This window comes from Paenarthrobacter ilicis (assembly GCF_016907545.1).
In the GTDB taxonomy this organism is placed as follows: Bacteria; Actinomycetota; Actinomycetes; order Actinomycetales; family Micrococcaceae; genus Arthrobacter; species Arthrobacter ilicis.
Genome location: NZ_JAFBCD010000001.1, coordinates 3,835,872 through 3,892,182, shown reverse-complemented (window position 1 = coordinate 3,892,182; position 56,311 = coordinate 3,835,872). Strand labels below are relative to the sequence as shown.

The following is a 56,311-nucleotide window of genomic DNA, read 5'->3' as shown; positions in this document are numbered from 1 at the left end:
ATAAGCGGTCACACAGTAGGACTTGGCCCACCCGACGGCGGCTGCATAGGCGGCTTTGTCCACCCACTCAAGGACCGTGCCGGCGTCGACGGATCCGCTGTGCCCCACATCGGTGGGAGCCGCCAGGAAGCGAAGGGTTACGGACTTCTCGGCAGCGTCGCTCATGCTGGAAGTTTACTGTCGGAGAGTTTCTGTTACGCGACTGAGTCGTCCGTCCCTCTCTCACATCCCACCCGCTTAAACCGATCGCTCTCTCACTTTCCTGAGGAGAGTGAGAGAGCGATCGGAAATTAGGGGTGTTATGTGAGAGAGGGGCGGGTGGGGGTTAGGCCAGGACGCGGAGTTTGGAGCCCGGGCGGCCGAAGAGTGCGGCGTCTGCGGAGAGTTTTCCCGCCCCTGCCAGTGCCAAAGCGAGGGCTGCGCCGGCGAAGAGCAGCACCAGCTCGTAGCCGCCATTGCCGACGAAGATGCCTGCAGGGGCGTGGACCAGGAACAGTGCGCCCAGCATGTCCACGGCAAGAAGGGCGGCGAAGACGCGGGTCAGGAGGCCGAGGATGAGGGCGATGCCGCCCACCAGTTCCAGGGTGGCCACGATGGGTGCCACCACGGAAGCTCCGGGTACCCCCATCTGCGCAAAGGATGCCTGGGTGCCGGCAATGGTGAATTCGTTGAACTTCTGCCAACCGTGCGCGGCGAAGAGGAATCCTGCAACAACACGCAGGATGGTCAGGGCTGTGGTGGTCAAGCTGGATGTGTTCATACTTCAACCCTCAAGGAATTAAGTTGAAGAGTCAACTAATGATGGCTTCTTATGACCAGAACCACGGTGGGGAGCCTGAAGCCACGGCTGCAGAAGCCGCGTGGTGATGGGGAGGAAGATGTACGTCATCAGCGGCGTCAGGATCACGATGTTCAGGAGGACCTGGAAGACCAGGGGCCACTCTTGGGTCAGCGGATGCAGCAGGAAGTTGGCCAGCAGGCTCAGTGGGAAAAACGGCAGGAAGATGCTGATGGCCTGCTTCCAGCGCGGCGGAACCACGGTTTCCGGGACCACCACTGACACATCGCCCGGTTGCGTGAACCAGCCCTCGATGCCCGTGTGGCGCTCCACGCGGGTGGTCTCCATCATGTCCCTGGCGCTGTCGATCCACCAACGCCGCTCCTCGGATTCCTCCCAGCCCTGCAGCGAGCCGGCGTCCGCAAAGCGATACAGCATGTGCCACTCGTTGGAGTCGGGCCCGTTCCGGACCCAGCCTGAACCGAGATAGCCGGGCCATTCGCGGGCGAGTTCCTGGCCGGCGTGCGCCCACGCGTTCGCTTGCCGCGTGTAGCCGGGAAGGATGGTGCGGGCCACGGAAACAGTGACGGGATGCTGGTTGGACACGGCCATAAATGTACCCGCCCGCCGGGCCACTAGTCTGGTTTAGTGCCTCAGACCACAACCACCACCGCCCGTTCCAATGGCCGCGAGATTCTGCGCCTGGCCGTCCCCGCCTTTGGTGCTCTCATAGCCGAACCCCTGTTCCTGCTGGCGGATTCCGCAATCGTGGGGCATTTGGGAGTGGACCAGCTTGCCGGAGTCGGGCTCGCATCCACCATCCTGCACACGGTGGTGGGCCTCATGGTGTTCCTGGCCTACTCCACCACCCCTGCGGTGGCCCGCGCGATCGGCGACGGAAAGCTCGGGAAGGCACTCGCGGCAGGGCGCGACGGCGTGTGGCTGGCACTGTTGCTGGGCGTGGTGTTGGCGGTGGTGGGCTTCCTCGCGGCTGAGCCGTTGGTGGGGTTCATGGGCGCCACCGGCGAGGTGCGCGGGTTCGCCGTCGACTATTTGCGGTGGTCCATGCCCGGCCTCGCGGCCATGCTCCTGATCTTTGCCGGTACCGGCGTGCTCCGCGGGCTGCAGGACACCCGGACTCCGCTGCTGGTGGCCACCGCAGGTTTTGCGGTGAATGTGGCACTGAATTTCTTCCTGGTGTACGGGCTGGGCCTGTCTGTTGCCGGCTCTGCGATGGGAACCAGCATTGCGCAGTGGGCCATGGCGGCGGTGTACCTGGTAATGGTGGGGCGAAATTCCCGGCGGCATGGGGTGTCCCTGAAGCCGGACTGGCGCGGCATCAGGGCCATGACCAAGGTGGGTTCGTGGCTCATGTTGCGTACGCTCAGCCTTCGCTTGGCGATCCTGGCCACGGTGCTGGTGGTGACGGCCCAAGGTGCCGTGAACCTGGCAGCCCACCAATTGGCCATGACCATCTTCTCCTTCCTGGCATTCGCCCTTGATGCCCTGGCCATCGCCGCCCAAGCGCTGATCGGCAAGGAGCTGGGGGCCCGCAATGCCGGGAGGGTGCGGGAACTGACGCGGACCATGGTCCGTTGGGGCCTGGGTTTCGGCATCATCACCGGGGCGCTCCTGGCCATTGCGGCCCCGTGGGCGGGGTACCTCTTCACCCCTGATGAGGGCGTCCGGTCAGCGCTGACCGTTGCCCTGTGGGTCCTGGCCGTGGGCCAACCGCTGGCGGGCTACGTCTTTGTCCTGGACGGGGTCCTGATCGGCGCCGGCGACGCGCGCTATTTGGCGATTGCCGGCGTCGTAAATCTTGCCGTCTACTTGCCGCTGCTGGTGGCAGTCCACCAGCTGAAGCCCGACGGCGCGGCGGGGCTGCTGTGGTTGTGGGCCGCCTTCGCGCTGGGCTACATGCTGGCCCGCGGAGTCACTTTGGGGTTGCGGACCCGCACGGATCGATGGATGGTGCTGGGTTCGCACTAAACTGGACGGGTGACTCTCCCAACGACTCCTGCCCAGACCTCGCCTGCTCCCTTGGTGGGTCTTTGGAAACCGGTGCTGTTCCGGGCCACCGCTGCGTTGGTCTTCGGTGCTGTCACCATTTTCTGGACCACGCCGTCAGTGCACGTCATGGCCTGGGCCGTGGGGATCTACCTCTTGGCCACGGCAGCTGCCGTGTGGAAAATGCGCTCACTTCCCGTGGCTGTGCCTGCGGTGGTGGCCCTGGGTGGTCTGGGGGCGCTGGTGACCCAATCCGACGAAGGCGTGGCCCTTTCGGCCATGGTGGCGTTGCTGGTGCTGGGACTCCTGGAGTTCCTGCAAGGCCTGCGCAAACGGGACGCGGTGTCCCGTGACTGGCTCATCTCCGGGCTCATTTCCGTTGGCACCGCGGCGTTGTTGCCGTTCTTCACCTCGCTGGGAGCTCACGCGCTGTTGGGCGTGGCCGGCGGGGGTGCCATCATTTCCGGCGTGCTGTGGATGCTCTCCGGACTGACTCTCCGGCACGACGCCCGCTCCGGAGCCAACGGGAGTGTCCAGGGCGCTGCTCCCGGTGCCTCGCCGGAGGCCGTAAACTAGTAGCTGGACGTTCTACTTGTTGTAGAACTTTTGCGGACCGGCGGACACCCGTGCGCCATTATTGGAGGAATGACTGTGGCAGACCAGACACCAGGAGAGCCGCGCAAGATGCGGACCTCGGTCAAGGGACCCCTCATGTTCTCCGCGTTCTTTGCAGTGCTGGCCTTTGTTGCCGTGCTGATCTTCGCTTCCGGTGGCAGCGCCCGGACGCCGCGCTTCGACCTCGCCTTTACGGGAGCGGGCATCGCATTCATCGTGAGCCTTGTCGTTGCCGCCATGCTGTCCATGAGCTACAAGGAAAACGCCGATCACCTGGGCAAGGGCTCGGGCGTGAACCTCAGCTCCAAGCGCCCCGCCCACGGTACGGGGAATCCGTTGAATTCCGATGATCGGCCCGAGACGCCCGACGCCGGACGCTGACTTCCAGCGCTTCCCCACCTCGGTGGGGGAGCGCTTTTTCGTGCCCGGAGACTACTCCGGAGAATGTCCGCCTGGGTGGGTGGCCTTGCGCTTGCGTGGCCTGGTGACCACCACCATCACTGCTGCCGTGCCCGCGAAGGCAAGTGCCCACCAAGGGAAGCCCGGATCGGCGGCCTGGCTGGGGAGCGTCTGGGCGGAATCGGCCGGAGGAGCATCCACGCGCTCGCCCCTCACCAGTAATCTATGGCTGTTGACGCCACGGGGGGTGCAGGTGACCAAGGTGATCAGGTCCTTGCCGGGTAGTTTCCGGAGGTCATTGGTGTTTTCGGGGAGAACTGTGAGGATCTGGTCCACTTTGTAATAGAGGGTCTCGCCCAGGACCGTCACGGAAAAGACATCACCCTTGGCCACCTTGTCCAGGTTGTCGAAGAGGGTGGCGTTGACGAAGCCGGAGTGGGCAGTGAGGACACTGTGCGTGTCCGTCCCTCCCACCGGAAGCCCAGAGCCGAAGAGGTGCCCCGCACCCTTGGACAGGGTGTCCTCATCCGTGTCATGGAAAATGGGCAGGTCCGTATGGATTGAAGGAATGCTGATGCGGCCCATCATGCCGCCGGGTCCCACGTCCAGCAGCTTCTTGTAGGCCTCGGACCCTGCGCCCACCACGGTCTTCTCACCTTTGTTGTTCAGGGAGTAAGGGTCACGGAGGGGGCCGGCGGGAAGTTCGCGGTTGAATTGCCTGGCCTGGTCCAGCAGTTCCTGCTGGGCTGATGGCGAGAGGCTCTCCACGGTATTGGCGTACCCACTGATCTGGGTTGCGTGGACGCGATCGGAAAACCAGGCAGCGGCTGTGGGGTACAGCAGTACTCCTACCCCCACGACGGCGACAACAACAATGAGGACGCGCTGGAGGCTCCAGGCATCGCGGATTCGTCGCCAGCGCTTGGGGGGTTGCGGTTGCATGGTGGAAGTCTGGGGCTGTGGCATGGGGATCCTGGGGTGTGCTCTGGGGAAGCAAAGTGGGGAAGAGCGCATGTTCGGCGATCTTCCCCACTTGGTTCATGCTGCGGACCGGTCGTGTCCCTGGCGTCTAGCTGTTGGTGCTGCTGCGGCGGGAGCGGACCAGCAGGAGACCTGCACCCACTACCAGGAGGGCTCCGGCGGCGTACAGGACACCGGTTCCCGTGCCACCGGTGAGGGGCAGCTGGAAGCCGCTGTTGGACGGGATGTTCTTGACCTGCAGGTCAATGCCAACGGTGGTGGAGGCCTGGTTGATCAGGAAGGAGATCGGCTCGGCCAGGAGTTCGTATCCGGACGGTGCCGTGGTTTCCACCAAGTAGTAGGTCCGGTAATCCGCGGAACCTGGAGCTACGGCAGCGCCATTGGCCCAGTCAGAGTAGCGCAGACCGGAAATGGTGAGGGTGCCATCAGCAGCAACAGCAAAGGTGGTCTGGCCGTTGAGGGCGATCGCGTTGGTGCCTGCCTTCGCGTCAGCCTCTGTGGCAAACACGGAGAAGGAAGCTCCGGCAAGTGCTGCGCCGTTCTCGTTGACTTTCTGCAACGTCATTTCGCCCCACTTGGTGACAACCGGAGGAGTGACGATGGGGCCGCCGGGCTGGCCGGGGAGAGCAGTGAAGCTGCCGAGGTTCGGGTAGACCAATGCCTCGTTCTCGATCTCACCGATGGTGTTGACCGTGGTGTTGACGACTACCTGGACCCTGGTGTCGTTGTGGGCGGCCAGGACAGCAAGGCCGGCGGGGGTGAAGACCACTGAAACCGTGTTGCTGGCGGCATCGAACACCACGTTGTAGTGGGTGCCGGCAGTGATGGTGGTGCCGTCAACCAGTGTTGCAGTGGCGCCCACGTAGGTCAGCTTGGCATCGAGTGCGTCAACGATTTTGTAGCCGTCAATCACAGCTTCGTTGGGGATGTCGCCGGTGATGGTGAAGTCGATCTGATCGCCGAGCTTGACGTCCGGAGCATCCGTAACGGTCTTTTCAGCACCCGTGATGGAGTTCTTCGGGTAAACGTGGACGTTGTAAAGCCAGTTGTCCTTGTTGTCCGGATCCGTCAGGGGCACCGAAACCAGGAACGGTGCCGACGGGGTAACGCCCGCGGGGTAGTTGGTCTCGGTTACCAGGTACAGGCCCACCGGCAGGTTGCCGAAGGCAGCTGTTCCTGCGGCATCGGTGGTCTGTGACTGGCTGGTGCCCAGGGTGAATCCGGCGCCGGTGATGGAGCCCGATGGGTTGGCGGGGGAGAAGACGCTGCTCAGGTTATGGGCCGCATCCCATCCTGCGTTGGTGGACAGGTCAATGGTATTGACCTGCTGGATGCTGAACTGGATGCCCTGCAACGGGGTGAGGCCGGTGGTGTCCACGGACGTGCCGTTGTTCGGCAGGCCGGTGGGAGTGGAAGGGCGCTCAAACTTATGAACGGTAATGGAACCTTTTTGCGTTCCGTCAACCAGCGGTGCAGCAGTGGCGGGCGCGACGGAGAAGGACATTGCCAACACCGCCCCGGCAATGGTGGCGGCGGCGGTCTTCCAAAGACGCCGGGAGTTGGGATTACTCACTTTTTCCTCTTTCTTGTGGTGGTGCGATGCTCGGAGCGAACATTCTGGGAGATGCAGCCGTACCGTTGTTCGGCAGGCTGAGGATTAGGTCAGATGGATGAATGAGACGTGGCGCGGCGGGTGGTTCGGTGGGCCATTGCCAGGGCTGCCAAGAGAAGCGAGGCCCCGCCAGCGGTGAAGGGCCACCAGCCCATGCCGCCCGATTCCGGCAGTTTCAGCGCGGGAACGTCGCGGACAGTCACCAAGTAGATTCCGTTTGCATCGGCGTCTGCGGCAGTAACTACGCCGCCGCCGGTGCCGGGGCCGAGTGTTATTGCACCGTTTGCGGCCACCGTGAACTGAACGGGTTCGGCCAGCAGGTTGAACCCTTGCGGGGCCTGGGTTTCCTCGAGCCAGTACACGCCTGGCTCGATGCCTTCAATCTGGAACTGCCCGGTTTGGGACGGGATGGCAGCCACCGTGTAGCCGGTGTTGACCGCGCCAGGCTTTCCGGCAGCGTCGTTGTGGATGCTCCAGGAAGAGCCCGCCATGGGGACCCAACTGCCGTTGGAGGATTCTCCGACTTTCTCAAGAAGGAACTTTGCCGGCGTCCGATGGGTGGTGCTGCATTCCGGAGCCACGGGACCTGTGTTCGTGGCGCAGCGGACGGGAACCACACTGCCGGAACCGGTGACGACGTTCACCAGCTGGGAACTCCAGGCGTCCTGCTTGACGGTGACCTTGTAGCTCAGCGTGGCTGTCTGGCCAGCCGGAAGCGTAAATGCCTGGGTTGTCAGGGTGGTGGACCCGACGGCGGGGTTGCTGACGGCCACCGGTGCTGCGTTGCCAATGGTCAGCAGGGCGGAACCGGGCACAAACGTGGCCTGATCCAGGACATCTGACAAATTGTCGGTCAGGACAACGTTGTTAATTTGGCCGCGGTTGCTGGTGGCAGTGACGGTGTAGGTGATGGTGTCGCCGGGCTTCACGGACGGGCTGTCGGCGGAAGAGCCGTTCACGGTAGCGGTCTTGCTGATGGTCCACTGGGGGTCAACGGGGGTGCTCACCGTTGCCGAACAGCCCACACCGGGCAGCGGTGGACATGCGGGATCGACCGTTGGTACCTGGGTGCTGGAACCCGGTACGGGGTTGGGTCCACCGCCGGGCATGTTGGGAACGGCCGTCAGGGCCGCCGGCGCGATGGTGGCAGTGTTGACGATATTTCCGGTGGCGCCCGCTGCCACCGTGCCCGTGACCGTGTAGGTCAGCGTTCCACCGGTGTTGATCCGGACGGTCCCGGAGATGCTGCCGGAGCCCGTGGGGGCATTGCAGGCCGTTGGGCCCATGGGCGACAGGTTTGCGGTTCCGGCCAGAGTCACAGCGCAGGTCCAGGTCGCACCCTGGATGGAAGGCGGCAGGGGATCAGTGAACACGGCATTGATGGCGTCGCTGGGTCCGTTGTTATATACCACCACCGTGTAGGTGATGGGCTGGCCGGGAACGTACGCGGTGATGTTGGCTTTCTTGGTGATGGACAGGTCCACCACCGGGCGGACGGTCAACGGCGCGGTTCCTGGCGAGTAGAGACCCGTGATGGTGGGGAAGTTGTTGGTGCAGTTGGCGATTGCCGTGCCGTCATTGGCCACGCAGCCGGAGTTGTTGTAGGCGCCAGGGGTGTTGCTGGTGACGGTCACGGTGATGGTGCACGATGAACTGCCCTGTGCCAGGTTGCCGGTGACGTCCACTGTGCGGCCCGAAACCGATCCTGCGGTGCGGACGCAAGTGCCGCCCAGAGGGCCCGCCGCGGTCAAGCCGTTGGGCAGCGTGTCCACGAAATGCCATCCATTTTTGGCCATGAGGTCGCTGGTGTTGGTGACGGTGTAGGTCAGGACCGTGTTTTGGCCCTGGTAGATGCTGGTGGGCGAGAAGGACTTGTCCAGTTGCGGTGTAACGTCCACCAGCTGCGGGAGGTCGAAGCCAACATCATTGCCGGTTCCGGTAGCCGTCAGGTTCCGTACCCGGATGCCCAGTGTTGGCGTGGTGCCGGTCAGGGGCACCTGGATGGCCCCGGACTGGAGCTTGGCCACACTGTAGTTGGTATTGCCGTAGTTGATGACTTGCCTGCTGGGATCGGCGCAGGGGTCCAGGTTCGAGCCCACCACAGTGGCTACGCCATTGACAAGGATGGAGAATTCCTGGCTGGCGTGGTTGGAGAAGCAGTTGGTTTCCGCGAAGATTCCCGAGATCGCGTAGTAGTGGCCTGCGATGGTAGGGATAGTGTTCTTGGTGGTTTGAAGCTGCAGGCCGGCGGGCTGAATACCTGTGGTGGTGTTGGTGTATTCGCTGAGGATCTGGTTCTCCGCAGCCTGCGCATCAGTCATGCCCTGGTATTTGCCCATGACGAAGGCCATGTCGCGAAGGAAGTTGATACCGCCGTTCCGGTTGCACTGATCGTTGTTGACGATGGTGCCTCCATTGGCAGGCAGCGGAGTGCTCTGCCGCAGGATCCAGCCATTGCACGCCTGGAAGCCGGGGAGCCAGGCCGCATCCGCAGTGTACTGCTCGTTCTGTGCTGCCGTTCCGCCTGCATAGGAACCCAGGGGGATGGGTGCACTGGCTGCACTCTGATTGGAGAAGTCTTCGCTGTAGATCAAGGTGCCGGGCTGGGTGACTCCAGGGGAGCCAGGTGCAGCTGCTGCCGGAGCGGGTGTGCCGATAAGTGCGAAGGTTGAGAGGCTTGCGACAGCCAGGAACACGGAGACGAGCAAAGCCAACACCGAATGGAGTGGCCGCTCACCCGGTCCGTTGTGGGTGAGGGCATGCTGCTGCCCGGACTGCTTCCGCATTGTGAACTCTTCCTAACGCCCTTTTGGGTCCCGGCTATGGAGAGCCGGGACTTCTTGCTTCGGGTTGTTAGTGCGGAGCCAAATTGGATTATGTCGAAGAACTTTATGTGATGCTGATCACATTTGAAGACAAAGCGACTAGGCGCTCGCCTTCCGGGCCCGGTAGGCCGCAACGTGGGCGCGGTTGGCACAGTTGCCGGTGTCGCAGTAGAGCTTGGAGCGGTTGCGGCTCAGGTCAAGCACCACGGCGTCGCAGTCTTCTGCCGCGCAGACACGCATGCGCTCCATCTCCTTGCTGCGGATCACATCAATGATGGCCATGGCTGCTTCCGTTCCCATGCGGTCAGCCAGTGGGGCTTCCGGGGTGGTGGCATGGAGGTGCCAATCCCAGTGGTCATGCCGTACCAGTTGTGGCAAAGCGTTGGCGTCGGCCAGCAGCTTGTTGACGGACATGGCCGCGGTGTCTTCGTCGGAGCTCCAGAGTGCCGCAAGTTCAGTGCGAAGCTGCTTGATGCTGCGTAGTTCCGCTGCATTCCGGGACCGCGCCCCGGTGAACTCTTCCCTATCCAGGAAGGCGTCCAGGTCGGCCACGGTGTTCAGCAACTCCCCGCCGTTGGCGGCGCTGTTGATCAAGTTGACGACACTGCGCAGGGCCACCTCAGTGTCAGGCGCAAAAAGCACTTTGACTCCTTACATCGTCCGGGAGTAATGTCATGACCATAAGCCCACTTTACTCCTGACAGGAGGCTGCTGTGTCAGCTCCAACGACGAAGGCTGATGCAAAGGGATTCCTGGCATCGGGACTCGGCATCGCTTTGTTTTCCTCCGCAGTTTTCGGCACGTCCGGCTCTTTTGCCAAGTCGATGCTGGAGACGGGTTGGTCGCCCGGAGCCGCAGTTGCTGTGCGCTTGACCGGCGCTGCCCTGATTTTGTTGCTACCCGCCGTCGTGGTTCTCCGCGGACGCTGGCACCAGCTGAAGGACAACTGGCTGACCATCCTGCTCTTTGGCCTCATTGGCGTGGCGGGCTGCCAGCTCTTCTATTTCAACGCGGTGGCACGTTTGTCCGTCGGCGTAGCTCTGCTTTTGGAGTACCTGGCGCCGGTGATGATTGTGCTGTGGCTGTGGATTGCCAGCCGCCGCAGGCCCCGGGCCCTCACGTCGGCGGGGGCGTTGCTCTCTTTGGGTGGGCTGGTGCTGGTCCTGGACCTGACGGGCGCGGTGAAAGTCGATTTTGTCGGCGTCCTGTGGGGGATGGCGGCGGCCGTCTGCCTTGTCATCTATTTCTTTATCACCGCCAAGGAAAATGACAGTCTCCCTCCGCTGGTTCTCGCCTCCGGCGGACTGGTTGTGGGAGCAGCAGTGATGTGGTTGGCAGGCCTGGCGGGCGTGTTGCCCATGACGTTCAGCACGGCCGACACAACGTTGGGCCCCTGGACCACGCCGTGGTGGGTTTCCGCTGTGGGGTTGGTGATCCTGGCGACCGTTCTGGCTTATGTTTCCGGCATCATGGCGGCCCGAAGCCTGGGATCCAAGGTGGCTTCTTTCGTCTCCCTGACCGAGGTGCTGTTTGCGGTGCTGTGGGCTTGGCTGCTGTTGGGCGAGTTGCCGGGAACGATTCAGCTGCTGGGCGGATTGCTGATTGTTGGCGGCGTGGTCCTGGTCCGGGTGGACGAGCTCCGCGGAGACAAGGCCTCGGCGGCCCCGAATCCCGCAACACCCGCCCTGGACCATCCCAATGACGTTGAACCGGTTCCCGTCGTCAACGTCACCGAGAAATAGGCCCTTAACAAGAGAATGCCCGGACGCTGTGCGTCCGGGCATTCTTCCCAACTGTCTTAGTTGGAGGCCTGCTGCTGCTGCTCGGCGTTCTTCTGAGCGCGGTCGCCGGCTTCGCGAAGGGCGTCTGCCACCTTCTTCAGGTTCGAAGCGTGCTGGCTGTCCCACTCGCCGCGGAACTTGTCAGCGTCCGGGCCCTTCCAGTCGGTGCCGTCAAGAGCACCCTTGAGCTGCGAACGCTGCTGCTCAATGTTCTCTGCGCCTGCCTTCAGCTTGTTACCGAGCTGACGAAGCTGATCAACATCTGCACCCCAAATAGCCATGAGATTCTCCTTCATTGTTCGGACCCGAGCTCTTCGGCATCCCCAGGCCTCCGGCTCATCCGGAAGATCCAATAGCTAAAACCTATCGTGCGTTCCGCAAACCCGTCGATGGGCACCCCTCCCCATGGAGTGGTGCCCATGGTTAGCATGGGTTTATGTGCCGGAACATCAGGACTCTCCACAACTTTGAACCGCATGCCACGGATGCCGAAGTGGAGGCCGCTGCCCTGCAATATGTGCGGAAAATCAGCGGATCCACCAAGCCGTCCAAGGCCAACGAAGAGGCTTTCAACGAGGCCGTTCATGAGATCGCGCATATTACGCAGCATCTCCTGGACTCCTTGGTGAGCCAGGCTCCTGCAAAGAACCGGGAGGAAGAAGCGGCCAAGGCGAAAGCCCGTTCAGCGGTCCGCTTCGGAGCCGCGTAACTCCGGCAGCTATTTCCCGAAGGACCTGAGCCGGAGCGAGTTGGCCACCACCAGGACCGAGCTCGCAGCCATGGCAGCCCCTGCGATCATGGGATTCAGGAAGCCAAGCGCAGCGACGGGGATCCCGATTGCGTTGTAGAAGAACGCCCAGAACAGGTTTGTTTTGATGGTGGACAGGGTCTTCCGGGACAGTTCAATCGCCTGCGCCAGTTGACCCAGGTCGCTGCCCATGACGGTGAGGTCCGAGGCCTCGATCGCAACATCGGTGCCCGATCCCATGGCGATGCCAAGATCCGATTGCGCCAGGGCGGCAGCATCATTGACGCCATCGCCGGCCATTGCCACCGTGGCGCCCGCCGCCTGCAGTTTCCTGACCGCCTCCACCTTGCCCTCCGGCAGGACGCCGGCGAACACGTCATCGGCGGAAATCCCGACGGCGGAAGCCACTTGGGCGGCCACGGCAGCGTTGTCTCCGGTCAACAGGATGGGACGTATGCCCAGGTCCTTCAGCTTCCGGATTGCTGCTGCCGAACCGGGTTTGATGGTGTCGCTCAGGCTGATGATGCCAGCGGGCCGCCCATCGACGGCAACCCAGATCGCCGTAGCGCCGCCATTTTCCTCGGCGGTAAGTGCTTCATGGTGATCTGCGTCGATCGTGACGCTGTTCTCTTCGAGCCATCCGGAGCGCCCGACGACGACACTCCTTGTTGCTCCGTCCAGCGCAACGGTTCCCCGGACGCCGCCGCCCGGAGCGGAACTGAAGCCCTCAACGTGAGGCAGGCTGCCGGCGTCGTGCAATGCTTCTTGCGCGGCAGCAGCGATCGCGTGGGCGATCGGGTGCTCCGAAGCGTTTTCAACGGCTCCTGCCAGCGCCAGGACCGTCGCCGGCGAATGGCCGTTCACGCCGATGGTGTGGTCCACGGCAAGCTTGCCGCTGGTCACTGTTCCGGTCTTGTCCAGCAATATGGTGTCCACGTGCCGGGTGTCCTCAAGGACCTGTGGGCCCTTGATGAGAATGCCCAACTGGGCGCCGCGTCCCGTTCCCGTGAGCAGGCCGACGGGGGTGGCCAAGCCCAAGGCGCAAGGGCACGCAATGACCAGGACAGCGACGGCGGCCGTGAAAGCTGCGTTGAGGTCGCCGGAGAAGAACAGCCACAGGGCAAAAGTGACCAGGGCGATGACCAGCACGATGGGCACGAAGACAGAGCTGATCCTGTCCGCCAGCCGGGCAATGGGCGCTTTCCCTGTTTGCGCCTGGCTGACGAGGCGACCCATCTGGGCGAGCGTGGTGTCTGAACCGACGCGTGTGGCGCGGACCAGCAGGCGTCCGGACGTGTTGATGGTAGCGCCCGTCACTGCGCTTCCGGGGCCAACCTCCACAGGCACGGATTCACCCGTCACCAGTGAAGCGTCAACGGCGGAGGTGCCGTCCGTGACCACGCCGTCGGTGGCGATCTTTTCGCCGGGGCGGACCACTATGACGTCGTCCACCAGAAGTTGATCGGCCGGAACCTTTCGCTCCACGCCGCCCACCAGGATGGTGGCGTCCTTGGCGCCCAGATCCAGGAGGGCCTTGAGCGCATTGCCGGCCTTGGCCTTCGCGTTCGCCTCAAGGTAGCGCCCCAGGAGCAGGAACGTGGTGACCACGGCGGCGACCTCGAAGTACAGCCCGCCGCCTGCCATGCTTTCCATGCCGGGGTGCTCGGTCATCCGGGGATCCGCGAACAACTGCCAGGCGGAGTACAGGTACGCAGCGATCACGCCGATGGACACCAGCGTGTCCATGGTGGAGGCCATGTGGCGGGCATTGATGGCGGCAGCCCGGTGGAAAGGCCAGGCCGCCCAGCTGACCACTGGCAGTGCCAGCGCACCTGCAACCCAGCCCCAGTGGGCGAACTGGAGGGCGGGGATCATTGAGATTGCGAACACGGGGATGGTCAGTACCGCTGCGACCATCAGGCGCGGGCGGAGCGTCGAAGCTGCTGGCCCGTGCGCCATGTGGTCTCCGTGGGCCACGTGGTCTTCGTGTTCCGCGTGATCCATGCGCGCCGTATGTTCCGTGTGCGGTGCCGGGGCGTGGCGGATCGTGGCCTTATAGCCAGTTGCGTTGACGGTGTCCACGATTTGTTGGTCCGTCACTGACGCGGGCACCGTGACGTGCGCCGATTCGAGCGGAAGGTTGACGCTGGCCTCCACGCCCTCAAGTTTGCCCAGTTTCCGTTCCACCCGATTGACGCATGAGGCGCAGGTCATGCCCTCAATGTCGAGTTCGATAACCCGGGGTACGGGTTGGTTGAAAGTCTCCTGGTTGCTCAAGGGAACTCCTAGGCTTCGTTGGCTACCACCAGGTAGCCGGCTTCTGCCACGGCCTCGCCGATTTCCGACGGCGACAGCTGCTTGGTTGATGTGATGGTCACGGTGGACAACCCGCCGGGATTGAGGTCTACGGCTACGCCTTCGACGCCGCTGAGCGATTCAAGTTCTTCGCTCACGCTGGAGACGCAGTGCCCACAGGTCATGCCGGAAACGCTGACGTTGGTTTGGATGGACTGGCTCATGGGGTGCTCCTTGGTATTGGTGTGGGGTAGTTTGCGGAATTACCGCAGCAGGCGCCCGATGGCATCGGTTGCCTCCTTGACTTTGGCGTCGATCCGCTCTGCGCGGGCTTCGGGGTCGGGCTCGGAAGCCGCCCCGACCACACAGTGGCCGATGTGCTCTTCTACGAGCCCAAGGCTGACCGCGTGGAGGGCCTTGGTGGCTGCGGCGATCTGGGTAAGGATGTCGATGCAGTACTTGTCGTCCTCCACCATGCGCGCGATTCCGCGGACCTGCCCTTCGATGCGTTTCAACCGTTTGAGGTAGGCATCTTTGTTGCTCGTGTAGCCATGCGTTGCCACGCTGGCCAGGTCCACCTCAACCTCTGCAGCAGGATTCATGCTCAGATCCGGAGTGTTCATGACCTCAAGATATACCCCAAGGGGGTATCAAATCAAGTACCCCCTGGGGGTATCCTGGGGTTACTTCTTGGTGAGGTCCTCCGCCAGCATCACCAGGATGCCGCTGGGGCCGCGGAGGTATGTCAGCTTGTAGATGTCGCCGTAGGTGGCCACCCCGCGCAGGGGGGTGCATCCATGCTTGGCTGCTATCACCAGTGACTGTTCGATGTCGTCCACGGAGAAGGCGACCCGGTGCATGCCGATCTCATTCGGGAGGGTGGGGCTCGTCTGGATCGCGTCCGGATGTATGTATTCGAAGAGTTCCAACTGCCCATGGCCGTCAAGGGTCTTGAGGACCGCGATCTTGGCGTGGTTACCATCCAGGCCCACTGCCGTGTCTGCCCACTCCCCGCTTACGGTGTCGCGGCCCACGACAGAGAGTCCCAAATCGGTAAAGAAGGCTATGGCCTCTTCGATATCCCCAACAGCAATCCCTACATTCTCGAGTTTGATGCTCATGGACTCGAAGCTACCAAGGCCCCACGACGATCTCCAGAGTCCGGCCGGGTCCATGCGGGTGAGCGCATAGGCTTGGACCATGCTGACCCTGGTCCTTGGACTTCTCTTCGCGGGGGTTTTCCTTGCCTCCTACCAGTCTGATCGTCGCAGGCTCCGTAACGGTGTGCTCCTGCTGGTGGCGGCGTGGTTCCTCCTCCAGGCCCTCCTGGAGTTCCTGATCGGCCTGAATCCCTGGTTCGAGTGGCTGAATCTGGTGGTAGTAGTGGTCCCGGTGGTGAGCATCTTCGTCTTCGCCGGTTTCCTGATCGCCAACGGTGCCACCATGGTCCGGAGGGAAGGCCCCGGCGTCAGCAGTTTCCTGCCCATAGCCGTTGGGCTGGCCGTATTCCTCGCTCCGGTGGTAGCCGTCCTTTTTGTCCTGAGCGGGCAGCCGGCCTTGGCCGGCCTCGCCGCATTGGCCTTCTTTCTCTGCGCTTACCTGGGCTGTGCCTTTGTGGTGTTCCTGGGCTACGCCCTGGTCTATTCGCGGATGCGTTTCACGCCCAACCCGGCTGCGGTGATTGTTCTGGGCTCGGGGCTGATTGACGGTCAGGTTCCGCCGCTTCTGGCGGCCCGCCTCAACAAGGCCCTGGAGATTTACGACGGCGCCGCACCAGCCAGGCCGTTACTGGTGCCTTCCGGGGGCCAGGGCCCGGATGAACCCCGGCCCGAGTCCACGGCAATGAAGGAATACCTGGTGGCAAAGGGGGCTGCTTCCGGCGACGTCCTGGAAGAAAACCGGGCCACCACCACCCGCCAGAACCTTGACTTCTCCATGGCCCTGCTCGCGAACCAGGGGATCCAAGGGCCTGTGCTGGTGTGTACCAACAACTACCACGTACTCCGCGCGGCCCTTCTGTCCCGACGCCGGAAGATCAACGCGGAGGTGGTGGGCGCCCCCACCGCCAGGTATTTTGTGCCCAGTGCGTTCCTCCGTGAGTTCGTGGCCGTGATGAGGGACAACCGCCTGACGAACATCGTCCTGTGCCTTCCGATGTTCGGGATTGCCCTGCTCATCACGGTGGCACTGATGAACTCCTCCGTTGTTTAGCGGGGGAGTCCCGTGGTGAACGTGTGGCTCCATTCCGTGACGGCACCTTTAGGGAAAACGTAACCCTTCCCACGGATTGCGGTGATGGTCACCGTGCCCTCGGGTTTCCTGTAGGTTCCGGCCGCGGTTACCTTGCCACCCAGCAGATACGTCACGCCTTGAACAGCGGGGATGGTGAAGGAATCCTGGCCCTTTCCGGGCCTGTCCGTAAAGGCGACAGCCGCCGGCGTCGCAACGTCATACCTCAGGCCAAATCCCAACGGAACCAAGACGCCGTCGCCGCCGGCGGCCGGTATATTGACCGGCAGCTTGCCCCCCGGGTTGACCGCGCCGGAGATGGCGCGGACAACACCGTGGAAGTTGACCTTGTTGGTCCCGTAGCTGTTGAGCACGGCACGGGCGCCGGGAAAGACGCTGATGTCGTAGGGATTGCGGGTTGCAACCACGATCACGGGGGTTCCGGTGGCCGCGAGTTCGGCCACCATCTGCTGCTGTGCTGCGTTGGTTGTGGCGTTGTACGAGGCGAATACCACCGCATCCACACCGGCCGCAGCGGCCACCGCCCGTGCCCGGTAGGCAGCTGAGGGTGAGTTCCCATTCTCGAAGTCCCCGGTGACGGTAAAGCCCTGTTCCCTGAGGGCGGGCCCCACGGTTTCCGGCTGTCCGGAACCCGCGCCCACCACCAGCACCGAACTGCCGGATGCCAGGGGCAGCACCCGGTCCCCGTTGCGCAGCATGGTCACGGCTCGGTCCGAGATCAGGTTGGCCGTGGTCAGGTTCCCGGCTGTCCCCACGAGATTGCCCACGGCTGCGGGGTCGGCCATGGGCTGCCCGAAGACGCCCCGCTTGACCTTCCATTCAAGGATCCGCCGGACGGACTGGTCCAGGCGCCCTTCGGTGATGTCACCGGACTCGACGGCGGCACGAACCCCGGCAAACGAGGCGTCCACGTCCGGGGAGTTGAGGAGGATATCCGAGCCGGCCTGGATGGCCTTGACCGCGATTTCCTCCTGCGGCCACTCTGCAGCCATGGCTGCCATGTCCAGGGCGTCCGTAGTCACGAGTCCCTTGAAGCCCATCTCATCGCGGAGCAATCCGGTGAGCACCTTGTGGGAAAGAGTCCCCGGCATCTCCGGGTCAATGGCTTGGACAATGATGTGTGCCGTCATGACCATGTCCACGCCACCGTCGATAGCGGCTTTGAAAGGCTTAAGGTGCTGGTTCAGGGTCTCGCGATCGTAGGTGACGGTGGGCAGCCCGTAGTGGGAGTCCACCGAGGTGTCGCCGTGGCCGGGGAAGTGCTTGGCCGCCGCGCCAACGTTGTGGTTCTGCATTCCCTCAATCTGGGCCACTCCCAACGCGCTGACCAGCGCGGGGTCCTCGCCCATGGAACGGACGCCGATCACGGGATTGTCCGGATTGGAATTGAGGTCCAGGACGGGCGCGAAGTCCACGTTGATGCCCATGGCCCGCATCTCCGAGCCCAGGATTGCGCCCTGGGCCTTCGCCAGGCCGGTGTCCGCCGCGGCGCCCAGGGCCATGTTGCCTGGGAGGACGGTGGCCGGTGATCCAATGCGTGCCACCGGACCGCCTTCCTGGTCAATGGTGACAGCCAGTGGGATCCCCGTTCCGTCCTTGCCCACTGCAGTCTCCTGCAGGCCATTGGACAACCCAGCCACCTGTTGGGGGTTGTTGGTGTTCCCGGACCAGGCGAAGTAGAGGACGCCGCCGAGGTGGTATTTTGCTACCACGTCGGCCGGTGTATTGACGCCGTAGCGGGCCTGGTTGCTGGCCGCCATGGACGCGTCATCAGCCGAGGAACCATAGACGTGTGTCCAGGTCATCTGGCCGATCTTTTCGTCCAGGGACATTCCCGAGATCATCGCCCCGATGTCCGGTGCGGTGCTGGCCGTCGTCGTGCGGGCGCTGCCGGGGGTATCGGCGGCCGTTGCGGCACCCGCAACGGTGAGGGTCCCCGCACCCGTCATTAACAGTGCAGTGGCGGCTGCCGTCATCAACGTAGTTCCTTTTCTGAGCATGTGCATCCCAATCTCCATGGTGAGTGTTCCCGGATGGCCTAGCGTGGGCCGTTGTAGAGAAGGTATTGGCGGGTATCCCGGACGAACTGACCCAGTTCCGCCCGCCAACTGTCCGTGATGGTGCGGGCGTCAGCGCCGGCGTCGAGCTGTCCGGCAAAGCGGGCGGACCCGCTCAGCAGCCCCATCCAGCGGCCGGCGTCGCCGCGCCACGCGAAGCCCGGGTACAGCCGTTTGGCTTCCACCAGCATGTGGACAGCGACGTCCAGGGCCTCCACGCGGGTGGGATCGGTGATGTGCACCTGGACTCCTCCGCAGATGACGCCCTGGTTCTTGGACAGGGTGGGCTGGAAGCTGGCCTCGCGGAACGTGACACCGACGAGGCCCTTGCCGTTGAGGGCCTCGGCCCAGCGGTAATCCACGTAAGGGGCGCCAATCAGCTCGAAAGGGCGGGTGGTTCCGCGGCCCTCGGACATGTTGGTGGCTTCGAAAAGAGCCGTGCCGGGGTACAGGATGGCGGTCTCCGGGGTGGGCATGTTGGGGCTCGGCAGGATCCAGGACGCCCTGTTGTCCGGACCCGTCATGTCCCGCCGCCAACCCTGCACTTCCACCACCTGGAGGTCCTGGAGGGGAGTCAGCCCGGCGGCCGGCAGGTGCACCGCGTTGAAGTATTTGGCGAGCTCTCCAACTGTCATGCCGTGCTGCAGGGCAATCCCCGGCCGTCCGACGCCGGACTCGAAGCCGGGCTGGAGCACGGGGCCCCTCGCTTGTCCGCCGATGGGGTTGGGGCGGTCCAGGACCACGAACCTGCTGCCCGTCCGGGATGCTGCCTGCATGGCGTCCCACATGGTCCAGATGTAGGTGTAGAAACGCGCCCCGACATCCTGGATATCGAAGCACACAGTGTCCACGCCGGACTTCCTGTAGTAACCCACGTAATCGTCAACCGTGGCGCCGTAGGAGTCGTACACGGTGATGCCGGTGCGCGGGTCAATGGACGTCCCCTCGCTGGCGCCGTCCTGGGCCGTCCCACGGAATCCGTGCTCAGGACCGAAGACGGCGCGCACGTCAACCCCTTTGCCGGCCATGTCGTCCACGATCGAGCGGAAGTTGCCCAAGACACCCGTGGGGTTGGTGATCACACCCACCCGGCGACCCGCAAAGATGCTCCAGTTCCCGGCGGCTGCGGTGTCGGCGCCGTTGACCACAGTCCCCGGCTTCCCGGGGCGCGCGCCCTGCAGGGGAGCATGGGCGGCAGCGCTCGCGGCCGGGGCAAAAGGCGCGACGGCGGCAGCCGCGGCGGCAAGCCCCGAAGCGTGGAGAAGTTTTCTGCGGTCCAGTGTCATGGCGGGCCTTTCCAGGTGAGCGGGGATCATGACAAGTTTTGTGATGTTGCTTACATCGACCGTATTAGCCTCTCCGGGATGCGTCAATGAATTACCGAAAAAGCAATTCTTAGGTAAGTTATTTACATGGACGTTCCGGCAGGGCTGGGACGGCCGGATCATCGGGAGGGAACACCATGGTTGAGGCTCCAAGCGGTCAGTCATCGCGGACCGTGCTGGTGCGGATCCGTTCCGTCATTCCCGCGCTGCGTCCCTCGGAGCGGGCAGTCGCAGAATTGGTGCTCTCTGACCCTTCGCGGGCTGCGACGATGTCCATCGCCGATCTCGCCGGGCAGTCCGGGACATCCACCACCTCGGTGGTCCGCTTCTACAAAAAGGTGGGATACCGCGGCTACTCCGATCTTCGCCTGGACCTTGCCCGGGAAACCGCCCGCGAAAGCCTGGTCCACAACGTACCGGCCGAGGTTTACGAAGACGTCAACACCAGCGATTCCCTGCAGGACATCGTGTCCAAGATTGCTTTCAACGAGACCATGTCCATCGCGGACACCGCCCAGGTGCTCGACGTCGATCGCCTCGCCGCCGCTGTTGACGCGGTGGCAGGTTCCCGGAAGATCGACATCTTCGGGGTCGGGGCAGGAGGACTGGTGGGCCAGGACCTGCAGCAGAAACTGCACAGGATCGGGCTTGTTTCCTTCAGCTGGTGGGACGTTCATGCCGCTTTGGCTTCAGCCGCGCTTCTGGGCCGCGACGGCGTGGCTGTGGCGATCTCGCACTCGGGGACCACCGTGGACACCGTTGATTTCACCCTCGCAGCCAAAGCGGCCGGTGCGGTTACGGTTGCCATCACCAACCACGCCGACTCCCCCCTGGGGCGTGCTGCCGATGTTGTGCTGAGCACGGCCGCACGCGAGACCCCCTTCAGGTCCGGCGCAATGGGCAGCCGCATCGCCCAAATGATGGTGGTGGACTGCCTCTTCGTGGGAGTGGCCCAGCGTTCCCATGACGCATCTGTCCCGGCGCTGCAAAAGACGCACGCCGCTGTCCAGGGCCGCAAACTCCCCAAGGCCAATCCGGAGGGTGGCCAGGGTTGAGAGCCAGGCGCGCGGATGGGGTCTGTTCATGTTCCCGTCACCAACGCTTGTTAGGCTGCCCGGCACTACACCGCTGACCAGGAGGACCGCATGACGGAGGGAACCCCACTATCCACATCACTGGATGACTGGTGGGTCAGGGACAACCTGCGCGAGACGATCGACCATCTGGTGGACTTGGGTTACACCATCAGCGGCGGGCAGGGCGAGGACCCGGAACTGATCGATCCCGGTGGATCCGCAGTGGAAACCTGGAATGAGGATTATCCCTACGAACTGCGGATGACCCGGGACGAGTATGAGGTCGAGAAGTACCGCCTGCAGATCGAGTTGCTGAAATTCCAATACTGGGGACAGGACCTCGGCCTCAAGCACGTGATCGTCTTCGAAGGCAGGGACGCGGCCGGCAAGGGCGGCACCATCAAGCGCTTCAACGAACACCTTGACCCGCGCCACGCCCGGACAGTCGCGCTTGCCAAGCCCTCGGACCGCGAGCAGGGCCAGTGGTATTTCCAGCGCTACATCCAGCACCTTCCCACCGCCGGCGAGATCGTCATGTTCGACCGCTCCTGGTACAACCGCGCCAACGTGGAACGGGTCATGGGCTTCTGCACGGATGACGAATACGACACCTTCATGGGCCAGGCACCCGTGTTCGAAAAGATGCTGGTGGACGCCGGAATCCATGTGACCAAATTCTGGTTCTCCGTGACCCGGCAGGAACAGCGCACCCGCTTCGCGATACGCCAGATCGACCCCGTCCGCCGGTGGAAGCTCTCGCCCATGGACCTGGCATCCTTGGACAGGTGGGATGAGTACACGGACGCCAAGGAGCGTACGTTCCTGTACACCGACTCCGATCACGCGCCGTGGATCACCATCAAATCCAACGACAAGAAGCGCGCCCGCATCAACGCCTTGCGTTACTTCCTCAACCAGTTCGACTATGAGGACAAGGACACCTCGGTGGTTTACGACGCCGATCCGCTGATCGTCCGCCGTGGCCGTGACGCCGTGGGCGACTAGCGCCCAGCAAACGACGCCAAACCTCGACGTCGGCACTCACCGTGAGTGCCGACGTCGTACTCCTATTCGGTGACGTCTTCCTCCACCGGGTTCTTCAGCAGCAGCGCAGTGCCCTGGAAGGGCTTGAGCTCCAGGAAGAAGCTGCAGAGGTCGTCCACCTGGCTGATGTCCTCGCCGCTGAACAGATCGTGAACCGTTGCGCCAGGGACCAGGTGCGACGACTGGATGCTGCCCGCGATGTCCTGATCCGAGAAGTTCAGGACCGTGACCTGCAATGACTCGTCCGCCAGCTGGTTCACCAGGACCAGCAGGCCCTTGTTGGACACGTCGGGTACATCCAGCAGCGTGCTGGTGGCAATGCCGGACTGCTCCCGCACCGTAAGGATCTGCTGGAGCCGGCGGGCGTAGGAGTTGGAGTCCTTCAACTGCTCCGGCAAGGCGCCATACAGGCTCCGGGCGCGGGGCATGCCGGCCAGGGACGTGGTGGCATCCGGGCTGGTTCCCATGAGGTCGTGCGCGCCGCGGTTGATCCACCGGGTATCACCCTGGGACGTGAGCTCGCCAACGGTCTCCCGGTCCAGGGCGATGATGCCCGTGAGGTCCCAGCCGGACAATGCGAAAACACCGGGCTGCAGGGCGTTGTACATGGACAGGAGCACGTGGGCGTCCAGCACCTGGGCTTCCTGCTCAGGCGTGATCGCCTCCGGGTCCTTGACGCCCAAAGCGGCCATGAGGAAGCTGACCGTGGTGCAGGCGATGCCGTTGGTGGTGAAGACGGCGTTGTACGGTCCGTTCTCACCCGTGAGCCGCTCGCGCATGGTGTTCTGGACCTTGTCCGCTACTTCCGCACCAGTGAGTTCTTCCCCGCCCAGCTCAAAGACGTCATCCCGGTGGCCTGCAGCAAAGTGAAGGAGCTCGTAGGTCAACTCGTCATGGTTTTGCAGGGCGTGCACCAGTGATGCCTGGTCCACTCCGATCTCCATGGAGAGCTTCATGGTAAGCCGAAGGAATTCCGTATCACCGGTCACCAGGGCGTAGTGGTAGGCCGGCCTGGTGATGAAGTCGTAGGAAAGGTCCGGCCCGGACTCCGACTGGGCCTTGATGTCATCAATGGTCAGGTTCAGTTCCTGGAAGGAGAATCCGCCCACCTTGCGGATCATGGAACCGATCAGCTGGTTGGCTGCCTCGGACAACGGGTGGCCTTCTGACCAGCCGGGCTCTTCCTCGGCACTCTTTTCGACGCCCAGGAAGCCGTTGGCATCAAGGCGCAGGGCGCCCGTGCCCAGGTCCAGCAGGGAGTGCAGGGCATCGCCCACCACCAGGCGCATGCCGGCGAAGGTGGGGTCCAGCCAGTTGATGGACGGCTGGCCGGACTTGAAATAATGGAGGTAGACCCAGCGGCGTTTTTTGCCCTGGGTGTCCACGATCGCCTTGGTGGCGCTCCAGTTGGTTTCCTTGACGCCGGGCTCGTAGAAGATGACGCGCTGCAGCCGGCCGATGATGTAACCGGCCTGCTGGAGGGCTTTCTCCGCCTCGGGGCTGATGTTGACGGAGTCCTGGTTCTCAGGGACGTCGGGAAGCAGGTGCCAGTCTTCTTCGGGGATATCCACCATGTGGTAAATGCCGGGGTAGTCCCGGAAATTCATCTCGGCCAACCGGAAGTCGGCACCTTTGCCGGTGTGGCCCGGAACGATGTCATCAATGACCGTTCCGTCATGGTCGGCGGCGACCTCGCACATCTGGCGGAATTCTTCCTCGGTTCCAAACGCGGGATCGATCGCCATGCTGATGCGGTCGAAGTGTCCGTCAACACTGGGTGTCTGCGACCAGCCGCGGATGCCGCCGGCCAACTTCACCGGCCCGGTGTGCAGGCCGCGGATGCCGATTTCCCTGAAGGCATCCCAAAGTTCCGGATCGCCAAGGGCGGAGAGGAAGGACTGCCCGTCCTTGGTGATGAAGGAGAGCGGGTAGGCCGTAAACCAAACCGGTGCACGTTCCACGGCTGCCCGCGGGTTGGGGCGGGCGTAGGAGTTCTGCCACATGCTGGCTTGGCCTGAAAGCTGCCGGGCCAGGGTGTTGGCGTCGCCCAGCATGGACTGGTTGCGGAGCCAATCGACGTAGGTCTTGTTGAGGCCGTCGAACTCCAGCGACGGTTTGGCCGCGAAGAATTGACGACGGCGGGCGATTGGCCGCAGCGCTTTGGGCCGCGCCGGGTAAAACTGCTCATCAAAAGTGATCTCGGGAGACTCGGCTGAGGTTTCCTGGGCTTCTTCCGGCGTCTGGTCCACTTCGGTCACGCTCTGATCGGCAACAGGCTCCCGCACAGTTTTCTCCTTTAACTGGCCGCCGCAACAGCGCCGGCCTTTCGAGGTCATTCAAGAGGTCACACATACCCGGGCTTGCCCGCATTAATCATGCTAAGCATCCTTGGCAGCTGTTTGTCGACCTCGAAGCCAAGTGAGTCTTGCGGTTGCGGCGTGGTGGGTGTCCCCTAATGGACTCGGGACGGACCCTGCGGAGTCAGCTGATGCGGATCCCGTCCCGGAGAGTGACCACGCGATCTGCCGCAGCAATGTGGCTGTGGTCATGGCTGACGCAGGCCACCGCGGCGCCGCGGCCGGCCTCAGCGGCGAGCATTGCACGCGTCCGTTCGCGGCTTTCCGGATCCAAGCCCGCTGCGGGTTCGTCGAGGAGGAAGATCCGCGCCCGCCGCGCGATGCCTTGGGCAAGCAGCGTCCGTTGCCGCTGGCCGCCCGAAAGGGCATTGAAGGGCAGTGCCGCCTGTTCTGTCATCCGGACCCTGTCCAGGGCTTCCTCCACCCTGGCCCGCCGCTCCTTGGCCCCGAATCTTGTGGGTCGGCGCCCCCCTGCTGCCCGGCCCCAAGTGCCCATGGCCACTACTTCCTGGACGGTGAGGGGAAGTGAGTCCGGCACTGCCACGCGCTGAACTACCAGGGCCAGGTCTCCTGCGCGTTCCACTTGGCCCTGATCGGCGGAACGCGCCCCCGCCAGGATCTCGATGAGCGTGGATTTTCCGGCACCATTGGGCCCGGCTATTGCGGTCACAGAGCCCCACGGCAGATCAAGGTCCACGGCCCGCAGGGCGGGTTTGCCGTCAAAGCTGAAGTGGAGGTTGCGCGCGCGGAGGGCGTTATCGGAAGAAGGCACACTCTGATTCTAGCCCTATTTGATAATGGGTCTCAATAACACCTAGGGTTATGGCGTGCACTGGCTAATCGAACCCTTCACCGCCGACTTCGTCCTCCGGGCGTTGCTGGGCGGCACCCTTGTAGCGATCATTTGCGGCGTGGTGGGGACGTGGGTGGTGATCCGCGGGATGGCCTTCCTGGGTGAAGCGATCGGCCATGGCATGCTTCCCGGCGTCGCCCTGGCAACCATCGCCGGCGCACCCGCAATCCTCGGAGGGGCGGTCAGCGCCGTCGTCATGAGCGCATTGATCAGCCTGCTGCAGCGGCGCGGCCGCCTGTCCTACGACACCAGCATCGGCTTGCTCTTCGTCTCAATGCTCTCCCTGGGGGTGATCATTGTGTCCCACTCGCGCTCCTTCGCCACGGATGCCACCGCAATGCTCTTCGGCGACATCCTGGCCCTGGAGGGGGCCGACGTGGCCGGGCTGCTCATTGCGGTGCTGGTCACCGTGACGATTGCCGGGGTTTTGCACCGCAGCTTTGTGGCCGCGGCGTTCGACTCCCGCATCGCCACAACCCTGGGACTTAGGCCCCAGCTGGCCCAGCTGGCCCTGGTGGGTCTGGTGACCCTGGCAGTCGTCTCCTCCTACCAAGCAGTTGGAACCCTGCTGGTGGTGGGACTCCTGCTGGCGCCGGCAGTTGCTGCGGCTCCGTGGACACGCAGCATCCCCGCCCGGATGGTGGCCGCCGCAACATTTGGCATGGTCGCCGTCGTCGTGGGCCTGCTGTGCTCCTGGTACGCGGGCACCGCCGCCGGCGCCTCGATCGCCATGGCGGCAGTGCTGCTGGCAGCCATCTCCTCGGCTGTGGCCCGCCTGGCAGTGGGGCGCGGCAGGCAGGACCAGAGCCGACCGGAGCCCGTTTCGCCTTCCCCGGTCCTGACTTCCGCAATTCCCACTGGAAAGTAGCAATGAAACTCCGAACACCTGCGGCCGCACTGGCTCTCCTTTTCCTGACGGCCTGCGCCGGCACGGATGCACCACAAACAGCACCACAAACAGCGGCCGGGCAGGACAGCCCCGCGCCCTCCGGAACCGGTCACGGCGCAGTGGCCGGGGCGGCGGAAGTCGCGGAGCCGCAGCTGCACCTGGTGTCGATCGATACGCAGGGGAAAGCTTCCATGCTGGACCTCCTCACCGGAAAGGATTCGCTGCTGGGCGCAGTGGATCCCCCTGACAGTGTCAGTACGGACGGCCGGTACGTCTTTGCCGCGAACAGTACGGGTGTTGACGTGGTGGACAGCGGGGCGTGGACCTGGGACCACGTGGATCACTTCCACTACTACCGGGCTGAAGCGAAAAACATTGGGAAGGTGGCCGGCAGCGGGACTGCCACCGTTGCCACAGGCATGCTGTCCACGGCCGGAACAACGGGGATCTTCTTCCCTGGCTCCGGCGAGGCAGTCCTGGTGGACAACCAGGCGCTGTCCACCGGAGAGATTTCCGAGAAGCTGAGGATCAAAACACCGCCTCATCAGGGATTGATCGCGCCCCTTGGCGAGGGGGCAGTGGTCACGGAGGCAAACAGTGCGGGCCAACCGGCGCGCGTTCGCGCCCTGGATGCCGGCGGCAAGGAACTGGTTACCGCCGATTGCCCGGCGGCGGCTGGAACCATCACCACCAGGGTGGGAGTGGTGATCGGTTGTGCCGATGGCGCCTTGATTGCCACCACCGATGGGTCAACGCCGGTCCTGGAGAAGGTGGCATACCCGGAGGGCGCTGCGGCCCCGGCCACCACATTCAATGGAAGGAAGGGCCGGCCCACGGTTGCCGGGCTGGGTTCCGATGCTGGTGTCTGGCTGCTGAATACCCGCCAGCGGACCTGGGATTGGCTGCCCACCCAGGTTCCCGTGCTGGCCGCTGCGGCGGTGGACGACGCCGAACACCACGTGGTGGTGGTAGGTGCGGACGGCACCGTCCAGGTGTACGACGCCGGGACCAAACAGCCCGCGTCCGTCACCAAACCGCTCCTGGAGTCCACGCTGGCGGACCCCGCCATGAAAGGCGCGGTGGACGTGACGGTGGACGCGCAGCGTGCCTACGTCAACGCACCCGCTGAAGGTGTTGTGCATGAGATCGATTACGCCGATGACGCGCGGGTTGCCCGGACCTTGACCCTGCCCACCCAGCCCGTCCATCTGATGGAGACAGGACGATGAGGCGGGCTGCAGCGCTGGCGTTGACCGTTCTGGCGGCGCTCACCTTTTCGGGGTGCTCTGCTCCCGGGAGCACCGGCAAACCGCAGGTGGTGGTCACCACCAACATCCTGGGGGACGTCACGCGGGAGGTGCTGGGCGATCAGGTGGAGGTGACCACATTGATGCAACCCAACGCCGACCCGCATTCGTTCGAGATTTCCGCCCAGCAAGCAGCCTCCATGGGGCGCGCGGACCTGGTGGTTTCCAACGGGCTTGGCCTGGAGGAAGGACTGCAACAGCACTTGGACAGGGCCTCCGCAGCGGGTGCCCCCGCCCTGGTGGCAGGTGAGGTGATCGACGTCGTGCCTTACAGCTCCGGCGACGCGGAAGGCGTTGCCGATCCGCACTTCTGGACCGATCCGGCCGCCATGCTGAAAGTTGTTGACGCCCTGGAGTCCAAGGCCCGCAGCATCAAGGGAATCGACACTGCGCGCCTTGCTGCCAGCGCCGCGGCCTACAAGGACAAGCTCTCACGGCTGGACGCGGAGATGACAGGGACCTTTGCCGCGATTCCCAAAGAACGCCGGGCCCTGGTCACCAACCACCATGTGTTCGGCTACCTGGCCCAGCGATTCGACTTCACAGTGGTTGGAGCCGTGATCCCCGGCGGGACAACCCTGGCTGCGCCGAGTGCTGCCGATCTTCGGCAGCTCAGCGAGGCCATCCGGAACGCCGGAGTACCCAGTATTTTTGCCGACTCATCGCAGCCGGACCGATTGGTCCAGGTCCTGGCCAGCGAGGCTGGCGTCAACGTCAGGGTGGTGGAACTGTTCACCGAATCCCTGACGGGACCCGACGGCGGCGCTCCAACCTACCTGGACATGATGCGGGCAAATACCGAACGCATCGCCACGGGCCTGAAGGCCTGACCATCATCACACCCACGCAGATTCCTGCACACCAAAAATAGAATGAGGGACCCATACATGCTCCGCCAAAAAACAACCCGATGGGGAGGCGTCGCACTGATCGCCGGGATGACACTCCTGGCCTCGGCCTGCGCCAACAGCACCCCGGCCGCAACGCCGGAAACGGGCAGCGCAGCAGCAGCTGACGCCCAAGGACGCGTGGCCGTCTCCTACCCCGGGGGCATCAGCGTGCTGGACGGAAAAACACTGGAGGTTGTGAAGAAGTTCGACTCCGAGGAATTCACCAGGCTCAACGCTGCCGGAGACGGACGCCACGTTTTTGTCACCACCAAGGCAGGTTTCCAACTGCTGGACACCGTTGAGCCCAAGCTCACCGATCTCCGCGTGGACGCAACAGCTGCCGGCCACGTTGTCCGGCATGCGGGCAACACCGTCCTCTTCGACGACGGCACCGGCACCACCACCATCCTGAAGACCGGGGATCTGGCCGCAGCGGACAATGCCGTGCCCGCAACGCAGACGTACACGGCGGACAGCCCCCACCACGGAGTGTCCATTGTGTTGAAGGATGGAAAGCTGATCACCACACTGGGGGACAAGACATCCCGCAGCGGCGCCCAGGCACTGGAATCCCACGGCGATCACTGGGACAAGGTAGCCGAAAGCAAGGAATGCCCTGGCATCCATGGCGAAGGAACGGCGGCGGATGAAGCCGTGATCTTTGGCTGCGAAGACGGTGCACTCCTCTACCACCACGGAAAGTTTGAGAAGTTCACGGCTCCGGACAAGTACGGACGCATGGGCAACGCGTTTGTCTCCGAGACCAGCCCCATTGTGGTGGGCGACTACAAGACGGACCCTGACGCCGAAGGCTACCTCCTGAACTCGGTGGCACTCATCGATACCGAAAAGCACACCTTCAACGTGGTGAAGCTCCCGGACACCGTGCAGTACACCTTCCGGGATGTCGCCCGCGGCCCCGGAGACCTCGCCTACATCCTCTCCACCAACGGATCCATCCACGTCATGGATCCCAAGGACGGCAAAATCGTCAACGAATTCCCCGTGATCAAAGCCTGGGAGGGCCCCTCCGAATGGCAGGACGCCCACCCGGCCATCACGGTCAAGGGCAACACCGCGTACGTCACGGAGCCCGCAGCCAAGGCGGTCCATTCGGTGGATCTGACCACCGGCAAGGTCACGGGCACCTCCACATTGGACGTTGTGCCCAACGAAATCGCCATCACGCTGGGCGGTCACTGACCCCTGAGTGACCGTTGAGGGACAGGAGCCGCGCCACCACCGGCGCGGCTCTTGTCAGGTGGCGCAGTGGACGGAAACCCTAACGCCGGCCGGGATTCTTCCGTACGGTGGGGATATGAAAATCGTTGTGATCGGCGGCAGTGGCCACATTGGATCCTTCCTTGTGCCCCGCTTGGTCCGTGCAGGCCACGAGGTCATCACCATCACCCGTGGAAATGCCTCGCCATACATCGACGCCCCCGAGCTGGCGCACGTCCGCCAGGTCACGGCGGACCGCCAGCAGGAGGACCTGGCCGGAACCTTTGGTGACAGGGTGGCGGAGCTGGGTGCCGACGTCGTGATTGACCTGGTGTGCTTCACGCTGGACTCGGCCACCGCACTGGTGCAACGGCTCCGCGGCGAGGTGGGTCACCTGCTGCACTGCGGCTCCATCTGGAGGTACGGTGCCAGCCTGAAGCTGCCGCTGTCCGAGGACACCATGGACTTCGCACAAGAACCGCTCGATGACTACGGCATCCAAAAGCGGGCCGTCGCCCGGATGCTGAAGGATGAAACAGCCTCCGGTGGATTGGTCACCACGTCCCTGCACCCCGGCCACATAGTGGGTCCCGGTTGGCTTCCCATCGGCCCCCTGGGAAACCTGGAGCCGGACGTGTGGTGGACCATTTCCGCCGGCCGTCCCCTGCAGGTTCCCGGCAATGGAACTGAACTGATGCACCACGTCCACGCCGACGACGTTGCGCAGGCATTCGAAAAAGCCGTCGACGCGCGGGACGCCGCCTCCGGGGAAGACTTCAACATTGTTGCGCCTTCAGCGCTGACTGTCCGGGGATACGCCGAAATGGCGGCTGCCTGGTTCGGGCAAAAGCCGCAGCTGGAGACACTGACGTGGGAGGAATTCCGCAGGACCACCACGCCGGAGATTGCCGACACCAGCTGGGCCCATCTGTCCCGCAACCACTGCTTCAGTATTGAGAAGGCCAAAACCCTGCTGGGCTATGCGCCGCGCTATCAGCCGGAGGAAGCGGTGCTGGAGTCGCTGCAGTGGCTTGTTGGGAACGGCAGGGTCCGGGTGGAGGGGGGAACGCTGCATGTTCAAGGCACCAACCAAGGGAGTCACTGACAGCTGGCTGGACCACGCATTCTTTGTCCTGGGAGGGATTGCCGCGATCTGGCTGGCATTCCTGCTGGTGGGCGAGAGCTTCCAGTTGGGCTGGGGCCAGGTGTGGTTCTACGTGCTGTTCTGGGCGTTCCTTGCCTATCTGTTGCTGCCCAGGCTCCACCGGATCCTCACTGCGGTTTACGTTCCCGGCTATTTCATCGGCCGGGCCCGGACCAGCGACGGCCTCCTGGGTGACCCGGTGAACCTTGCACTTCTGGGCGGGGAACCGCAGATCCACGCCATCATGGAATCAGCGGGATGGACCAAGGCGGACGACGTCACGTTCGCCAGCAGCCGGAGGATCGTCAACTCCACCATTTTCCGGCGCAGCTACGCCGAAGCGCCCGTGAGCCCCCTGTACCTGTTTGATCGCCAGCAGGACTTCGCTTACCAACAGGAAGTGGACAACAACCCGGGCAAACGCCACCACGTCCGCTTTTGGCGCTGCCCGGAGGGGTGGCTCCTGCCCGGAGGCCACAAAGTGGATTGGCTGGCGGCCGGCACGTACGATCGCAGCGTCGGGTTCAGCCTGTTCACGCTCCAGATCACCCACAAGATTGAACAGAACACGGATGTGGAGCGGGACCACATTGTTGCCTCCGTTTCGGCCGCGGAACCTGCGGTGTCCGTTGAGATCATCGAGGATTTTTCCACCGGGTACCACTCCCGGAACGGCGGCGGGGACTCGATTTCCACCGATGGTGATTTGCCCATTGTTGATGCCCGCCGTGTCGCGACGGCCGCGGACATCCTGCCCCACAGTACTGACAGCCGGGACAGGCGGCCCGCCCCCATCCTGGTGGGTGCGTTGTTGGTGGCGGCACGGTCTGTGGCGGCATTCATCCTGGCGTTGACCCTGCTGACATCCGGTGGGGACGTTGACGGCCTTGTCCTGGACGGCTCGACGGATGCGGAAAGCGCGACGGCGGCCATCGCCTTTGTGGGCATCTTCATGCTGGTGTTCGGGTTGGGTGAGGTTTTCCTGGCGTGGCGCGTCCTGCTGGGCAGCAACGGTGCACGGGTGATCGCGATGGCCCTCAGCTCGCTCTCCATCGCGGTGCAGGCCCTTGACTACTTCACCGGAGCAGCCAACCTGACCCTGGAGGCCGGTCTGACCGGGCTGGCTGCGGACATCCTTGTGCTCCTGGCATTGTCCAGTGAGCGGGCCAGGATTTATGCCAAGCGGCGGCGCATCCCTGCAGTGCCGGCCTCCGTGACAATTCGCCGGGTGCAATCCAAGGCTTAAAACAAAAGAGCTCCGGAGTGCGTTATTGGGGGATACGCACTCCGGAGCGGTCTTTGGGCAGGGCCCTTGGCCGCTGCAGTCATTACTCTACGGGTAGAAAGCGGTCATTTCCACCACCTCGAATTACTACTTTCGCTTTAGTTTTTACTGGCTGCCCGCAGGCGGTCTCCAGAGGCTGGAAAAGGGGCCTCCGGCGGCTATGCGGATGGCTTCCACCCCAGCGCCGGACCCAATGAACCGGCAATGTCGGTCAGTATTTGCACGTAATCCTCATGGTCGAAGCTGAAAGGAAGCGCGAAGGCCACCTCATCCACTTCCTGGAACCCTTTGTGGGCATAAAGCTGCTCAGCTATTTCGGCGCTGGTGCCAATAAGGTCCTGCGCAAAGAGCATGCCCTTGGGACCCTGCGGTTCGCGTGTCCTGGGCGTGCGCTGGTCCACATAGCGTTGATACTTTTCGCGTTGGGCTGCAGTGGCGGAATCCGTGGGGATCACCACCAGCCCCTGCGACACCCTGGCCCTGTGGCGGCCCTGTGCTGCGGCCGCTTCCCGGAAGGCGCGGATCTGGGCCTGCTGGACGGCCGCGAAGTCCGGGTCCTCCCCAGGGCCGGGGAAAATCACGCTGCTGGAGAGCAGGTTGAAATTGTTTTCTCCGGCCCACACCGCCGATTTCATGCTTCCGGCACCGTACCAAAGCCGGTTCCGAAGGCCGGGAGAGTGCGGCTCCACGCGGTTGGAAAACTCCTCCACCACGCCCTGCTTGCCGGAGAATTCCCTGATCTTGTCACCGGCAACCAAGCGGGCAAACCGCTCCACCCGTCCGTAGCTGAAGTCCTCTTGGTCCGCGGACCCGGGGTACAGCTCATGTTTGACGGTGTCGAAGTTCATCGGCTCGCCAACACTGAGGCCGGGATTGACACGGCCACCGGACAGCAGGTCCACGGTGGCCAGATCCTCTGCCAAGCGCAACGGGTTTTCCCAGCCAAGGGGCGTCACCGCCGTGCCCAACTCGATCCTGGACGTGCGCTGGCTTGCTGCGGCCATCACGGCTACGGGGGAGGAGATGCCGAACTGAAGGTGCCGGTGGCGCAACCAAGCACTGTCGAACCCGAGTTTTTCCCCGAGCTCAATGATTTCCAGCGTTGACTGGTGGCCGGCTGCGGGGTCCCGGGGATCAAACAAGCCGATGGTGAGGAACCCGAGTTTGGTCAACGGGTGGTCTGCGCTGGGCATGGATCTCCTTCTGGGTCAGCCGATACTGCCCAGAATAGCCACGCCCAAGGCGTTCGACGGCGGGAGGTTACTTCATGTGATGGTCCTGCCCGCGGTGGGACCTGTTGGTGGCACACCCTTCCGGGCGTGCCACCGCCACGCTAGTTAAGTGCAGGAGTGTCCTTGGGGATAACGCCCGTGCCATACAAATCGGAGGCCAGATCCTGCAAGGCGCGCAGGGCCACGCGCTGGGTGAACGGGCCGTAGGAGACGCGTGCCACCCCGAGTTCCTGCAGCTCAGCCGCAGCGGCAGCCCCCGGGGCGCCGATCACGGAGATTTTGCCCCGGCCCAGTGCTTCAACCAGCGGCTCAATGAGGTCGCGGTTCAGGGCGCCGGGCACGAAGACCAGCGCTGCGCCGGCGTCGAGGAATGCGCGGCCGCGGGCAATCGCATCGTCGATGCTTTCCTGGATGGGACGGTCCCCACCACGGACAATGGCATCGGTCCGGGCGTTCAACTGGAAATCGATGCCCTCTGCCTCAGCAGCCTTAACAATGGCCTGGACGCGGGCCACGGATTCGTCGAAGGGGCGCAGGCGGTCTTCCACGTTGGCGCCCACAACTCCGATTCCAATAGCGCGCCGGATGGTTTCAGCCGGATCCTGGTACCCGTCGTCGAGGTCTGCAGTGACCGGAAGGTCAACGGCGTTGACGATCCTCTCGATTCCGCTGAGGGCGACATCAAGGGGCATGGACCCGTCGGCGTAGCCATAGGAGGCCGCAATGGAGTGCCCGGCAGTGGCAATTGCCTTGGTCTCCGGGAGGGCTGCCACTGCGGATGCGCTGATGGCATCCCAAACGTTGACCACCTGCAGGATCTCTGGGGCCTGGTGAAGGGCCTTGAGCTGCGTGGCGCGGCTGGCGGTGTTGGCTTCAGTCATGATGTGTTGATCATCCTTGCGTTGGTGTGGATACCGCATTCCACCCACAACGTATCCATAAAGACCCGCTATGGTGCAAGGCAGTTCCGCAGTTCAGCCACGGCTGCCTACCCCGGCTGATGACCCGACGGCGGCGCGTCGGGTTTGGGCAGCCAGCAACGAGGCAACAACCAGCACTGCAGCACTGGCGAGGAAGGCGCTCTGGAACCCCATGGAATCGAACAGGAGGCCCCCAATGATGGATCCCAGGGCTATGCAGGTTTGGACCACGGCCACCATCAAGCCGCCGCCCTGCTCAGCATTGTGGGGCATTGCCTGGGCCACCCAGCTCCACCAACCCACGGGAGCGGCCGTGCCCAGCAGGCCCCAGAAGGCCAGCAGGACCACCACCGCGGCGAAGACGGAGCCCAGGGGAATGAGGGCTCCGGCGATCAAGGCCATAAGTGCCGGAATCACCATGAGGGTGGCGTACATCCTGGAGCCCAGGAACCGGCCTATCACCACTGTTCCCGCAAACCCGGAAACCCCCAGTACCAGCAACACCAAGGACACTTGGGTGACGTCCACCCGGGTGACGGTCTCCAAGAAGGGGCGGATATAGGTGAAGAGGATGAATTGGCCCATGAAGAACGTGCCGCACGCGGCCATGCCCCAGGCGACCGTTGTGTTTTTCAGGGCAGAGAAGATCGTGAAGATTTCCCGTGCCTTGGGCGCCTGCGGCGGCGCGGCCAGGGAGGGCAGGGAAATCCACAGCCACACACAGCAAATGATCGAGATGGGTACCAGGCAGAGGAAAGCTCCCCGCCACCCTATAAACGAGCCCAGATAGCTGCCCAAAGGAGCGGCCAAAACCGTGGCAAGCGCATTTCCGCCGTTCACGATCGCCAGGGCCCGGGGTACCCGTGGAGCGGCAACCAACCGGATGGCCGTGGCGGCGGACATGGACCAGAAACCCCCAATAACAACGCCGATCAACGCGCGCCCCACCATGAACGGCAGGTAACCGGGCGCCAAGGCGATCAAAGCGCCCGAGGCTCCCATGAGGGCTGCGAATCCCATCAGCAACGCTTTGCGGTTCAGTTTGCCCGCCAAAGACGAGACAGAAAGGCTGGTTATGACGGCAAACAGCCCCGAGATTGCGATGCCCTGCCCCACCATGCCCTCCGAGACCTGGAGGTCGCGGGCCATGGGGGTGAGCAGGCTGACCGGGAGGAATTCGGAAGCCACTACCGCAAAAGCCCCAAAGGACATCGCAAAGACACCACCCCAGTGACTGGCAGGCGGCGTATCGGCGCTGCGCGCGGAGCCGGTGGCAGTGCTGGCGTTCGCTGGCATGAACGGTCCTCTCAGATGAATCAACTGGAATACATCCGATCACGCAGCGCAGGTCCGGTGGGAGGCCCGGTTTAAACGGGTTCCAGCAAAACCTCTCACAATAAACCTGTTGCGCCGTAACGTTGTGGGCATGGACAACAGGTCTGAAGTGCGGGAGTTCCTGATGACCCGCCGCGCACGCATCACCCCTGAACAGGCAGGGATCGAATCGTTTGGTATCCGACGGCGGGTGACTGGCTTGCGCCGGGACGAAGTGGCCCGCTTGGCCGGAGTCAGCGTCGATTACTACACGCGGTTGGAGCGCGGGAACCTCTCGGGCGTTTCCGACAGTGTGCTGGACGCGATTGCGGAGGCACTCCAACTGGACCGTGCTGAACAGGACCACCTGTTCGATCTGGCGCGCACCGCCAACAGGGGCGGACGCGTGCGGGTCAAGAAGCCGGGCCGCACCATGGACCCGGCGTTGCACTACTTCCTGGACTCCATCACCGGAGCACCGGCACTGGTCAACAACAACAGGATGGACGTGGTGGCCGCCAACGCTTTGGGGTACGCCATGTATTTCGACCTTTTCCAAAGCACAACCGGACCGGCCAACTACGGCCGTTTCATTTTCCTGGACCCACGGGGCCGGGAGTTCTACCCGGACTGGAACCGGGCAGCCAACACCAACGTGGAGATCCTGCGGAGGCAAGCCGGCCGCTTCCCGCATGACAAGGGCATTGCGGAATTGGTGGGCGAGCTGTCCATGCGGAGTGAGGAATTCCGTACCCTCTGGGCGGCCCACAACGTGCGGCGCCACAGGACTGGTATGAAGACCTTCCACCACCCGGTGGTGGGTCCGCTGGAGCTGACGTACCAGCAGCTGGAGCTGGACGAAGACACCGGACTGGGCATCACCGTGTACCCGGCCGTTCCGGGGAGCAGCAGCGAGGAAGCCCTGAAGCTGCTGGCGTCCTGGGCGGCTACGGAGAACGTGGTGGAAAAGGTGACGGCGGGCTCCCGTTGAGATGCCGCTGTTTTCCACATAAGCGCCAGAACCGTTGCCACCCATCCCACCGGGTGGTTGCATGGAACCCATGGCTACCGCACAGAGTTTTGTCATAGCGATCGGGACCAAGAAAGGCCTCTGGCTCGCGACCAGCCCGGACCGTCAGGAATGGTCCCTCTCCGGCCCGCACTTTCTGATGAGTGAAATACCCAGCATCGGAATAGACACGCGGGGCGGCAAAACCCGGATCATGGTGGGCGTCAGATCCGAGCATTGGGGTCCAACCGTGGCCCACTCCGATGACCTGGGAGCCACGTGGTCCGAGCCGGAGCATGGCGCCATCACTTTCCCGGAGGGTACGGAGGCCGCCTTGGAACGCGTGTGGCAGATCCACCCGGACGCCGACTCCCGGCCGGGTGTTGTCTGGGCCGGGTGCGAGCCGATCTCGGTGTGGAAATCGACCGACGGCGGCGAGCACTTCGAGTTGAACCGTGGACTCTGGGACCACCCCCACCGCAGCCAGTGGGGTGCCGGCTACGGCGGAGCGGCGGCCCACTCGATCGTGGTGGATCCGTCCGGTGAGAAGGTCCACGTCGCCATGAGCACGGGCGGTGTTTACAGATCGCTCGACGGCGGTGCCTCCTGGGAGCCCCGGAACAAGGGAATCTCGGCCTATTTCATGCCCGATCCCAACCCTGAGTTCGGCCAGTGCGTGCACAAGATCGCCGCTGATGCCCAGGCAGACGGCCGTCTGTACGCGCAGAACCACCATGGTGTGTACCGCACGGATGACGACGGCGATCACTGGGATTCCATCGCCCAAGGACTGCCTGCGGATTTCGGCTTTGTGATGCTGACACACCCGCGCCGCGAAGGTACCGCTTGGGTGATACCCCTCAAAGCAGACGGCGAACGCATCCCGCCTGACAGCAAACTCAGCGTGCACCGGACGGACGACGCCGGAAACTCATGGACGGAGCTCCACACCGGGCTGCCTGATCACGAGTACAACGCGGTCCTCAGGGATGCCGCCTCCGTGGACACCGCGGAACCCGTGGGAGTCTACTTCGGCACCCGTGGCGGCACGGTGTACGCCAGCGCTGACGAGGGCGCCACTTTCACCGAAGTGGCTTCACACCTGCCGGACGTGCTCAGCGTCCGTGCGGCTGTGGTGATTGGTAGCGCTGCCGGGGCGGACGCCCCTTTGGCGGCAGCGGAAGCAACGGTGCTGGCCGAGGCAGCGGAAATCGTGGAGGCAGTTGCCACCACCGCCGGGGCAACACCCGAAGATCAAGCTGACGCCCCGGTACCCGGGTAAGGTCCGCCGTGGCTGACTTTACGGTGGTGTTGCCCGGCGTTCTCCAACCACTCGTCGGCGGACAGTCCTGTCTGACTGCGTCCGCCGACGAGGCCGTGACCGTGGGGGAGTTGCTGGATTCAGTGACCGGTGACTATCCGGTACTTGCCAGGCGTTTGCGTGATGAAACCGGGGCGCTCCGCCGTTACGTGAATATTTACGTGAACGGCCAGGAAGTCCGGCGCTTGGAAGGTCTTGAAACGGAGGTTGCGGCTGGCCAGGAGGTCTTGATCATCCAGTCCGTGGCAGGCGGCTGAGCGCGCGTTCGGGGTCAAGCCGGATCAGGCGACCCGCCAAACGGTGCATTCATCGGTGTTGATGGCTTTTCTCATCCCACTGGCGTGGTCCATGATCCAGACGACACCGATCCCGGGTGCTGTTTCCTGGACGCGTCCGCGGCGGATCACCACGTCATCGTAGGCGGGGCCCACGGACAGGCGGGCCTCGATCTCGTCTCCGCGGTGGAGCTGGCTGATCGCGCGTATACGTGTTGTGTGAGTTGTGACTTCCTTCAGCATGGTGTCCTCCTGGCTGGAGCTGGGCGCCTGCACTTGCCGGCTCTTCCAGTGTGGAGCGGCATTGTTGCCGCCGTATTTCAGCACGGTTAGGGTCCGGTAAGCATTGGGCGCTGACTGCGTTTCGGCGGTGGCTTCCACCCGGGAACCTTGGGCCGGTTGTAGCCTGATCTCGGTTCTTGAGACTCACAGGAACTGCAGACTCCACCCCAGGGAGATTTCATGGGCTTCTTGCGCCGTTCGATCGCGTTGTCCACAGGCTTGATGGTGTGCGCCACCGGCTTTTTCTTTACCCAGGCCCCTGCGACGGCGGTGCCGTTGCCTTCGCCGGACAACCCGAACGTGCGGTTCGTGGAAGGCACTCCCCATTCCGAGCATATGTTCGGGACGGCGCCGGGAGTTCCGGAGCCTGCTCCCAAGGGGTCTTCCATCGATGCGGGCGCAGGCAAGGCAACGCGCCTTGACGTCGGAGCGGCCGCTTCGGGTCCGTCCGGGGACATCCGCGTCCGGCTGGTGACAGCCAAGCTGGCGGACAACTCCGGCTCAGTGTCCATGAGCGGCGCCGAGCAGGCTGTGGCCTCCACCAGTGGATACTGGCAGGCGATGACGGCGGGCAGATTGTCCATGACTGTGGACAGCAAGGTGGCCGGATTTCAATCCAAAGCGAGGTCCACGGACAGCTACTTCACCATCATTTCCACCATCACCAGCGAGCTGAAATGGTCGGCAAGCCCCTACACAGCACTGGTGATCTTCATTCCTACCGCCACGCTTTCCGGGAACGCCCTGGGCGCCGGTTACAGCAGCGGAAGCTACAGCGGCCGGGTGTTGTTGCCGCTGGTCAGCAATCTTTCCAGCAACGTCATGACGCACGAGTTCGGCCACGTGATCGGCCTGATGCACGCTGATGCCCTGCAGTGCGGCAGCGGTGCTTCCGACGTCGGAACGGACAGCAACGGCAGGTTCACCGATCCGTCCTGCTACATCCGGGAGTACGGCGACACCACGGACATCATGGGCGCTGCCCAGAATGCGCAACCGGTGGTGAGCTCCACTTTGTGGGATTACGCGGGGCTTGGCCGGGGCGATGAGATCCGGGATGTGGGCGTCGCAAGCGGGGTCAAGAGCTACACGCTCAAACCCTGGGGCGGTACGGACGCCCAGCGAGCCATCAAGTTCACGGATCCGGTGAGCAAGGAAGTCTATTACCTGGAGCTTCGGCAGCCGGTGGGCTACGACAGCTACCTTGGCCAGTCCGGCAGGCCCGCAGGGAACATGGGGGTCAAGATCGTGCAGCGCGGCGGGGCCACCATCGCGTCGTCGTTGATCCTTATGCCGTCTACGGTTCCGTTCACCGAGCCTTGGTACGCGAAGAACCACGCCTGGCAGGCCGGGAGCACCTTCACCACCTACACGGGCACACGCGTGACCATCAATTCGGTGTCTGCCACGTCCGCGTCGGTGACCATCAATGCCGATTCCAAGCTCAAGGCGCAGATGCGCTTTTCGGCCGGAGACTTTGACGGCGACAAGCTCGCGGACGTGATGTCCCGCGAAGCGGACGGGTCGCTCCTGCTTTTCAGCGGCCTGCCGGGCAACAGGTTGGATGATCCGGTGCAGATCGGCTCCGGGTGGGGCATCTTCAACGCGGTCCTAGGAACAGGGGACGTCAATGGCGACGGCTTCGGCGACGTCCTTGCCCGGACCAGTGACGGCGGGCTGTGGCTCTACCCGGGCAACGGCAAGGGCGGCTTCCTTGCACGCAGCTACGTGGGGTCCGGCTGGCAAAATTTCCAGCGGTTGGTGTCCGTGGGCGATTTTAACGGCGACTCCCGCAATGATCTCCTTGCCGTAGGAAACGACGGAAAGCTGTGGCTGTATGCGGGCAACGGAGCCGGCAGCTTCCTGGACGGCGTCCAGATCGGCCAAGGGTGGGATGTTTTTGCGTCCCTGGCTCCGGCGGGATCGTTCGGTGGGGGATCGGCTGGCCTGCTGGCCACCGCCACCGACGGAACACTCTATGCCTACCCGGGTGACGGCAAGGGCGGCTTCCTGCCGCGCACCGTTGCGGGAACCGGGTGGAGTGCGGCCGGCGACCTTGTTGGAGGCCAGGATTTCACGGGCGACAAGAGCCCTGACGTCCTGACGGCCAAGGGCGACGGTATGACGCTGTATCCCGGCGACGGCCAAGGTTTCGCCACCCGCCTGCCGATCGGTGCAGGCTGGAACCAGTTTGCACAGGTGTGGGAGGCCGGTGATTTCGACGGCGATGGCGTGGCTGATGTGCTGGCCCGCGCCAAGGACGGAGCCTTATGGCTCTACCCCGGGAACGGTTCCGGCGGCTTCCTGCCCCGCGTGCAGGTGGGCTCGGGCTGGAACGGTTTCACCGCCGTCGTCAGTGCCGGAGATTTCGACGGCGACAGTCACCCGGACCTGGTGGCCCGGACATCCGACGGGGTGCTGTGGCTGTATCCCACCGACGGTGAGGGACAATTCCTGGCAAGCAAGCAGATCGGTACCGGCTGGCAGGGATTCAGCGAGCTTCTTGCCCCGGGTGACTTCTCAGGCGATGGCAAGGCTGATCTGTTGGCCCGCACGGCCGATGGAGCCTTGTGGTTGTACCCGGGCAACGGGAGCGGCGGATTCCTGCCGTGGCGGCAGATTGGCTCGGGCTGGAACATGTTCAACGCCGTCCTGCAGGGCGGCGACTTTGACGGCGATGGCCGTGAGGACCTTCTGGGCCGGGGGAACGACGGCGGGCTGTGGCTTTACCCGGGCAACGGCAAGGGCGGCTTCCTGGACCGGACCTACCTGGGCTCAGGGTGGAACATGTTCTCTTCCCTGGCTGCCCTGGGCAATGGCTTCACCGGAACCGGGGACCCTGCACTTGTTGGCGTCGCCGGGGATGGGAGCCTGCTGATGTACTCCGGTAACGGCCGGGGCGGGTTCAAGCCGGTGGTGCTGAACCCACGGTAGTCGCTGGGTTCCAGCGCTCCTCCCCGGTTGCCTCCGCCCTGGGTCAGCCAAGCACAGCGAAAAGCCCGGAATGTCAGGTGGCATTCCGGGCTTTTCGCCGCTCCGGACCCGGATAACCGGGAAGGAGCGCGCGCTGTGGGGTGTCAGGCGTGCAGGTTTTCCTTGCGGAGGCCGAGTTCAGCAGTCGGGACCTTGGCCGATTCGCGGGCGGTCAGGGCAGAGATGGCAGCGATCGCGCAGATGATTGCCGTGAAAATGGAGATCTGCACCCATCCTCCGGGCTTGGTGCCACCAAGCGCGGTGACGATTGCCGGGGCGAAACCGGCCATGAGGAACCCGAGCTGGGTACCGATGGCCAGGCCGGAGAAGCGGACTTTAGTGCTGAACATTTCACCGTAGAAGGACGGCCAGACGGCGTTGGCGGCAGCGTAGCCGAAGGAGAAGAACACGATGGAGACCAGGAACATCAGCGGTACATTGCCGGATTCGAGGGTCAGCAGGAACACCGGGGTCATGATCGCGCTGGCGATGGCTCCGTAGATGAATACCGGCTTCCTGCCGATCTTGTCAGCCAGCATGCCAAACAGGGGCTGACTTCCCAGGGCCACCACGTTTGCCGCCACCACAAGCCACAAGGTGATGGTGCTGTTCACGTGGGCAACGTCCTGGGCGTACTTGATGGCCAGGGTTCCGAACACCGTGCTGACTGCTGCGATGAAGGCGCAGCAGACAACGCGAAGAACGTCGCGCCAGTGCAGGCGCAGTAGGTCGGCAACGGGAAGCTTGGAGATCTGGTTGTTCTTCTTGGCTTCGGCGAATGCCGGCGGCTCGTGCAGGGTGCGGCGAATGAAGAAGGCCACCATAACAACCACGGCGCTCAGCCAGAACGGGATGCGCCAGCCGATGCCGTACTTGATGTCATCCGGCAGCGCCACCACGGGAATGAAGACGAGTGCTGCAAGGATTTGGCCACCCTGCGTGCCAGTCAACGTCCACGAGGTGAAGAACGAGCGCCGGTTGTCCGGGGCGTGCTCCAACGTCATGGAGGAGGCGCCGGCCTGCTCACCGGCGGCCGAGAGACCCTGGCAAAGACGTGCCAGGACCAGCAGGACGGGAGCCCACCAGCCGATGGTCTTGAAGTCCGGGAGGCAGCCGATCACGAAGGTGGCGGCACCCATGAGGACCAAGGTGAACATGAGGACCTTTTGGCGGCCGATCCTGTCACCGAAGTGGCCCAGGATGACAGCGCCCACGGGGCGGGCGATATACGCGAAGCCGAAGGTCGCAAAGGACATGATGGCTGCGTTGGCGTCCGCATCCGGGAAGAACACGTGGGGGAAGATCAGGGCTGCGGCCGAGCCGAAGATGAAGAAGTCGTAGTACTCGACGGCGCTCCCCAGGAAAGAGGCCAAGGCGGCTTTCTTGGGGGTACCCGTGGTGGTTTCAGTGCCTGGCGTCGCTGACGGCAATGTTTGGCTCATGGAAAGAGTTCCTTCTGTGACGACGATGTCGCGGATCTGGCTTCAGTGGGAAGACGAAGCCCGGTGTGGCCAGATCCTCCGCAAGTAACCACATGGTGAGAGCTACTTGTGCAATACAGCAATAGTGACTGTGAGTGCGGTCACTTGTCAATAGGTTTCACCACGATCTAGAAATAGCTCTCACCATGTGAGAGCATCGAGTCATGAGTGTGAAAGACGACACAAAAACCGACATGGTCGGCAAAGCCCTGGGCCTGTTGGTTGTCCTGGGGGATGAGCCCCGCGGAGCCAGTGCCGCGGATCTGGCCAGGAGTGCGGGCCTGCCCTTCAGCACCACCTATCGGCTGCTGGGATCCCTCACCCGGGATGGGTTCGTTGACTACGAGCCGGATGGGCGCCGCTACCACCTGGGCCTGCGGGTTTTCCAGCTGGGCCAGCGCGTATCCAATCACCACGGATTCGCCGCCACGGCCTTGCCGGTTCTCCAGCGCGTCACCGAGCGGACCCATGAGGCCACCATCTTGTCCGTGCGGGACGGAAACCACCACCTGACGGTCAACAAGGTGGATGGCCCCAGGAGTTTCCGCGTCACCAGCGATCCCGGACACTTGGGGGCGCTGCACACAACGTCCGTGGGCAAGGCGATTGTTGCTTTTGAGGAGGAGATTGAACGCAAGCGCTTGCTGGAGGAGTTGCCCCTGGATCCCCTCACGGAGCACTCCATTACCGACCGCGACGCGTTCCGTGCGGAAATCGAGCAGGTCCGCCGGCAGGGCTATGCGGTGATGGACGAGGAGAACGAGATCGGCATGCGGGCCGTGGCCGTCCCGGTCCTGAACTCGCAAGGGCATGCCTTTGCTTCCGTGGCCACGGCGGTTCCGGTCTTCCGTATGACCATGGAGGAACTCATTGCGCACGTCCCCACTCTTCAGGAGGCGGCGGCCGAGTTGGCAGCCCGCCTTCCCCAGCGCTGACCCTCCGCTGTGAGGCCCGCTCTGAGCGCCAAGCCCGCCCGAAAGCGTGTAGAGCGGGCCCCGCAACGCACGAGCCCACTCGCCATCTTTGTCATTTGTTCGCGATAAGAACATGCGTGCGGAATATGAACACCTGTAGTAATCTAATGTCTACACCCGGCTTGGCTGCCTCACAGCGCCCCCGCGGTGAACAGTAAAAGGAGCTTGAGGATGAGCAACCGAGCCGAGTCCGTTCTGGTGGGCCTCGTAGGCGAAGGCGTCATGCCCTCGCTCACGCCGCCCATGCATGAGCGCGAAGCCGACGTGCAGGGCCTTCGCTTGCTGTACCGCCCCATCGACCTGCTGGAACTCGCATTGCCGGCCACCGCCGTCGGGGATCTCCTCACTGCAGCGCAGCGCATGGGCTTCAACGGCCTGAACATCACGCACCCGTGCAAGCAGTTGGTGCTTGGGCACCTTGATGAAATTTCCGACGACGCCGCGCGCCTGGGCGCCGTCAATACGGTCCTGATCCAGGACGGTCGGTTCATCGGCCACAACACGGACTTCTCCGGCTTCGGCTCGGCGCTCGCCGATGGCCTCCCCGAGGCGCGACTGGATCGCGTGGTCCAGTTGGGTGCAGGCGGTGCCGGTTCCGCCGTCGCCTACGCACTCCTCAAAGCCGGCGTCAGCACGCTGGACCTGGTGGACATGGATCCCGCCCGTGCCGCGGAACGTGCGGCCGAGCTCGGGGGGCTTTTCCCCGAAGCCACCGTTACGCCGCGGAGCATCAACGAGCTGCCCGAGATCATGCCCCTCACCGACGGATTGGTGCATTGCACCCCCATCGGCATGGCGGCCCACCCCGGGCTCCCCTTGGACATGGGCCTCGTGGAGCCGCGGCATTGGGTGGCGGACATCGTGTACCGCCCCATCGAAACGCAATTGGTCCGCGAGGCGCGGGCCAAGGGATGCGACGTCCTCGACGGCGGTCGGATGGCAGTTGGGCAGGCGGCCGACGCCTTCCAGCTCATCACTGGACGCGAGGCGGACCGCGATCGCATGCGGGCACACTTCCTAGAACTGATCGCCGCCGAAGAAGAGGCTCTCCTGGCAAAGGTGGCCAACTGATGCGTACCGGAATCGCAACGGTCTGCCTGTCCGGCACGCTGAAGGAGAAGATGCAGGCCTGCGCGATTGCGGGCTTCGATGGCATCGAGATCTTCGAACAGGACCTCGTCACGTCCCCCCACAGCCCGGAAGAGGTCCGGAAAATGGCCGCCGACCTCGGCTTGGGCCTGGACCTTTACCAGCCGTTCCGGGATTTCGACGGTGTCACGCCGGAATTGCTGAAGGCCAACCTCAAGCGCGCCGAGGCCAAGTTCAAGCTCATGGCTCGCCTGGGCATGGACACCATCCTGGTCTGCTCCAACGTAGCCACGGCAACCATCGACGACGACGAACTCCGCGCCTCCCAGCTCGCGGAATTGGCAGAGTTGGCCGGGGCACACGGAGTCAAGGTGGCCTACGAAGCCCTGGCGTGGGGCAAGTACGTCAACGACTACGAGCACGCCTACCGCCTGGTGGACATGGTGGACCACCCCAACCTCGGCACCTGCCTGGACTCCTTCCACATCCTGTCCCGCGACTGGAACACCGCGCCCATCGAGGACATCAACGCTGAGAAGATCTTCTTCGTCCAGGTGGCCGACGCCCCCAAGCTCTCCATGGACGTGCTGTCCTGGAGCCGCCACTACCGGGTGTTCCCCGGGGAAGGTCAGTTCGAGCTGGCCAAGTTCATGGGCCACGTGGTCCGCGCCGGGTACACGGGGCCGGTCTCGCTCGAGGTCTTCAACGATGTTTTCCGCCAGTCGGACACCGAGCGGACCGCCGTGGATGCCATGCGCTCCCTCATCTGGCTGGAGGAGCAGAGCGCCAAATGGCTGGCCAGCGCCTCCACCGAATCTGCAGCCGGCAACGGCAGTGCGTCCCGCCGTCGTTATCCCATGGAACTGGCCACGCTGCCCAAGGTGAACGAGCCCGCCGGCTTCAACTTCGCCGAGGTCAAGGCGGACAACACCGCGCAGCTGGAGAAGCTCCTCGGCCAGCTCGGCTTCGGTTTCGAAGGCCGCCACCGCACCAAGGACGTCCAGCTCTGGACCATGGGCCAGGCCCGCGTGATCATCAACGAACAAGCGGCCTCGCACTCGGAACCGGCTATCGCCGCGTTGGGGTTCGACGTCGACTCTCCAGTGATTGCCTCCGCCCGCGCCCAGCAACTCAAGGCGCCAGTGGTTGCCCGCAAGGTCCAGGCTGACGAGGAAGTCTTCCAAGGCATCTCAGCGCCGGATTCCACCGAGATCTTCCTGTGCCAGGGAAGCCCGGACGGGACGGCCGCGTGGACGCACGAGTTCGGCGAGGGGCTGGAACACCCCTCCAGCGCACAGAACGCAGTCATTGACCACGTGAATCTGGCCCAGCCGTGGCAGCACTTTGACGAAGCCGTCCTCTTCTACACCAGTGCTTTGGCCTTGGAACCCCAGCCGTTCGCGGAGGTCCCCAGCCCCAACGGACTGGTGCGCTCGCAGGTGATGCAGACCAGCAACAAGGCGGTCAGGCTCGTGCTGAACCTGGCTCCGGCCCAGCAAGCGCAAAGCGCCCGAAAAACGTACCAGGAACACATCGCGTTCGCCGTGGACGACCTCGTGGCAACGGCCCGGTCGGCCCATGGGCGTGGCCTCGAGTTCCTCCAGATTCCGGCCAACTACTACGAGGACCTAGACGCCCGGTTCGATCTTGAACCCGGATTCCTGGCCACCCTCAAGGAGCTCAACCTCCTGTATGACCGGGACGCCAACGGCGAATTCCTCCACTTTTACACGGCCACTGTGGGCAGTGTGTTCTTCGAAATGGTGGAGCGCCGCGGCAACTACGACGGCTACGGGGCGCCCAACGCCCCGGTGCGCCACGCCGTCCAATACGACTCGCTCCACCGGGCCCTGCCTCACAGCACCTAGGCCCACACAGCCCCTGAGCAACAGAACCAGAATCCATCAACCGAAAGGAGCCGGCCGTGCCGCAAGAACAGACAGCACCAGCGCTCGAATCCGAGGAGCTCGTGCCCGCCGCTGAGCCACACGCTGCGCACGATTCCAAGAAAGTGGAAACCCAGGCCGATCTCAGTGCTGAGATCAAGGGCATCGGGGACCGCTACGCCGAGGCCCTGAAGAATGGCAAAGGCCCGGAAACCATGCCGCGCCTGGACTATGCGCCATACCGCAGCAGCATCCTCCGCCACCCCACCAAGAGCCTGCACCACGCGGACCCGGAGACCATCGAGCTCTACTCGCCCGCCTTCGGTCACCAGGATGTCCACGCACTGGAATCGGACCTGACCATCCAGCACAACGGCGAACCGCAGGGAGAGCGCATCATCGTCGCTGGCCGCGTCCTTGATGGCGATGGCCGCCCCGTAGCGGGACAGCTCGTGGAGATCTGGCAGGCCAATGCCTCCGGCCGCTACATCCACAAGCGCGACCAGCACCCCGCACCGCTGGACCCGAACTTCACCGGCGTCGGGCGTTGCATCACCGGCGACGACGGCTCGTACAGCTTCACCACCATCAAGCCCGGCGCGTACCCGTGGAAGAACCACCTGAACGCCTGGCGCCCGGCCCACATCCACTTCTCCATGTTCGGCTCGGAGTTCACCCAGCGAATCGTCACCCAGATGTACTTCCCGGGCGACCAGCTCTTCCCGCTGGACCCCATCTACCAGTCGATCGTGGACCAGGATGCCCGCGACCGCCTGGTGGCACAGTACGACCACGAGCTGACCAGTCCGGAATGGGCCCTCGGCTACAAATGGGACATCATCCTGACCGGTTCCAAGCGGACCTGGACCGAAAACGAAGCATACGGCGACGCCGGGGACGAGGAGTAAAGCGCATGAGCAAGCTGGCACCCACACCGGGTCAGACCGTAGGCCCTTTCTACGGCTACGCCCTCCCTTTCAATAAGGACAACGAACTCCTGGCGCCGGGCAGCCCCGGCAGCATCCGCCTCCAGGGCACCGTGTATGACGGCGGGGGCAATGCCATCCCGGACGCCATCCTGGAAATCTGGCAGCCGGACTCCGAGGGCAAGATCGTCCAGCGCACCGGCTCCCTGGTCCGCGACGGCTACACGTTCACCGGCTGGGGCCGCGGCTCCGTGGGCAACTCGGGCGTGTACACGTTCACCACGGTCAACCCCGGCCCCACGGCTCCCGGCGCTGCAGCGTTCATCTCCGTGGCTGTGTTTGCCCGCGGCCTCATGAACCGCCTCTTCACCCGTGTGTACCTGCCGGAAAACGAGGAAGCGCTGGCCAACGATCCTTTGCTGAGCTCCCTGGATCCCGAACGGCGCAAGACCCTGATCGCACGCCGCGATCCCGACGGTGGCCTCACCTGGGACATCCGCCTGCAGGGCGGCGACGAGACCGTGTTCCTGGATTTCCAGCAGGACGGATCGCTGGACCTCAATACGGAAAACCCGGCATGACCGACGGCGACTTCGGCCTCCTGAGCCCCGTGTCGGCGTCGCCCGCTGTGGCGGCGCTGACGGGCGACCGTGCCGTGATCACGGCAATCCTCGACGTCGAAGCTGCGTGGGCAGCTGTGCTCGAGGATGCCGGGCTTGCTCCGGCAGGGTCAGCCGCTGTGGTGGCCGAAGCCGCCTCGATCGAGCAGTACGATGCCGCCTCAATTGCCGAACGCGCCCAGGGCGGCGGCAACCCGGTGATTCCCTTGCTCGGGGACTTGCGTGCCCGCGTCCGGGAGCTGGACTCGGGCGGGATCGGTGCCGGAAAGGCTGTCCACACCTCGCTGACCAGCCAGGACGTCCTGGATTCGGCGCTGATGCTCCTCGCCAGCCGCACCGTTTCCGCGCTGCTGGTTGAGGTCAAAGGCACGACGACGGCGCTCGCCACCTTGGCGGAGCAGCATGCGGACACGCTGTGCGTGGGCAGGAGCCTGACACAGCACGCGCTTCCGTACACGTTCGGGCTCAAGGCTGCGCAGTGGTTCCAGGGCGTGGCGGCCGCGGCTGCCCGCTTGGACTCCCTTGACTTGCCGGTCCAGTTCGGCGGGGCCGGCGGGACGTTGGCCTCAGGCACGAAGCTCACCGCTGGCTCGGACTCCACACCGTTCACTCTCGCGGATTCCTGGGCTGCACGCCTTGGGCTGGCCGCAGTCCCCGCCCCTTGGCACACCAACCGCCTGGCCATCACAGCCCTGGGCGACGGCCTCGCTGCCGTCATCGATTCCTTCGGCAAGATTGCTGCCGACCTGCTCTTCCTGAGCCGCCCGGAAGTTGCCGAACTTGGCGAACCGCTGGCCGCCGGACGCGGGGTTTCCTCGGCCATGCCGCAGAAGCAGAACCCCGTGCTGTCAGTCCTGATCCGCAGCGCAGCGTTGCAGGCTCCTGGTCTTGCAGCGCAACTGCACCTCGCGGCGGCAACCTTCAACGACGAGCGGGCCGATGGCGCCTGGCACAGTGAATGGCCGGCCCTGCGCCAGCTGCTCGCGTTGGCCCTGGGCGCCGCTTCTCAGCTGAAGGAGCTCACCGAAGGCCTCCGGGTCTTCCCCGATGCGATGCGCCGGAACCTCGGGCTCTCGGGTCCGCTGCTGCTCAGTGAAGGTGTGTCGGCCGCCGTCGCGCCTCTCCTCGGCGAAGACGGAAAACAGAAGCTGCAGGCCGTCGTCGACGAAACCCTGAAGGCGCCTGCCGCCGAGCAAGCCCGGATTTACACCAAGCTTTTGCGTGAAGCCGTGCCCGCGGACAAGCTCTCGGACGCCGAACTCGAAGCTCTACTGAACCCCGCGAGCTATCTCGGCGAAGCCTCGGAGATCAGCCGCCGGATCCTCGCGACTTACCCCGCTTTCACTGGAACCTCGTCGAAAGGAGCCACTCGTGGCTAAGCCAACTGTCAAGGCGGTGCTGCTGTCCCCGCAGCGCGAATTGGGAGCCAAGCCTCTCCTGGTAGTGGGTCCGTCGCTGGGCACCTCCACGATCCTCTGGACGGAATCGGCTGCCCTCCTGGGTGACGAGTACGACGTCATCGGGTGGGACCTCCCGGGCCACGGCATCTCGCCCACCACCACGGAAGGTTTCGATGTTGCGGAACTGGCTGACGCCGTCGTCGATCTTGTCGATTCCGTCAGCCCCGGCGCGAACTTCCACTACGCGGGCGTCTCGCTGGGCGGGGCCACCGGCCTGCAGCTCGGCATCAAGCACGGCGACCGGCTCCGCAGCTTGTCCGTCCAGTGCAGCGGCGCCAAGCTCGGCACCCCCGAAGGTTGGCTGGAGCGTGCGGAGACCGTCCGCACACTCGGCACGCCCGTGATGATCCAAGGTTCCGCAGAACGCTGGTTCGGCCCCGGTTTCATGGACCGCCAGCCGGAGATCAGCAGCCGCCTCCTGCACGCCCTCCGAGACGCCGACCGCTTTGGCTACTCGTTCTGCTGCGAAGCCCTCGCCGGGTTTGATGTCCGCGAACAACTGGGCAGCATCACCGTCCCCACGCAGGTGATTGCCGGCGTCGAGGATTCCGTGGCGCCGCCCGCCATGGCGGAGGAACTGGCCGAGGGGATCCGGGCCGGCGGCGGAACGGCAGTGGTGGAAACGCTCGACGGCGTGGGTCACCTGGCGCCCGCCGAGGCACCGGCCGCTGTGGCTGACCTTATGCGGAACTTCATGAAGGAGAACGAGCTGTGAGCACGTCATCAGAGCGCAACGGCGCCGTCCAGCCGGATGCCACCGCACAGGACATTTACGACGCCGGCATGGTGGTTCGCCGCGAAGTGCTGGGCGATGCGCACGTGGACCGGGCCAACGCAGGCAAGGACTCCTTCACGGAGGACTACCAGGACATGATCACCAGGATCGCCTGGGGTGGCATCTGGACCCGACCGGGCCTGAGCCGGCAGATGCGGTCCGCCGTCACCCTCACGGCCCTGGTGGCGCATGGTCACTGGGAGGAGCTGGCCATGCATATCCGGGCAGCCCTCAACAATGGACTGAGCAGGGATGAAATCAAGGAAATCCTGCTGCAGACCGCCATTTACTGTAGTGTGCCGTCCGCCAACTCGGCCTTCAAGACGGCCCAGAAAGTATTCGCCGAGATCGACGCGGCCTCCACCCCCAACTAGTCCCCACCCCGAAGGAAATCCCATGAACCAGGCTTTTGTGTACGACGCCGTGCGCACGCCCTTTGGCAAGTTCGGCTCCGGTCTTGCTGCTGTCCGTCCCGATGACCTTGCCGCCCATGTGGTCCGAGAGTCGGTCAAGCGTGCTCCGGGGCTTGATGTTGAGCGAATCGACGAAGTGGTGTTCGGCAACGCCAACGGTGCCGGCGAGGAAAACCGCAACGTCGCCCGCATGGCCACCCTCCTGGCTGGCCTTCCGGTCTCCATCCCGGGGACCTCGGTCAACCGTCTGTGCGGATCCTCCTTGGATGCGGCGATCATCGCCTCGCGCCAGATCAACGCTGGCGACGCCGAGCTGATGCTGGTGGGCGGCGCCGAGTCCATGTCCCGCGCGCCGTGGGTGCTGCCGAAGACATCCAAGCCCTACCCGGCCGGTGACATGACGCTCGCTTCCACCACCCTGGGCTGGCGTTTGGTGAACCCGGCCATGAACAAGGACTGGACCATCTCCTTGGGCGAAGCCACCGAACGGCTGCGCGAGAAGTACGGCATCACGCGTGAGCGTCAGGACCAGTTCGCTGCCGATTCGCACAATCTGGCCGATGCTTCATGGAACGAAGGCTTCTACGACAACCTTGTCTCGCAGGTTCCGGGCACTGATCTTGTCCGGGACGAGGGCATTCGTGCCGGTTCCTCGGCGGAGAAGCTTGCCGGGTTGAAGACGGTGTTCCGGGCTGAGTCTGACGGGGCCGACGGCGGCACGGTCACCGCCGGGAATGCCTCGCCTTTGTCCGATGGTGCTTCGGCTGCGTGGATCGGCTCCGAGGCGGCTGCTGGGATTCTTGGCTTGGACCCGTTGGCGCGCATCGCCGGGCGTGGTGCCCACGGCAACGATCCCCAGTTCTTCGGCTTCGCCCCGGTGGAAGCCGCGAACAAGGCCCTCGCGAAGGCGGGCATCGGCTGGGACCAGGTGGGCGCCGTCGAACTTAACGAAGCGTTCGCCGCGCAATCGCTGGCGTGCGTTGATGCGTGGGGGATAGACCCCACAATCGTGAACCAGCACGGTGGCGCGATCGCGATGGGTCACCCGCTCGGTGCCTCCGGTACCCGCATCCTGGGTACGCTCGCCCGCTCCCTGCAGGCCTCCGGCCAGCGCTGGGGCGTCGCAGCGATCTGCATCGGCGTGGGCCAGGGCCTTGCTGTGGTGCTCGAAAACGTCACTGCCGGCGCGTCAGCATAGAAGGGTAAGAGTCATGTTGAATTTCATCGACACTGTTGGCGAGGCTGTCGCCGGCATCAAGGATGGTTCCACCGTGATGATCGGCGGTTTCGGCAACGCCGGGCAGCCGTTCGAACTGATCGACGCCCTCATGGATTGCGGCGCGAAGGACCTGACCGTGGTCAATAACAACGCCGGCCAGGGCGACCAAGGCCTCGCGCTGCTGATCAAGGAAGGCCGGGTCCGCAAGATGATCTGTTCCTTCCCGCGGCAGTCCGATTCCTGGCACTTTGACGCCAAATTCCATGCCGGCGAGATCGAGCTGGAACTGGTTCCTCAGGGCAACCTGGCCGAACGCATCCGTGCCGCCGGCGCCGGTATTGGTGGGTTCTTCACACCCACCGGTTACGGCACCACGCTGGCCGAGGGCAAGGAAACCCGGTTGCTGGATGGAAAGTGGCAGGTCTTTGAGACGCCGATCCATGCCGACGTCGCCCTCATCAAGGCACTTAAGGCGGACGGGAAGGGCAACCTCGTGTACCGCAAGACCGCCCGGAACTTCGGCCCCATTATGGCCGCCGCTGCCAAGCACACCATCGTGCAGGTCTCGGAGATCGTGCCTACCGGTTCCCTGGATCCGGAAAACGTAGTGACGCCGGGGATTTACGTCAACAGTGTGGTCCGCGTCGAGTCTGCCGGCGGCGGAGTCGGCACCAGCACAGAGAAGGTGGCCTGAGCATGAGCACCCAGACAAGCATCCAGACTTCCCCGAAGCCCTTGGGCCGCGACGAACTGGCCCAGCTGGTGGCCCGCGACATCGCCCCGGGTTCGTTCGTGAACCTGGGCATCGGCCAGCCCACGCTCGTGTCCAACTACCTCACCGAGGAACAAAACATCACGCTCCACACGGAGAACGGGATGCTCGGCATGGGCCCGGCCGCTGAGGGCGATGAGATCGACGGCGACCTGATCAACGCCGGTAAGATCCCCGTCACTGAACTGCCTGGAGCCTCGTATTTCCACCACGCCGACTCGTTCGCCATCATGCGCGGCGGGCATTTGGACATCTGCGTTCTCGGTGCCTTCCAGGTCTCCGCCACCGGCGACCTCGCCAACTGGCACACGGGAGCCCCCGACGCGATCCCGGCAGTCGGTGGTGCCATGGACCTGGCCACCGGCGCCAAGGACGTCTTCGTGATGATGACCCTGCTGACCCGCGAGGGCGTATCCAAGCTGGTGGAGCAGTGCACGTACCCGCTGACCGGCGTCGGCTGCGTCACCCGCGTGTACACAGACAAGGCTGTGTTCCTCACAGGACCCGACGGTGTCACCGTCCGCGAAACCTTCGGCTGCACCTTCGACGAAATCCAGGAGCTCGTACCGCTGCGCCTGAAGAAGGCAGAGTAGGCCCCGCAAGTTCCGGCCCCTGCGTTGCGAGGCCCGCTCTGCGCGTTTGATCCCCAGTTTGGGGCGCAGAGTAGGCCCCGCAACGCGCTCTAGGATTGGTAACCATGACCGACTCCGCAGTTACCCCGCAGGCAAGCGACCAGTATGTCCAGTCGCTGGCCCGGGGGCTGGCTGTGATCCGGGCGTTTGACGCGAACAACCCCGTGATGACCCTCAGCGAAGTCGCTGCCCGCACGGACCTGACGCGCGCCACGGCCCGGCGGTTCCTGCACACCCTGGTTGAGCTGGGCTACGTCCGCACCGACGGCAAGACCTTTGCGCTCACCGCCAAGGTGCTGCAGCTCGGTTACTCATACCTTTCGGCGCTGTCCTTGCCCCAGCTGGCACAGCCGCACCTGGAGCAGCTCAGCCTGAAACTGGGGGAGTCCACTTCCGCCGCTGTGCTGGACGGGCCGGACATCTTCTACGTGGCCCGCGTCGCCACCCGCAGGATCATGAACGTCGGCATCACCGTGGGCACCCGATTCCCGGCGTATGCCACGTCCATGGGTCGCGTACTGCTCGCCGGATTGCCGCAGGCCAAGCTTGAGGCTTACCTCACGACGGCGGAACTCACGCCGCTCACGCCGCGAACCGTCGCCAGCGTGCCCGACTTGCGGGCCGCCGTCGAGCATGTCCGGGCGCAGGGCTGGTGCCTGCTGGACCAGGAGCTGGAGATCGGCCTCATGTCCATCGCGGCGCCGGTGTGGAACCACAACAACGGCGACAACGTCGCGGCCATCAACGTGTCGTTGCAGGCCCAGGCGGTCGCAGCGCAGGCGGACCCGGAGAAGTACCTCGATTCAGTCCGTGCCGAAGTGGTGGCCACTGCCAACGCCATCTCGCAGGACGTGTCCGCGAAGCACTGACTACTTCCGGATCGCCGCCAAGCGCGTTTCCAGGATTCGGCGCACCATGGAGTCAGGCACGGGGTGGTCCGCAGAAAACCGCAAGGTCCCCGGCGACCAGGAGTATCCGCCCAGCTCTTCTGACATCGTCGGCAGAATTTGGCCGCTGAACGGATAGAGCGCCAGGTGCTTCCTGGTTTCCATGACGCTCACCAAGCCCTTGCCGTCCACCAAGAGTGCGGGCATCCCGTAGCTGACGCCTTCTTCGGCGTCTGGCGCGAGCTCGCGGGCGATCTCCACAATCCGCTTCAGCGCAGGACGATTGTCAGCGGTGACGCTGTCCAAATAGTCGGTGACGGTTCCCATAGGGATATGGTTCACCACTGCACCTGAAACGGCCAGAGGCTCAGCGTTCCGGGATCACCGCGATGCCCTGGATTTCGATCAGGGCCTCTTTCTGCCACAGGCGCGTGACGCCGATGCCCGCCATGGCCGGGTACTGCGAACCTGCCATGTCCCGCCAGATGCGCCCGATCTCCCGTCCGTTCGCCATGTAATCGTCAACGTCGGTGAGGTAGATGGTCACGTTCACCAAATCCTGGGGCTCTCCTCCGGCTTCGCGCAGGGTGGTGATCACGTTGGAGAACGCCTGGGTGAACTGCTCCACGATGCCGCCGGGAACGATGTTCATGTTCTTGTCCAGGGCTGTCTGCCCGCCCAGGAAAACAGTGTTTCCGGCCAGGATGCCGTGCGCAAAACCTGATGGCTTGGGGAGCGATTCCGGGTTGATCGTCTGGTGGCTCATGCTGTTCCTCCTGGTTGTGGCAACTGCAAAAACTTTTGGAAAGCCTCTGTGCAGATCATTTCTACCGTGCTACGTTGAGCATATGTGACGATCGTAAAAAAGTCGACACATCACAAAATCTCGAAGGGAACCAGCAATGAAACTTGCCACCTTGCGCACGGCCGGCGGAGGTACGACGGCGGCGCTCGCCACGGGCGCGGACTCTTACCTCGCACTTCCGGCCGGCGATGTGGGCGAACTCCTGGGTCAGCCCAACTGGCGGGCCGTGGTGGAAGCTGCGGACGGGGAGACCATCAGCTCACCGGATTTCGCCCCGCTGCTGCCCAACGCCGGCAAGGTTATCTGCTGCGGCCTCAACTACGGGGACCACATCCAGGAGATGGGCCGCGACCTTCCGGAGTACCCCACCCTGTTCGCCAAATACGCGGACACGCTGGTGGGTGCCAATGATCCCGTGGAGGTCACGGGCAGCGTCAGCGTGGACTGGGAAGCCGAGCTGGCCGTCGTCGTGGGTTCTGAGCTGTTCCATGCGGACGAAGACCAAGCGCGCGCGGCAATCGCCGGGTACACCGTGGCCAACGATGTTTCCATGCGCGACTGGCAGAACCGGACCCTGCAGTGGTTCCAGGGGAAGGCCTGGGATGACAGCACCCCCGTGGGGCCGGTCATGCTGACGGCCGACGAAGCAGGTGCCAGCTTTGAGGTCCGCGGCTACGTCAACGGCGAGCTGGTGCAGGAAGGGAACACCAGCACTTTGGTTTTCGGCCCCGCGCAGCTGCTGTCCTACATTTCACAATTCACCATCCTCCGCCCCGGTGACCTGGTGCTCACGGGAACGCCCGGGGGAGTGGGCATGGGGATGACCCCGCCGCGCTTCCTGGCGGACGGCGACATCCTGGTCACCGAAATCGATGGAATCGGCCGGTTGGAAAACCAGTTCCGCATCCGCGCACACGCTGCAGCAACCGTCTAACAACAAAGGAGAAATCCCATGAGCCAGACCACCACCGAATACCGCCTCGAAGGCGACAACTCCATCTATGCCCAGCCCGACGGCAAGGTGGTACCGGTTGTTACCCGCGCCGGCGCCGAGGACACCAACACCGCGCAATCGGGCGATTGCATCCGCGTCTCCGGCGTCAGCATCCAGCACACCCCGGCAACCAAGATCTGGTTCGGCCAGGTGTCGAACACTCCCGGGTACCGCTCCCTCCCGCACCACCACGGCGAGGCCGAGACCGGCGGCTACGTGCTCCGGGGCCATGGCCGGATCTATTTCGGGGATAACTACTCGGAGTTCATCGACATGAAGGCCGGCGACTGGGTGTTCGTGCCGCCCTTCATGC

Annotated in this window: 55 protein-coding genes (2 of these 55 only partly in view); 32 read left to right on the top strand and 23 right to left on the bottom strand. The window is 64.0% G+C overall.

Annotation, left to right across the window (positions count from 1 at the left end; translation table 11 throughout):
• From JOE60_RS17830 to JOE60_RS17820, 3 genes are all read right to left on the bottom strand, one after another.
• On the bottom strand, positions 1–165 hold the 5' end (the start) of the coding sequence (locus JOE60_RS17830; protein ID WP_167267980.1) for an acyl-CoA thioesterase. The gene continues 807 nt to the left of window position 1, outside the view; 165 of the gene's 972 nt are visible here — the first part of the coding sequence; the start codon lies at positions 163–165; its stop codon lies beyond the left edge, outside the window.
• Positions 166–325: 160 nt separating this feature from the next.
• Entirely contained in the window at positions 326–760 is a 435-nt protein-coding gene (locus JOE60_RS17825; protein WP_167267978.1) for a DoxX family protein, read from the bottom strand.
• Positions 761–778: 18 nt separating this feature from the next.
• Positions 779–1,384 (bottom strand): antibiotic biosynthesis monooxygenase, encoded by a 606-nt coding sequence (locus JOE60_RS17820; protein ID WP_167267976.1) that lies wholly within the window; start codon positions 1,382–1,384, stop codon positions 779–781.
• 42 nt (positions 1,385–1,426) lie between these two features.
• Here JOE60_RS17820 and JOE60_RS17815 point away from each other — a divergent pair, with 42 nt between their 5' ends.
• From JOE60_RS17815 to JOE60_RS17805, 3 genes are all read left to right on the top strand, one after another.
• A complete protein-coding gene (locus JOE60_RS17815; protein ID WP_167267974.1) occupies positions 1,427–2,767 on the top strand; it encodes an MATE family efflux transporter in 1,341 nt (446 codons plus the stop codon).
• A 9-nt stretch (positions 2,768–2,776) separates the two neighbouring features.
• Positions 2,777–3,361, top strand: a complete 585-nt coding sequence (locus tag JOE60_RS17810; protein ID WP_204814961.1) for a DUF308 domain-containing protein — start codon at positions 2,777–2,779, stop codon at positions 3,359–3,361.
• A gap of 69 nt (positions 3,362–3,430) precedes the next feature.
• A complete protein-coding gene (locus tag JOE60_RS17805) occupies positions 3,431–3,781 on the top strand; it encodes a hypothetical protein (protein WP_167267972.1) in 351 nt (116 codons plus the stop codon).
• Between the two features lie 51 nt (positions 3,782–3,832).
• Here the strand turns inward: JOE60_RS17805 and JOE60_RS17800 are convergent, their stop codons facing one another.
• From JOE60_RS17800 to JOE60_RS17785, 4 genes are all read right to left on the bottom strand, one after another.
• The gene (locus JOE60_RS17800; RefSeq protein WP_167267971.1) at positions 3,833–4,741 is read right to left on the bottom strand and encodes a class C sortase; all 909 of its coding nucleotides are present in this window, start codon (positions 4,739–4,741) and stop codon (positions 3,833–3,835) included.
• Between the two features lie 127 nt (positions 4,742–4,868).
• Complete coding sequence (locus tag JOE60_RS17795) at positions 4,869–6,353, bottom strand: SpaH/EbpB family LPXTG-anchored major pilin (RefSeq protein ID WP_167267969.1); 1,485 nt, start codon at positions 6,351–6,353, stop codon at positions 4,869–4,871.
• Positions 6,354–6,442: 89 nt separating this feature from the next.
• Entirely contained in the window at positions 6,443–9,178 is a 2,736-nt protein-coding gene (locus tag JOE60_RS17790; protein ID WP_167267967.1) for a DUF7927 domain-containing protein, read from the bottom strand.
• Positions 9,179–9,316: 138 nt separating this feature from the next.
• A complete protein-coding gene (locus JOE60_RS17785; protein ID WP_167267964.1) occupies positions 9,317–9,859 on the bottom strand; it encodes a CGNR zinc finger domain-containing protein in 543 nt (180 codons plus the stop codon).
• A 71-nt stretch (positions 9,860–9,930) separates the two neighbouring features.
• Here JOE60_RS17785 and JOE60_RS17780 point away from each other — a divergent pair, with 71 nt between their 5' ends.
• Positions 9,931–10,959, top strand: a complete 1,029-nt coding sequence (locus JOE60_RS17780) for an EamA family transporter (RefSeq protein ID WP_167267962.1) — start codon at positions 9,931–9,933, stop codon at positions 10,957–10,959.
• 56 nt (positions 10,960–11,015) lie between these two features.
• Here JOE60_RS17780 and JOE60_RS17775 read toward each other — a convergent pair whose 3' ends face one another.
• Positions 11,016–11,279: a WXG100 family type VII secretion target gene (locus JOE60_RS17775; RefSeq protein WP_011776688.1), complete on the bottom strand. Its 264-nt coding sequence runs from the start codon at positions 11,277–11,279 to the stop codon at positions 11,016–11,018.
• 155 nt (positions 11,280–11,434) lie between these two features.
• Between JOE60_RS17775 and JOE60_RS17770 the strand changes: the two genes are divergently transcribed.
• The gene (locus tag JOE60_RS17770; RefSeq protein ID WP_167267960.1) at positions 11,435–11,707 is read left to right on the top strand and encodes a DUF2277 domain-containing protein; all 273 of its coding nucleotides are present in this window, start codon (positions 11,435–11,437) and stop codon (positions 11,705–11,707) included.
• A 9-nt stretch (positions 11,708–11,716) separates the two neighbouring features.
• Here JOE60_RS17770 and JOE60_RS17765 read toward each other — a convergent pair whose 3' ends face one another.
• Genes JOE60_RS17765 through JOE60_RS17750 form a run of 4 tightly spaced genes read right to left on the bottom strand, consistent with a single transcriptional unit; the run spans position 11,717 to position 15,162 of the window.
• On the bottom strand, positions 11,717–14,023 hold the full coding sequence (locus tag JOE60_RS17765; RefSeq protein ID WP_167267957.1) for a heavy metal translocating P-type ATPase: 2,307 nt from the start codon (positions 14,021–14,023) through the stop codon (positions 11,717–11,719).
• A gap of 8 nt (positions 14,024–14,031) precedes the next feature.
• On the bottom strand, positions 14,032–14,265 hold the full coding sequence (locus JOE60_RS17760; protein ID WP_167267954.1) for a heavy-metal-associated domain-containing protein: 234 nt from the start codon (positions 14,263–14,265) through the stop codon (positions 14,032–14,034).
• A 39-nt stretch (positions 14,266–14,304) separates the two neighbouring features.
• Entirely contained in the window at positions 14,305–14,664 is a 360-nt protein-coding gene (locus JOE60_RS17755; RefSeq protein ID WP_167267951.1) for a metal-sensitive transcriptional regulator, read from the bottom strand.
• Between the two features lie 60 nt (positions 14,665–14,724).
• On the bottom strand, positions 14,725–15,162 hold the full coding sequence (locus tag JOE60_RS17750) for a VOC family protein (protein ID WP_167268400.1): 438 nt from the start codon (positions 15,160–15,162) through the stop codon (positions 14,725–14,727).
• A 79-nt stretch (positions 15,163–15,241) separates the two neighbouring features.
• On the opposite strand from JOE60_RS17750, the gene JOE60_RS17745 reads away from it, so the two are divergent.
• A complete protein-coding gene (locus tag JOE60_RS17745; RefSeq protein ID WP_167267948.1) occupies positions 15,242–16,252 on the top strand; it encodes a YdcF family protein in 1,011 nt (336 codons plus the stop codon).
• On the opposite strand, the gene JOE60_RS17740 is transcribed toward JOE60_RS17745, so the two are convergent.
• Both JOE60_RS17740 and JOE60_RS17735 read right to left on the bottom strand, forming a co-directional pair.
• Positions 16,249–18,267 (bottom strand): glycoside hydrolase family 3 protein, encoded by a 2,019-nt coding sequence (locus JOE60_RS17740; RefSeq protein ID WP_239528904.1) that lies wholly within the window; start codon positions 18,265–18,267, stop codon positions 16,249–16,251. The two genes, JOE60_RS17745 and JOE60_RS17740, sit on opposite strands and share 4 nt — an antisense overlap.
• Positions 18,268–18,329: 62 nt before the next feature.
• Positions 18,330–19,664 (bottom strand): exo-beta-N-acetylmuramidase NamZ family protein, encoded by a 1,335-nt coding sequence (locus tag JOE60_RS17735; protein WP_239528903.1) that lies wholly within the window; start codon positions 19,662–19,664, stop codon positions 18,330–18,332.
• 146 nt (positions 19,665–19,810) lie between these two features.
• Between JOE60_RS17735 and JOE60_RS17730 the strand changes: the two genes are divergently transcribed.
• Together JOE60_RS17730 and ppk2 are read left to right on the top strand one after the other, a co-directional pair.
• A complete protein-coding gene (locus tag JOE60_RS17730; RefSeq protein ID WP_167267943.1) occupies positions 19,811–20,728 on the top strand; it encodes a MurR/RpiR family transcriptional regulator in 918 nt (305 codons plus the stop codon).
• 90 nt (positions 20,729–20,818) lie between these two features.
• Positions 20,819–21,754, top strand: a complete 936-nt coding sequence (gene ppk2, locus JOE60_RS17725) for a polyphosphate kinase 2 (protein ID WP_167267941.1) — start codon at positions 20,819–20,821, stop codon at positions 21,752–21,754.
• A 62-nt stretch (positions 21,755–21,816) separates the two neighbouring features.
• On the opposite strand, the gene treS is transcribed toward ppk2, so the two are convergent.
• Both treS and JOE60_RS17715 read right to left on the bottom strand, forming a co-directional pair.
• Entirely contained in the window at positions 21,817–24,078 is a 2,262-nt protein-coding gene (treS, locus tag JOE60_RS17720) for a maltose alpha-D-glucosyltransferase (protein ID WP_167267939.1), read from the bottom strand.
• A 196-nt stretch (positions 24,079–24,274) separates the two neighbouring features.
• The gene (locus JOE60_RS17715) at positions 24,275–24,922 is read right to left on the bottom strand and encodes an ATP-binding cassette domain-containing protein (protein ID WP_167267936.1); all 648 of its coding nucleotides are present in this window, start codon (positions 24,920–24,922) and stop codon (positions 24,275–24,277) included.
• Between the two features lie 55 nt (positions 24,923–24,977).
• Here JOE60_RS17715 and aztB point away from each other — a divergent pair, with 55 nt between their 5' ends.
• The 6 genes from aztB (at position 24,978) to JOE60_RS17685 (ending at position 31,700) form a co-directional block, all read left to right on the top strand.
• Entirely contained in the window at positions 24,978–25,871 is an 894-nt protein-coding gene (gene aztB, locus JOE60_RS17710) for a zinc ABC transporter permease AztB (RefSeq protein WP_167267934.1), read from the top strand.
• Between the two features lie 2 nt (positions 25,872–25,873).
• Positions 25,874–27,121 (top strand): ABC transporter, encoded by a 1,248-nt coding sequence (locus JOE60_RS17705; RefSeq protein ID WP_167267931.1) that lies wholly within the window; start codon positions 25,874–25,876, stop codon positions 27,119–27,121.
• On the top strand, positions 27,118–28,029 hold the full coding sequence (gene aztC, locus JOE60_RS17700) for a zinc ABC transporter substrate-binding protein AztC (RefSeq protein ID WP_167267929.1): 912 nt from the start codon (positions 27,118–27,120) through the stop codon (positions 28,027–28,029). The genes JOE60_RS17705 and aztC overlap by 4 nt, the downstream gene beginning before the upstream one ends.
• Positions 28,030–28,071: 42 nt before the next feature.
• Positions 28,072–29,292 carry a zinc metallochaperone AztD gene (gene aztD, locus JOE60_RS17695; RefSeq protein WP_204814960.1) on the top strand — a complete coding sequence of 407 codons (1,221 nt, stop codon included), beginning with the start codon at positions 28,072–28,074 and terminating at the stop codon, positions 29,290–29,292.
• A 115-nt stretch (positions 29,293–29,407) separates the two neighbouring features.
• The gene (locus JOE60_RS17690; protein WP_167267925.1) at positions 29,408–30,415 is read left to right on the top strand and encodes an NAD-dependent epimerase/dehydratase family protein; all 1,008 of its coding nucleotides are present in this window, start codon (positions 29,408–29,410) and stop codon (positions 30,413–30,415) included.
• On the top strand, positions 30,384–31,700 hold the full coding sequence (locus tag JOE60_RS17685; RefSeq protein WP_167267923.1) for an LssY C-terminal domain-containing protein: 1,317 nt from the start codon (positions 30,384–30,386) through the stop codon (positions 31,698–31,700). The genes JOE60_RS17690 and JOE60_RS17685 overlap by 32 nt, the downstream gene beginning before the upstream one ends.
• A gap of 197 nt (positions 31,701–31,897) precedes the next feature.
• On the opposite strand, the gene JOE60_RS17680 is transcribed toward JOE60_RS17685, so the two are convergent.
• From JOE60_RS17680 to JOE60_RS17670, 3 genes are all read right to left on the bottom strand, one after another.
• Entirely contained in the window at positions 31,898–32,932 is a 1,035-nt protein-coding gene (locus JOE60_RS17680; protein ID WP_167267922.1) for an LLM class flavin-dependent oxidoreductase, read from the bottom strand.
• Positions 32,933–33,072: 140 nt separating this feature from the next.
• Complete coding sequence (locus JOE60_RS17675) at positions 33,073–33,852, bottom strand: isocitrate lyase/PEP mutase family protein (protein WP_167267920.1); 780 nt, start codon at positions 33,850–33,852, stop codon at positions 33,073–33,075.
• A gap of 93 nt (positions 33,853–33,945) precedes the next feature.
• Positions 33,946–35,187: an MFS transporter gene (locus JOE60_RS17670; protein ID WP_167267918.1), complete on the bottom strand. Its 1,242-nt coding sequence runs from the start codon at positions 35,185–35,187 to the stop codon at positions 33,946–33,948.
• Between the two features lie 130 nt (positions 35,188–35,317).
• Between JOE60_RS17670 and JOE60_RS17665 the strand changes: the two genes are divergently transcribed.
• From JOE60_RS17665 to JOE60_RS17655, 3 genes are all read left to right on the top strand, one after another.
• Positions 35,318–36,196, top strand: coding sequence for a helix-turn-helix transcriptional regulator (locus JOE60_RS17665; RefSeq protein WP_167267916.1), 879 nt, complete (start codon positions 35,318–35,320; stop codon positions 36,194–36,196).
• Positions 36,197–36,257: 61 nt separating this feature from the next.
• Positions 36,258–37,496, top strand: coding sequence for a WD40/YVTN/BNR-like repeat-containing protein (locus tag JOE60_RS17660; protein WP_239528901.1), 1,239 nt, complete (start codon positions 36,258–36,260; stop codon positions 37,494–37,496).
• Between the two features lie 8 nt (positions 37,497–37,504).
• Complete coding sequence (locus JOE60_RS17655; protein ID WP_167267914.1) at positions 37,505–37,792, top strand: MoaD/ThiS family protein; 288 nt, start codon at positions 37,505–37,507, stop codon at positions 37,790–37,792.
• Positions 37,793–37,816: 24 nt separating this feature from the next.
• Here JOE60_RS17655 and JOE60_RS18550 read toward each other — a convergent pair whose 3' ends face one another.
• Complete coding sequence (locus tag JOE60_RS18550; RefSeq protein WP_167268395.1) at positions 37,817–38,053, bottom strand: hypothetical protein; 237 nt, start codon at positions 38,051–38,053, stop codon at positions 37,817–37,819.
• A 219-nt stretch (positions 38,054–38,272) separates the two neighbouring features.
• On the opposite strand from JOE60_RS18550, the gene JOE60_RS17645 reads away from it, so the two are divergent.
• Positions 38,273–41,026 carry an FG-GAP-like repeat-containing protein gene (locus JOE60_RS17645; RefSeq protein WP_167267911.1) on the top strand — a complete coding sequence of 918 codons (2,754 nt, stop codon included), beginning with the start codon at positions 38,273–38,275 and terminating at the stop codon, positions 41,024–41,026.
• A 143-nt stretch (positions 41,027–41,169) separates the two neighbouring features.
• On the opposite strand, the gene JOE60_RS17640 is transcribed toward JOE60_RS17645, so the two are convergent.
• A complete protein-coding gene (locus JOE60_RS17640; RefSeq protein ID WP_167267909.1) occupies positions 41,170–42,507 on the bottom strand; it encodes an MFS transporter in 1,338 nt (445 codons plus the stop codon).
• Between the two features lie 203 nt (positions 42,508–42,710).
• On the opposite strand from JOE60_RS17640, the gene JOE60_RS17635 reads away from it, so the two are divergent.
• From JOE60_RS17635 to JOE60_RS17580, 12 genes are all read left to right on the top strand, one after another.
• A complete protein-coding gene (locus tag JOE60_RS17635; protein WP_167267906.1) occupies positions 42,711–43,481 on the top strand; it encodes an IclR family transcriptional regulator in 771 nt (256 codons plus the stop codon).
• 210 nt (positions 43,482–43,691) lie between these two features.
• Positions 43,692–44,591: a shikimate dehydrogenase gene (locus tag JOE60_RS17630; RefSeq protein ID WP_167267904.1), complete on the top strand. Its 900-nt coding sequence runs from the start codon at positions 43,692–43,694 to the stop codon at positions 44,589–44,591.
• On the top strand, positions 44,591–46,477 hold the full coding sequence (locus tag JOE60_RS17625) for a bifunctional sugar phosphate isomerase/epimerase/4-hydroxyphenylpyruvate dioxygenase family protein (protein WP_167267901.1): 1,887 nt from the start codon (positions 44,591–44,593) through the stop codon (positions 46,475–46,477). The genes JOE60_RS17630 and JOE60_RS17625 overlap by 1 nt, the downstream gene beginning before the upstream one ends.
• Before the next feature lie 56 nt (positions 46,478–46,533).
• Positions 46,534–47,403: a protocatechuate 3,4-dioxygenase subunit beta gene (gene pcaH / locus JOE60_RS17620; protein ID WP_142937426.1), complete on the top strand. Its 870-nt coding sequence runs from the start codon at positions 46,534–46,536 to the stop codon at positions 47,401–47,403.
• A 5-nt stretch (positions 47,404–47,408) separates the two neighbouring features.
• Positions 47,409–48,002, top strand: a complete 594-nt coding sequence (gene pcaG, locus JOE60_RS17615; protein WP_167267898.1) for a protocatechuate 3,4-dioxygenase subunit alpha — start codon at positions 47,409–47,411, stop codon at positions 48,000–48,002.
• Entirely contained in the window at positions 47,999–49,420 is a 1,422-nt protein-coding gene (locus JOE60_RS17610) for a lyase family protein (protein WP_167267895.1), read from the top strand. The genes pcaG and JOE60_RS17610 overlap by 4 nt, the downstream gene beginning before the upstream one ends.
• Positions 49,413–50,216 carry an alpha/beta fold hydrolase gene (locus JOE60_RS17605; RefSeq protein WP_167267892.1) on the top strand — a complete coding sequence of 268 codons (804 nt, stop codon included), beginning with the start codon at positions 49,413–49,415 and terminating at the stop codon, positions 50,214–50,216. The genes JOE60_RS17610 and JOE60_RS17605 overlap by 8 nt, the downstream gene beginning before the upstream one ends.
• Positions 50,213–50,650 carry a 4-carboxymuconolactone decarboxylase gene (pcaC, locus tag JOE60_RS17600; RefSeq protein ID WP_167267889.1) on the top strand — a complete coding sequence of 146 codons (438 nt, stop codon included), beginning with the start codon at positions 50,213–50,215 and terminating at the stop codon, positions 50,648–50,650. Before JOE60_RS17605 ends, pcaC begins: the two co-directional genes overlap by 4 nt.
• A 22-nt stretch (positions 50,651–50,672) precedes the next feature.
• Positions 50,673–51,887 carry a thiolase family protein gene (locus tag JOE60_RS17595; RefSeq protein ID WP_167267886.1) on the top strand — a complete coding sequence of 405 codons (1,215 nt, stop codon included), beginning with the start codon at positions 50,673–50,675 and terminating at the stop codon, positions 51,885–51,887.
• A gap of 13 nt (positions 51,888–51,900) precedes the next feature.
• On the top strand, positions 51,901–52,602 hold the full coding sequence (locus JOE60_RS17590) for a 3-oxoacid CoA-transferase subunit A (protein WP_167267884.1): 702 nt from the start codon (positions 51,901–51,903) through the stop codon (positions 52,600–52,602).
• 2 nt (positions 52,603–52,604) lie between these two features.
• Entirely contained in the window at positions 52,605–53,273 is a 669-nt protein-coding gene (locus tag JOE60_RS17585; RefSeq protein ID WP_167267882.1) for a 3-oxoacid CoA-transferase subunit B, read from the top strand.
• A 104-nt stretch (positions 53,274–53,377) separates the two neighbouring features.
• A complete protein-coding gene (locus tag JOE60_RS17580) occupies positions 53,378–54,181 on the top strand; it encodes an IclR family transcriptional regulator domain-containing protein (RefSeq protein WP_167267880.1) in 804 nt (267 codons plus the stop codon).
• On the opposite strand, the gene JOE60_RS17575 is transcribed toward JOE60_RS17580, so the two are convergent.
• The gene (locus JOE60_RS17575; protein ID WP_167267877.1) at positions 54,182–54,526 is read right to left on the bottom strand and encodes an iron chaperone; all 345 of its coding nucleotides are present in this window, start codon (positions 54,524–54,526) and stop codon (positions 54,182–54,184) included.
• A 40-nt stretch (positions 54,527–54,566) separates the two neighbouring features.
• Positions 54,567–54,965, bottom strand: coding sequence for a RidA family protein (locus tag JOE60_RS17570; RefSeq protein WP_167267875.1), 399 nt, complete (start codon positions 54,963–54,965; stop codon positions 54,567–54,569).
• A 136-nt stretch (positions 54,966–55,101) separates the two neighbouring features.
• Here JOE60_RS17570 and JOE60_RS17565 point away from each other — a divergent pair, with 136 nt between their 5' ends.
• Entirely contained in the window at positions 55,102–55,938 is an 837-nt protein-coding gene (locus JOE60_RS17565) for a fumarylacetoacetate hydrolase family protein (protein WP_167267873.1), read from the top strand.
• A gap of 18 nt (positions 55,939–55,956) precedes the next feature.
• Positions 55,957–56,311: the 5' portion of a cupin domain-containing protein gene (locus tag JOE60_RS17560; protein ID WP_167267871.1), read on the top strand. Its footprint extends 128 nt past the window's final position; 355 of the gene's 483 nt are visible here — the first part of the coding sequence; it begins with the start codon at positions 55,957–55,959; its stop codon lies beyond the right edge, outside the window.

What these genes read in the sequence shown, in the direction of transcription:
- JOE60_RS17575 (WP_167267877.1), bottom strand. Translation starts at nt 54,526, where the DNA reads ATGGGAACCGTCACCGACTATTTGGACAGCGTCACCGCTGACAATCGT.
- JOE60_RS17750 (WP_167268400.1), bottom strand. Translation starts at nt 15,162, where the DNA reads ATGAGCATCAAACTCGAGAATGTAGGGATTGCTGTTGGGGATATCGAA.
- JOE60_RS17705 (WP_167267931.1), top strand. Translation starts at nt 25,874, where the DNA reads ATGAAACTCCGAACACCTGCGGCCGCACTGGCTCTCCTTTTCCTGACG.
- JOE60_RS17735 (WP_239528903.1), bottom strand. Translation starts at nt 19,664, where the DNA reads ATGATCCCCGCTCACCTGGAAAGGCCCGCCATGACACTGGACCGCAGA.
- JOE60_RS17690 (WP_167267925.1), top strand. Translation starts at nt 29,408, where the DNA reads ATGAAAATCGTTGTGATCGGCGGCAGTGGCCACATTGGATCCTTCCTT.
- JOE60_RS17740 (WP_239528904.1), bottom strand. Translation starts at nt 18,267, where the DNA reads ATGACGGCAGCCGCCACTGCACTGTTAATGACGGGTGCGGGGACCCTC.
- JOE60_RS17685 (WP_167267923.1), top strand. Translation starts at nt 30,384, where the DNA reads ATGTTCAAGGCACCAACCAAGGGAGTCACTGACAGCTGGCTGGACCAC.
- JOE60_RS17570 (WP_167267875.1), bottom strand. Translation starts at nt 54,965, where the DNA reads ATGAGCCACCAGACGATCAACCCGGAATCGCTCCCCAAGCCATCAGGT.
- JOE60_RS17635 (WP_167267906.1), top strand. Translation starts at nt 42,711, where the DNA reads ATGAGTGTGAAAGACGACACAAAAACCGACATGGTCGGCAAAGCCCTG.
- JOE60_RS17660 (WP_239528901.1), top strand. Translation starts at nt 36,258, where the DNA reads ATGGAACCCATGGCTACCGCACAGAGTTTTGTCATAGCGATCGGGACC.
- JOE60_RS17770 (WP_167267960.1), top strand. Translation starts at nt 11,435, where the DNA reads ATGTGCCGGAACATCAGGACTCTCCACAACTTTGAACCGCATGCCACG.
- JOE60_RS17645 (WP_167267911.1), top strand. Translation starts at nt 38,273, where the DNA reads ATGGGCTTCTTGCGCCGTTCGATCGCGTTGTCCACAGGCTTGATGGTG.
- JOE60_RS17610 (WP_167267895.1), top strand. Translation starts at nt 47,999, where the DNA reads ATGACCGACGGCGACTTCGGCCTCCTGAGCCCCGTGTCGGCGTCGCCC.
- JOE60_RS17745 (WP_167267948.1), top strand. Translation starts at nt 15,242, where the DNA reads ATGCTGACCCTGGTCCTTGGACTTCTCTTCGCGGGGGTTTTCCTTGCC.
- pcaG (WP_167267898.1), top strand. Translation starts at nt 47,409, where the DNA reads ATGAGCAAGCTGGCACCCACACCGGGTCAGACCGTAGGCCCTTTCTAC.
- JOE60_RS17805 (WP_167267972.1), top strand. Translation starts at nt 3,431, where the DNA reads ATGACTGTGGCAGACCAGACACCAGGAGAGCCGCGCAAGATGCGGACC.
- JOE60_RS17755 (WP_167267951.1), bottom strand. Translation starts at nt 14,664, where the DNA reads ATGAACACTCCGGATCTGAGCATGAATCCTGCTGCAGAGGTTGAGGTG.
- JOE60_RS17625 (WP_167267901.1), top strand. Translation starts at nt 44,591, where the DNA reads ATGCGTACCGGAATCGCAACGGTCTGCCTGTCCGGCACGCTGAAGGAG.
- JOE60_RS17790 (WP_167267967.1), bottom strand. Translation starts at nt 9,178, where the DNA reads ATGCGGAAGCAGTCCGGGCAGCAGCATGCCCTCACCCACAACGGACCG.
- JOE60_RS17730 (WP_167267943.1), top strand. Translation starts at nt 19,811, where the DNA reads ATGGTTGAGGCTCCAAGCGGTCAGTCATCGCGGACCGTGCTGGTGCGG.
- JOE60_RS17775 (WP_011776688.1), bottom strand. Translation starts at nt 11,279, where the DNA reads ATGGCTATTTGGGGTGCAGATGTTGATCAGCTTCGTCAGCTCGGTAAC.
- JOE60_RS17640 (WP_167267909.1), bottom strand. Translation starts at nt 42,507, where the DNA reads ATGAGCCAAACATTGCCGTCAGCGACGCCAGGCACTGAAACCACCACG.
- JOE60_RS17585 (WP_167267882.1), top strand. Translation starts at nt 52,605, where the DNA reads ATGAGCACCCAGACAAGCATCCAGACTTCCCCGAAGCCCTTGGGCCGC.
- JOE60_RS17675 (WP_167267920.1), bottom strand. Translation starts at nt 33,852, where the DNA reads ATGACTGAAGCCAACACCGCCAGCCGCGCCACGCAGCTCAAGGCCCTT.
- JOE60_RS17825 (WP_167267978.1), bottom strand. Translation starts at nt 760, where the DNA reads ATGAACACATCCAGCTTGACCACCACAGCCCTGACCATCCTGCGTGTT.
- JOE60_RS17565 (WP_167267873.1), top strand. Translation starts at nt 55,102, where the DNA reads ATGAAACTTGCCACCTTGCGCACGGCCGGCGGAGGTACGACGGCGGCG.
- JOE60_RS17580 (WP_167267880.1), top strand. Translation starts at nt 53,378, where the DNA reads ATGACCGACTCCGCAGTTACCCCGCAGGCAAGCGACCAGTATGTCCAG.
- JOE60_RS18550 (WP_167268395.1), bottom strand. Translation starts at nt 38,053, where the DNA reads ATGCTGAAGGAAGTCACAACTCACACAACACGTATACGCGCGATCAGC.
- JOE60_RS17665 (WP_167267916.1), top strand. Translation starts at nt 35,318, where the DNA reads ATGGACAACAGGTCTGAAGTGCGGGAGTTCCTGATGACCCGCCGCGCA.
- aztC (WP_167267929.1), top strand. Translation starts at nt 27,118, where the DNA reads ATGAGGCGGGCTGCAGCGCTGGCGTTGACCGTTCTGGCGGCGCTCACC.
- JOE60_RS17760 (WP_167267954.1), bottom strand. Translation starts at nt 14,265, where the DNA reads ATGAGCCAGTCCATCCAAACCAACGTCAGCGTTTCCGGCATGACCTGT.
- JOE60_RS17595 (WP_167267886.1), top strand. Translation starts at nt 50,673, where the DNA reads ATGAACCAGGCTTTTGTGTACGACGCCGTGCGCACGCCCTTTGGCAAG.
- JOE60_RS17590 (WP_167267884.1), top strand. Translation starts at nt 51,901, where the DNA reads ATGTTGAATTTCATCGACACTGTTGGCGAGGCTGTCGCCGGCATCAAG.
- aztD (WP_204814960.1), top strand. Translation starts at nt 28,072, where the DNA reads ATGAGGGACCCATACATGCTCCGCCAAAAAACAACCCGATGGGGAGGC.
- JOE60_RS17680 (WP_167267922.1), bottom strand. Translation starts at nt 32,932, where the DNA reads ATGCCCAGCGCAGACCACCCGTTGACCAAACTCGGGTTCCTCACCATC.
- JOE60_RS17670 (WP_167267918.1), bottom strand. Translation starts at nt 35,187, where the DNA reads ATGCCAGCGAACGCCAGCACTGCCACCGGCTCCGCGCGCAGCGCCGAT.
- ppk2 (WP_167267941.1), top strand. Translation starts at nt 20,819, where the DNA reads ATGACGGAGGGAACCCCACTATCCACATCACTGGATGACTGGTGGGTC.
- JOE60_RS17800 (WP_167267971.1), bottom strand. Translation starts at nt 4,741, where the DNA reads ATGCAACCGCAACCCCCCAAGCGCTGGCGACGAATCCGCGATGCCTGG.
- JOE60_RS17630 (WP_167267904.1), top strand. Translation starts at nt 43,692, where the DNA reads ATGAGCAACCGAGCCGAGTCCGTTCTGGTGGGCCTCGTAGGCGAAGGC.